56 protein-coding genes and 1 tRNA gene (2 of these 57 cut by a window edge) are annotated in these 54910 nt (G+C 67.2%); 29 read left to right on the forward strand and 28 right to left on the reverse strand.

All coding sequences use genetic code 11. The features are described 5' to 3' along the window. From G4Z14_RS02165 to G4Z14_RS02210, 10 genes are all read right to left on the reverse strand, one after another. Positions 1-191: the 5' portion of a response regulator transcription factor gene (locus G4Z14_RS02165; RefSeq protein WP_164623097.1), read on the reverse strand. 178 nt of this gene lie to the left of the window's left edge; 191 of the gene's 369 nt are visible here — the first part of the coding sequence; it begins with the start codon at positions 189-191; its stop codon lies off the left edge, out of view. Between the two features lie 90 nt (positions 192-281). Beyond that, entirely contained in the window at positions 282-1541 is a 1260-nt protein-coding gene (locus G4Z14_RS02170) for an XRE family transcriptional regulator (RefSeq protein ID WP_164623098.1), read from the reverse strand. Positions 1542-1684: 143 nt separating this feature from the next. Beyond that, on the reverse strand, positions 1685-2659 hold the full coding sequence (locus tag G4Z14_RS02175) for an ABC transporter substrate-binding protein (RefSeq protein WP_164623099.1): 975 nt from the start codon (positions 2657-2659) through the stop codon (positions 1685-1687). A 39-nt stretch (positions 2660-2698) separates the two neighbouring features. Beyond that, positions 2699-3544 carry an ABC transporter permease gene (locus G4Z14_RS02180; RefSeq protein ID WP_164623100.1) on the reverse strand — a complete coding sequence of 282 codons (846 nt, stop codon included), beginning with the start codon at positions 3542-3544 and terminating at the stop codon, positions 2699-2701. Further along, the gene (locus tag G4Z14_RS02185) at positions 3541-4407 is read right to left on the reverse strand and encodes an ABC transporter permease (protein WP_164623101.1); all 867 of its coding nucleotides are present in this window, start codon (positions 4405-4407) and stop codon (positions 3541-3543) included. Before G4Z14_RS02185 ends, G4Z14_RS02180 begins: the two co-directional genes overlap by 4 nt. Continuing rightward, positions 4404-4739, reverse strand: a complete 336-nt coding sequence (locus G4Z14_RS02190) for a GRP family sugar transporter (protein WP_164623102.1) — start codon at positions 4737-4739, stop codon at positions 4404-4406. The genes G4Z14_RS02185 and G4Z14_RS02190 overlap by 4 nt, the downstream gene beginning before the upstream one ends. Further along, positions 4736-5533: an ABC transporter ATP-binding protein gene (locus G4Z14_RS02195; protein WP_164623103.1), complete on the reverse strand. Its 798-nt coding sequence runs from the start codon at positions 5531-5533 to the stop codon at positions 4736-4738. Before G4Z14_RS02195 ends, G4Z14_RS02190 begins: the two co-directional genes overlap by 4 nt. After that, on the reverse strand, positions 5533-6987 hold the full coding sequence (gene hydA, locus G4Z14_RS02200) for a dihydropyrimidinase (RefSeq protein WP_164623104.1): 1455 nt from the start codon (positions 6985-6987) through the stop codon (positions 5533-5535). Before hydA ends, G4Z14_RS02195 begins: the two co-directional genes overlap by 1 nt. 89 nt (positions 6988-7076) lie before the next feature. Continuing rightward, positions 7077-8210: a glycosyltransferase family 61 protein gene (locus G4Z14_RS02205; protein WP_164623105.1), complete on the reverse strand. Its 1134-nt coding sequence runs from the start codon at positions 8208-8210 to the stop codon at positions 7077-7079. 109 nt (positions 8211-8319) lie between these two features. Next, the gene (locus tag G4Z14_RS02210) at positions 8320-9570 is read right to left on the reverse strand and encodes a Zn-dependent hydrolase (RefSeq protein WP_164623106.1); all 1251 of its coding nucleotides are present in this window, start codon (positions 9568-9570) and stop codon (positions 8320-8322) included. Positions 9571-9688: 118 nt separating this feature from the next. Here G4Z14_RS02210 and G4Z14_RS02215 point away from each other — a divergent pair, with 118 nt between their 5' ends. The 3 genes from G4Z14_RS02215 (at position 9689) to G4Z14_RS02225 (ending at position 11583) form a co-directional block, all read left to right on the forward strand. Further along, positions 9689-10321: a TetR/AcrR family transcriptional regulator gene (locus G4Z14_RS02215; protein ID WP_164623107.1), complete on the forward strand. Its 633-nt coding sequence runs from the start codon at positions 9689-9691 to the stop codon at positions 10319-10321. A gap of 65 nt (positions 10322-10386) precedes the next feature. After that, the gene (locus G4Z14_RS02220; protein WP_164623108.1) at positions 10387-10851 is read left to right on the forward strand and encodes a heme-degrading domain-containing protein; all 465 of its coding nucleotides are present in this window, start codon (positions 10387-10389) and stop codon (positions 10849-10851) included. Between the two features lie 126 nt (positions 10852-10977). Further along, positions 10978-11583 carry a TetR family transcriptional regulator C-terminal domain-containing protein gene (locus G4Z14_RS02225; RefSeq protein ID WP_164623109.1) on the forward strand — a complete coding sequence of 202 codons (606 nt, stop codon included), beginning with the start codon at positions 10978-10980 and terminating at the stop codon, positions 11581-11583. Between the two features lie 308 nt (positions 11584-11891). On the opposite strand, the gene G4Z14_RS02235 is transcribed toward G4Z14_RS02225, so the two are convergent. The 4 genes from G4Z14_RS02235 to G4Z14_RS02250 are packed head-to-tail and all read right to left on the reverse strand — an operon-like array spanning position 11892 to position 17013. Beyond that, a complete protein-coding gene (locus tag G4Z14_RS02235; RefSeq protein WP_164623110.1) occupies positions 11892-12443 on the reverse strand; it encodes a sarcosine oxidase subunit gamma in 552 nt (183 codons plus the stop codon). Then, on the reverse strand, positions 12436-15411 hold the full coding sequence (locus tag G4Z14_RS02240) for a sarcosine oxidase subunit alpha family protein (protein WP_164623111.1): 2976 nt from the start codon (positions 15409-15411) through the stop codon (positions 12436-12438). Before G4Z14_RS02240 ends, G4Z14_RS02235 begins: the two co-directional genes overlap by 8 nt. Continuing rightward, positions 15408-15731 (reverse strand): sarcosine oxidase subunit delta, encoded by a 324-nt coding sequence (locus tag G4Z14_RS02245; protein ID WP_164623112.1) that lies wholly within the window; start codon positions 15729-15731, stop codon positions 15408-15410. Before G4Z14_RS02245 ends, G4Z14_RS02240 begins: the two co-directional genes overlap by 4 nt. Positions 15732-15765: 34 nt before the next feature. Beyond that, positions 15766-17013, reverse strand: a complete 1248-nt coding sequence (locus G4Z14_RS02250) for a sarcosine oxidase subunit beta family protein (protein ID WP_164623113.1) — start codon at positions 17011-17013, stop codon at positions 15766-15768. Between the two features lie 181 nt (positions 17014-17194). On the opposite strand from G4Z14_RS02250, the gene ccmI reads away from it, so the two are divergent. Genes ccmI through G4Z14_RS02265 form a run of 3 tightly spaced genes read left to right on the forward strand, consistent with a single transcriptional unit; the run spans position 17195 to position 19124 of the window. Further along, positions 17195-18427, forward strand: coding sequence for a c-type cytochrome biogenesis protein CcmI (ccmI, locus tag G4Z14_RS02255; RefSeq protein ID WP_227751472.1), 1233 nt, complete (start codon positions 17195-17197; stop codon positions 18425-18427). After that, a complete protein-coding gene (ruvX, locus tag G4Z14_RS02260; RefSeq protein ID WP_164623115.1) occupies positions 18424-18897 on the forward strand; it encodes a Holliday junction resolvase RuvX in 474 nt (157 codons plus the stop codon). Before ccmI ends, ruvX begins: the two co-directional genes overlap by 4 nt. Further along, on the forward strand, positions 18894-19124 hold the full coding sequence (locus tag G4Z14_RS02265; protein WP_164623116.1) for a DUF1289 domain-containing protein: 231 nt from the start codon (positions 18894-18896) through the stop codon (positions 19122-19124). The genes ruvX and G4Z14_RS02265 overlap by 4 nt, the downstream gene beginning before the upstream one ends. A gap of 38 nt (positions 19125-19162) precedes the next feature. Here G4Z14_RS02265 and G4Z14_RS02270 read toward each other — a convergent pair whose 3' ends face one another. From G4Z14_RS02270 to dusA, 3 genes are read right to left on the reverse strand one after another with little or no spacing between them, the layout of a single operon-like run. Then, positions 19163-19912 (reverse strand): phytanoyl-CoA dioxygenase family protein, encoded by a 750-nt coding sequence (locus G4Z14_RS02270; protein ID WP_164623117.1) that lies wholly within the window; start codon positions 19910-19912, stop codon positions 19163-19165. Further along, entirely contained in the window at positions 19909-20730 is an 822-nt protein-coding gene (locus G4Z14_RS02275) for a sulfite exporter TauE/SafE family protein (RefSeq protein WP_164623118.1), read from the reverse strand. The genes G4Z14_RS02270 and G4Z14_RS02275 overlap by 4 nt, the downstream gene beginning before the upstream one ends. Positions 20731-20784: 54 nt before the next feature. After that, the gene (dusA, locus tag G4Z14_RS02280) at positions 20785-21789 is read right to left on the reverse strand and encodes a tRNA dihydrouridine(20/20a) synthase DusA (RefSeq protein ID WP_164623504.1); all 1005 of its coding nucleotides are present in this window, start codon (positions 21787-21789) and stop codon (positions 20785-20787) included. Positions 21790-21934: 145 nt separating this feature from the next. Between dusA and surE the strand changes: the two genes are divergently transcribed. The 3 genes from surE to G4Z14_RS02295 are packed head-to-tail and all read left to right on the forward strand — an operon-like array spanning position 21935 to position 24596. Beyond that, the gene (gene surE / locus G4Z14_RS02285) at positions 21935-22720 is read left to right on the forward strand and encodes a 5'/3'-nucleotidase SurE (protein WP_164623119.1); all 786 of its coding nucleotides are present in this window, start codon (positions 21935-21937) and stop codon (positions 22718-22720) included. Continuing rightward, the gene (locus G4Z14_RS02290) at positions 22717-23382 is read left to right on the forward strand and encodes a protein-L-isoaspartate(D-aspartate) O-methyltransferase (RefSeq protein WP_164623120.1); all 666 of its coding nucleotides are present in this window, start codon (positions 22717-22719) and stop codon (positions 23380-23382) included. The genes surE and G4Z14_RS02290 overlap by 4 nt, the downstream gene beginning before the upstream one ends. 44 nt (positions 23383-23426) lie before the next feature. Further along, complete coding sequence (locus G4Z14_RS02295) at positions 23427-24596, forward strand: peptidoglycan DD-metalloendopeptidase family protein (protein WP_227751473.1); 1170 nt, start codon at positions 23427-23429, stop codon at positions 24594-24596. Between the two features lie 57 nt (positions 24597-24653). On the opposite strand, the gene guaB is transcribed toward G4Z14_RS02295, so the two are convergent. Then, a complete protein-coding gene (gene guaB, locus G4Z14_RS02300) occupies positions 24654-26102 on the reverse strand; it encodes an IMP dehydrogenase (protein WP_164623122.1) in 1449 nt (482 codons plus the stop codon). Positions 26103-26245: 143 nt separating this feature from the next. On the opposite strand from guaB, the gene G4Z14_RS02305 reads away from it, so the two are divergent. Further along, on the forward strand, positions 26246-26953 hold the full coding sequence (locus tag G4Z14_RS02305; RefSeq protein ID WP_164623123.1) for a type 1 glutamine amidotransferase: 708 nt from the start codon (positions 26246-26248) through the stop codon (positions 26951-26953). A gap of 101 nt (positions 26954-27054) precedes the next feature. Here the strand turns inward: G4Z14_RS02305 and G4Z14_RS02310 are convergent, their stop codons facing one another. Further along, positions 27055-28068: a TDT family transporter gene (locus tag G4Z14_RS02310; RefSeq protein ID WP_164623124.1), complete on the reverse strand. Its 1014-nt coding sequence runs from the start codon at positions 28066-28068 to the stop codon at positions 27055-27057. A gap of 92 nt (positions 28069-28160) precedes the next feature. Next, positions 28161-28949, reverse strand: a complete 789-nt coding sequence (locus G4Z14_RS02315; RefSeq protein ID WP_164623125.1) for a phytanoyl-CoA dioxygenase family protein — start codon at positions 28947-28949, stop codon at positions 28161-28163. An 85-nt stretch (positions 28950-29034) separates the two neighbouring features. On the opposite strand from G4Z14_RS02315, the gene G4Z14_RS02320 reads away from it, so the two are divergent. Continuing rightward, the gene (locus tag G4Z14_RS02320) at positions 29035-29967 is read left to right on the forward strand and encodes a LysR family transcriptional regulator (RefSeq protein WP_164623126.1); all 933 of its coding nucleotides are present in this window, start codon (positions 29035-29037) and stop codon (positions 29965-29967) included. A gap of 33 nt (positions 29968-30000) precedes the next feature. Further along, on the forward strand, positions 30001-30978 hold the full coding sequence (locus G4Z14_RS02325; protein ID WP_164623127.1) for a glucokinase: 978 nt from the start codon (positions 30001-30003) through the stop codon (positions 30976-30978). Between the two features lie 45 nt (positions 30979-31023). Here G4Z14_RS02325 and G4Z14_RS02330 read toward each other — a convergent pair whose 3' ends face one another. Then, positions 31024-31686 (reverse strand): alpha/beta hydrolase, encoded by a 663-nt coding sequence (locus tag G4Z14_RS02330; protein ID WP_164623128.1) that lies wholly within the window; start codon positions 31684-31686, stop codon positions 31024-31026. After that, positions 31683-32312: a DNA-3-methyladenine glycosylase family protein gene (locus G4Z14_RS02335; RefSeq protein ID WP_164623129.1), complete on the reverse strand. Its 630-nt coding sequence runs from the start codon at positions 32310-32312 to the stop codon at positions 31683-31685. Before G4Z14_RS02335 ends, G4Z14_RS02330 begins: the two co-directional genes overlap by 4 nt. A gap of 180 nt (positions 32313-32492) precedes the next feature. Here G4Z14_RS02335 and G4Z14_RS02340 point away from each other — a divergent pair, with 180 nt between their 5' ends. Continuing rightward, positions 32493-33704 carry an MFS transporter gene (locus tag G4Z14_RS02340; RefSeq protein ID WP_164623130.1) on the forward strand — a complete coding sequence of 404 codons (1212 nt, stop codon included), beginning with the start codon at positions 32493-32495 and terminating at the stop codon, positions 33702-33704. 437 nt (positions 33705-34141) lie between these two features. Here the strand turns inward: G4Z14_RS02340 and G4Z14_RS02345 are convergent, their stop codons facing one another. The 3 genes from G4Z14_RS02345 to cysS all read right to left on the reverse strand — a co-directional run bounded on the left by G4Z14_RS02345 (position 34142) and on the right by cysS (position 38137). Next, the gene (locus G4Z14_RS02345; RefSeq protein WP_164623131.1) at positions 34142-34882 is read right to left on the reverse strand and encodes a squalene/phytoene synthase family protein; all 741 of its coding nucleotides are present in this window, start codon (positions 34880-34882) and stop codon (positions 34142-34144) included. 10 nt (positions 34883-34892) lie between these two features. Continuing rightward, positions 34893-36515: a citramalate synthase gene (gene cimA / locus G4Z14_RS02350; RefSeq protein ID WP_164623132.1), complete on the reverse strand. Its 1623-nt coding sequence runs from the start codon at positions 36513-36515 to the stop codon at positions 34893-34895. A gap of 125 nt (positions 36516-36640) precedes the next feature. Continuing rightward, positions 36641-38137, reverse strand: a complete 1497-nt coding sequence (cysS, locus tag G4Z14_RS02355; protein ID WP_164623133.1) for a cysteine--tRNA ligase — start codon at positions 38135-38137, stop codon at positions 36641-36643. 232 nt (positions 38138-38369) lie between these two features. Between cysS and G4Z14_RS02360 the strand changes: the two genes are divergently transcribed. Together G4Z14_RS02360 and G4Z14_RS02365 are read left to right on the forward strand one after the other, a co-directional pair. After that, entirely contained in the window at positions 38370-39749 is a 1380-nt protein-coding gene (locus G4Z14_RS02360) for a pyridoxal phosphate-dependent decarboxylase family protein (protein WP_164623134.1), read from the forward strand. A gap of 59 nt (positions 39750-39808) precedes the next feature. Then, positions 39809-40273, forward strand: a complete 465-nt coding sequence (locus G4Z14_RS02365; RefSeq protein ID WP_164623135.1) for a hypothetical protein — start codon at positions 39809-39811, stop codon at positions 40271-40273. Between the two features lie 3 nt (positions 40274-40276). Here G4Z14_RS02365 and G4Z14_RS02370 read toward each other — a convergent pair whose 3' ends face one another. Further along, entirely contained in the window at positions 40277-42079 is a 1803-nt protein-coding gene (locus G4Z14_RS02370) for an ABC-F family ATP-binding cassette domain-containing protein (protein WP_164623136.1), read from the reverse strand. A gap of 31 nt (positions 42080-42110) precedes the next feature. Continuing rightward, positions 42111-42839 carry a GNAT family N-acetyltransferase gene (locus G4Z14_RS02375; RefSeq protein ID WP_164623137.1) on the reverse strand — a complete coding sequence of 243 codons (729 nt, stop codon included), beginning with the start codon at positions 42837-42839 and terminating at the stop codon, positions 42111-42113. A gap of 102 nt (positions 42840-42941) precedes the next feature. On the opposite strand from G4Z14_RS02375, the gene msrB reads away from it, so the two are divergent. Beyond that, positions 42942-43334, forward strand: a complete 393-nt coding sequence (gene msrB, locus G4Z14_RS02380) for a peptide-methionine (R)-S-oxide reductase MsrB (protein ID WP_164623138.1) — start codon at positions 42942-42944, stop codon at positions 43332-43334. 51 nt (positions 43335-43385) lie between these two features. Here msrB and G4Z14_RS02385 read toward each other — a convergent pair whose 3' ends face one another. Then, positions 43386-43859 (reverse strand): outer membrane protein assembly factor BamE, encoded by a 474-nt coding sequence (locus G4Z14_RS02385; protein ID WP_164623139.1) that lies wholly within the window; start codon positions 43857-43859, stop codon positions 43386-43388. A 183-nt stretch (positions 43860-44042) separates the two neighbouring features. On the opposite strand from G4Z14_RS02385, the gene G4Z14_RS02390 reads away from it, so the two are divergent. From G4Z14_RS02390 to G4Z14_RS02450, 13 genes are all read left to right on the forward strand, one after another. After that, on the forward strand, positions 44043-44615 hold the full coding sequence (locus tag G4Z14_RS02390) for a YceD family protein (RefSeq protein ID WP_227751474.1): 573 nt from the start codon (positions 44043-44045) through the stop codon (positions 44613-44615). Between the two features lie 142 nt (positions 44616-44757). After that, positions 44758-44961: a 50S ribosomal protein L32 gene (rpmF, locus tag G4Z14_RS02395; RefSeq protein ID WP_164623140.1), complete on the forward strand. Its 204-nt coding sequence runs from the start codon at positions 44758-44760 to the stop codon at positions 44959-44961. Positions 44962-45004: 43 nt separating this feature from the next. Then, entirely contained in the window at positions 45005-46111 is a 1107-nt protein-coding gene (plsX, locus tag G4Z14_RS02400) for a phosphate acyltransferase PlsX (RefSeq protein ID WP_407703791.1), read from the forward strand. Then, positions 46108-47079: a beta-ketoacyl-ACP synthase III gene (locus G4Z14_RS02405; protein WP_164623142.1), complete on the forward strand. Its 972-nt coding sequence runs from the start codon at positions 46108-46110 to the stop codon at positions 47077-47079. Before plsX ends, G4Z14_RS02405 begins: the two co-directional genes overlap by 4 nt. Positions 47080-47178: 99 nt before the next feature. Continuing rightward, the gene (gene ihfA, locus G4Z14_RS02410) at positions 47179-47481 is read left to right on the forward strand and encodes an integration host factor subunit alpha (RefSeq protein WP_164623143.1); all 303 of its coding nucleotides are present in this window, start codon (positions 47179-47181) and stop codon (positions 47479-47481) included. A gap of 15 nt (positions 47482-47496) precedes the next feature. Then, complete coding sequence (locus tag G4Z14_RS02415) at positions 47497-48270, forward strand: MerR family transcriptional regulator (protein WP_164623144.1); 774 nt, start codon at positions 47497-47499, stop codon at positions 48268-48270. 65 nt (positions 48271-48335) lie between these two features. Continuing rightward, positions 48336-48413: transfer RNA gene (locus G4Z14_RS02420), tRNA-Pro, on the forward strand. A 64-nt stretch (positions 48414-48477) separates the two neighbouring features. Next, positions 48478-49578 carry a 2'-deoxycytidine 5'-triphosphate deaminase gene (locus G4Z14_RS02425; protein ID WP_164623145.1) on the forward strand — a complete coding sequence of 367 codons (1101 nt, stop codon included), beginning with the start codon at positions 48478-48480 and terminating at the stop codon, positions 49576-49578. Between the two features lie 3 nt (positions 49579-49581). After that, positions 49582-50727, forward strand: coding sequence for a CaiB/BaiF CoA transferase family protein (locus G4Z14_RS02430; RefSeq protein ID WP_164623146.1), 1146 nt, complete (start codon positions 49582-49584; stop codon positions 50725-50727). Next, a complete protein-coding gene (locus G4Z14_RS02435; RefSeq protein WP_227751475.1) occupies positions 50712-51104 on the forward strand; it encodes a cupin domain-containing protein in 393 nt (130 codons plus the stop codon). The genes G4Z14_RS02430 and G4Z14_RS02435 overlap by 16 nt, the downstream gene beginning before the upstream one ends. 234 nt (positions 51105-51338) lie before the next feature. Further along, positions 51339-53381: an ASKHA domain-containing protein gene (locus G4Z14_RS02440; RefSeq protein WP_164623147.1), complete on the forward strand. Its 2043-nt coding sequence runs from the start codon at positions 51339-51341 to the stop codon at positions 53379-53381. 161 nt (positions 53382-53542) lie between these two features. Next, positions 53543-54343 (forward strand): sulfotransferase family 2 domain-containing protein, encoded by an 801-nt coding sequence (locus G4Z14_RS02445; RefSeq protein ID WP_164623148.1) that lies wholly within the window; start codon positions 53543-53545, stop codon positions 54341-54343. Positions 54344-54475: 132 nt separating this feature from the next. Then, positions 54476-54910: the 5' portion of a fasciclin domain-containing protein gene (locus G4Z14_RS02450; RefSeq protein WP_164623149.1), read on the forward strand. 108 nt of this gene lie beyond the right edge of the window; only the first 435 of its 543 coding nucleotides appear in the window; it begins with the start codon at positions 54476-54478; its stop codon lies beyond the right edge, outside the window.

Below are 54910 nucleotides of genomic sequence, written 5' to 3' on the forward strand. Positions count from 1 at the left end.
ATTTCCAGACCGCTCATCCCCGGCAGCATCAGATCCAGAATGACCAGATCGGGCCGCGCCTCGGCCACCCGGTCGAGCGCCTTGGCCCCGTCGCTTTCCACCAGAACCTCGCAGCCCTCCCGCGACAGGATGAAGCGGATCGCCTCGGCGATATTGGGCTCATCTTCGATCAGAAGCACGCGGCCCGCCATCTTCACTCCCGTCCGGCACGGATCCCCTGCGGCTGACTATCACGACAAATTCCGGCGCTGTCAAAACGTCTGATCGCGAAAAGGCCCGGTCTATCCCTGCAGGATCGACGGCTCGCGCCGCGCCGGGCAGCTGGCGCGGGTGCAGATGCGGCAGGTCGGCCCGACCTCCAGCACGGCCTCGGAGCCGGGCGGCTCGGGGGCAAGCAGCATGGCGCTGTGGCGCAGCTCCGGGCCGCGGAAGCCGCCGGGATAGCTGACATGGCAAAACGCCCGCGCGCGCAGCAGCGCGCCTTGCGGACCGGGCAGCGAGATTACCGCCTCGACCGGGGTTTCCGGCCGGGCCAGCGCGGTGAACAAGGGCCAGAGCGGACAGGAGGCGCCAAAGCGCGGCGGCGAAAAGCCCAGGGCCGGCTTGCGCAGGAGAAGCGTGCCCGAGCCGTCGCAGATCACCAGCCCCAGCCCCGAACCGGCGCGGAGCGCAAGGCGGCGAAAGGCCGACAGCACCGGCACCGCGAACTCCCGCGCCAGCGCCAGCGGATCGGGTCCGTGCCGCGCCAGCGCCTGCTGCAAGGCGTCCTCGGGCAGCCGCGCAAGGTCGTCCTGATGGCTGGCCTGCAAGGCCGCCGCCAGCACCCGCCCCGCCCCCGAAGCGAGATGCGCCGAATGGCCGATGTCTTCGGCCGCGGCAAGGTTCCAGTCGCAGGCCTCGGCCCAGGCCTCGACCTCGTCCTGCGGCGTGGTGATCGCCTGATCCTGCCCCTGCCCCGCAGCATCGAGATAGGCCACCAGCGCCTCGGCGCCCTGCGCCAGGCGTTCGCTGTCCTCATGCAGGTTGCGGTGAAAGCGCATGCGCCACTCGGCGTCGATGTCATCGGTATCGGCCAGAATCGCCGCCGTGGTGCGCACCGAAGAGACCGCCGACAGCACCTCGTGCAGGCTGGCCGACAGGTGCGGGTCATGCGCCATGCGGTCGTTCAGAACCTCGACCGCGCGGGCCAGAGCGCGGCTGCGGTCGTGCAGTTCGACAAGCGCGGCCGACCAGCCCGGAAAGCGCCCGATCAGGTCATCCACCCGCTCCACTTCGGCCGCCGCCGCCGGCACCGCCGCCGCGGCCGCCCGCAGCCCGTCCAGCAGCCCGTCGGCCGGACCTTCCTGCAAGGTGGCCAAGGGCACGTCCAGCGCCCGCGCCATCTGGGCCAACAGGTCCTCGGCAATCCGGCGGCGGTTGTGTTCGATGAGGTTGAGATAGCTTGCGGAAATTCCGACCCGCGCCGCCAGATCGCCCTGCCGCATCCCCAGCGCCAGCCGCCTTTCGCGCAGGCGGGTTCCGGTCAGGGCGGACAGCAGCATGGGATCTCCGTCTGGGGCTTGTAAATTACTTTACAGCTACCCGCCCGCGGCAGGCAAGCCACTTGCCCCGCCCGGCCCGCCTTCGGCCCATGAAAACGGGCGCGAGGGTTGCCCCCGCGCCCGCAAATCCGCTCAAGCCGCTGTTATTGCAGGGCCTTGTCGGTGATCTGATGCGTCCAGGCGCCTTCCGGGGCCTTTGTGATCACCGGGTCCGAGCCGCCCGACATCAGCGCGTCCACCGTGCGCTGGTAGTCAGCCTCGTCCAGCGCGCCGTTCGAGCCGGCGGTCAGCTTGGCAATCTCGCCCATCATCCGCTTCTGGTGGCCTTCGGTCTGCGCGCCGGTGGCGTCGTTCTCCAGGACGATCATCGCCGCCTCATCGGGGTTCGCCTCGGCCTCTTTCCAGCCCTTCATCGAAGCGCGGACAAAGCGCACCATCTTGTCTTCAAAGGCCGGATCGGCCAGCTTGTCTTCCATGACATAAAGCCCGTCCTCGAGCGTCGCCACGCCCTCGTCCTCATACTTGAAGGTGACGAGATCCTCGGGCGCCACGCCCGCGTCGATCACCTGCCAGTATTCGTTATAGGTCATGGTCGACACGCAAGCCGCCTGCTTTTGCAGCAAGGGATCGACGTTGAAGCCCTGCTTCAGCACCGTCACATCGGTGCCGTCGGTCTTCAGGCCCAGCTTGTTCATCCAGTTCAGGAACGGATATTCATTGCCGCCGAACCAGACGCCCAGCGTCTTGCCCTTGAAGTCCGCCGGGGCGGCGACACCGGATTCCTTGAGGCAAGTCAGCATCATGCCCGAGGATTTGAACGGCTGGGCGATGTTCACCAGCGCCAGACCCTTTTCGCGCGCCGCCAGCGCCGAGGGCATCCAGTCGATCACCACATCGGCGCCGCCGCCGGCGATCACCTGCGTCGGGGCGACGTCCGGGCCACCCGGCAGGATGGTGACATTCAGGCCCTCGGCCTCATAGAACCCCTTGGCCTGCGCGACGTAATAACCGGCGAACTGCGCCTGCGTGACCCATTTCAGCTGCAGGGTCACATCATCGGCTGCCTGAGCGCCCGTGGCCATGGCCGCGAACAGCGCCGAAGTCAGTAGCTTTTTCATTCCAAACCTCCAGGTTGCGACCCGTATCCCGGGCCTTTGTTAATGTCTTTGCGACGGGTGCCAGAATGTTACCCGCTTCTCGATCATGGCGACGAGACCATAAAAGGCCGACCCCGCTATGGCCGCCACGACGATTTCGGCCCAGATCATGTCCAGCGCCAGCTGGCCAATCGAGGCATTGATCCGGAACCCCATGCCCCGCGTCGGGCTGCCGAAGAATTCGGCAACGATGGCGCCGATCAGGGCAAGGGTCGAGGCGATCTTCAGCCCGTTGAAGACAAAGGGCATGGCGGCGGGCAGGCGCAGCTTCAAAAGGCTTTGGCCGTAGCTCGCCGACCAGGTCGCCATCAGGTCGCGCTGCATGTGGTCGCTGGCCTTCAACCCCGCCACCGTGTTCACCAGCATCGGGAAGAACACCATCACCACCACCACCGCCGCTTTCGACTGCCAGTCAAAGCCGAACCACATCACCATGATCGGCGCGATGCCGACGATGGGCAGGGCGGCGACGAAATTGCCCACCGGCAGCAGCCCGCGTTGCAGGAAGGGCGAGCGGTCGATCAGGATCGCCGTCAGGAAGGCCGCGCCGCAGCCGATCAGATAGCCCGAAAGCGCGCCCTTCACCGCCGTCTGCACGAAATCCTCCCACAGCACCGGCAAGCTGCCCGCCAGCGCCGCCAGCACCGCCGAAGGCGGCGGCAGGATCACCGGCGACACGTCCAGCCCGCGCACCAGCCCCTCCCAGACCACCAGCACCGTCAGTCCGAAGATCACCGGCACGGCCAGCTTGCCCGCGCGGGTTCGCGCCAGCGGCGCGGCGGCAAGGCGGGTGTTGATCCACCAGCCAAGCACCCAGGCGGCAAGCGCGATCAGAACCCAGCTCATCGTGCCATCCCCATCTTCCGCAAGGTTCGCCGCTCCATCAGGCCGATCAGCATCACCATCCCCGCCGCCACGATCGCCGCCGCAAAAAGCGCCGCCCAGATCTGCACGGTCTGGCCGTAATAGCTGCCCGACAAGAGCCGCGCCCCCAGCCCCGCCACCGCCCCGGTCGGCAACTCGCCGACAATGGCGCCGACAAGGCTCGCCGCCATGCCGACCTTCAGCGAGGTGAACAGATAGGGCATCGAGGCCGGCAGCCGCAGCTTCCAGAACGCCGCGCCCGCGCTGGCATTATAGGTCTTCAACAGGTCCAGCTGCATCTGGTCGGGGCTGCGCAGCCCCTTGACCATGCCGACCACCACCGGGAAGAACGACAGATAGGCCGAGATGATCGCTTTCGGCACCAGCCCCTGCAAGCCGACCGAATTCAGCACCACGATGATCATCGGCGCAATCGCCAGAATCGGAATGGTCTGGCTGGCAATCGCCCAAGGCATCACGCTCATGTCCATGGCCCGGTTGTGCAGGATGCCGACCGCCAGCAAAATGCCCAGCACCGTGCCCATGACAAAGCCCAGAAGCGTCGCCGACAGCGTCACCCAGCCGTGATAGACCAAGGACCGCTTCGAGGTCGGCGCCATGCCGAAGGTGGTTTTCACCAACTCCCCCGCCACCTGGTGCGGCGCCGGCAGCACCGGCCGCTCCTGGTTCCAGGTCTCGGCCACCAGCGCCAGCCCCGAGGCAGGCTCCACCCCTGCCCGGCTCGCCTGATCGTAGACCCAGGCCCGGTTCAAGCCCACCGCAGCGCCATACCACAGCGCGATGATGGCGATGAGAACAGTCAGCACCGGCAGCACATGCCTCATTGCACCGCCCCCTTTGGCCAGCCGATCAGCGCCACGGCGATCACGCCAAGTCCGATGCCGGCCCATTGCAGCTGGCTTGGCCGCTCGGCAAAGAACATGACTGCAACCAGCGTCGCCAGCACCAGTTGCAGCACCGCCGAGATGGAAATCGCCACCGCCATGCCGCTTTCCCGCATCAAGCGCACCATCAAGAGGTTGCCGACCCCGTAAAGCGCCAGCGAGGCGACGATCAGCCAGACCTGCCCGGTCGCCACATAGCCGCGCAAGGCACTGGCGGCGGTCAGGAAGATCGCCATGGCGCCAGCGAGAAAGATCAGCGCCCCGCCGCTCATTCGTGGTCTCCGTGGCCGGCCCGCAGCCCCTCGCGCACCCGGTGGGCAATCTCGATGAACGCGCGCGAGTCGCGGATGTCGAGCGGGCGCTCCTTCGGCAGGGGCGAGTCGATGACATCGGTGATCCGCCCCGGCCGCGGGCTCATCACGACGATCTTGGTCGACAGATAGACCGCCTCGGGAATGGAATGGGTGACAAAGCCGATGGTCTTGCCGGTGCGCGCCCAAAGCTTCAACACCTCCTCGTTCAGCCGGTCGCGGACGATCTCGTCCAGCGCGCCGAACGGCTCGTCCATCAGAAGAATGTCGGCATCAAAGGCCAGCGCCCGCGCGATGCTGGCCCGCTGCTGCATGCCGCCCGACAGCTGCCAGGGGAATTTCTTGCCAAACCCCGCCAGTTCCACCAGTTCCAGCACGCGGTTCACCCGCTCGTCCTGTTCCGCCTTCGAAAACCCCATGATCTCCAAGGGCAACTTGATATTGCCGGCAATCGTGCGCCACGGATAAAGCCCCGCCGCCTGAAACACATAGCCGTAAGCCCTCGCCTGCCGCGCCTGATCGGGGGTCATGCCATTCACCGTCAGCGTGCCGCCGGTCGGCGTTTCCAGCGCCGCAATGGCGCGCAGGAAGGTGGTCTTGCCGCAGCCCGACGGCCCGATGAAGGACACGAAATCGCCCCGGTTGATGGTCAGGTTCACATCCTTCAGGGCCTGCACCGGCCCGTCGCCGGTCTCGAACACCAGATTGAGGTTCTTCGCCTCGATCACCGGCGCGCTGGTCGCTGTATCTTTCATCACACCCCCGTCGGCGACATGCCGCTGCGCGCGACCGGGCGCGGCGCAGTCAGGTCTTTCCACGCCGAAAGCGCGCGGTTCACCGCCGGGCGCGGCGCGCGGGCGACGAACTCGCCATGGCCCTCCTTCGGAATGACCGTGCCATCCTCCACCGCCACCCGGCCCCGGCTCAGAGTATAGCGCGGCAGGCCCTTCACCTTCTGGCCTTCGAACACGTTGTAATCAATCGCCGATTGCTGGGTCTTGGCCGAAATCACCTTCTCCTTCTCCGGATCCCAGACCACCAGATCGGCATCCGCCCCGACCAGAACCGCGCCCTTCTTCGGATAGCAGTTCAGGATCTTGGCGATATTGGTCGACGTCACCGCGACAAACTCGTTCGGCGTCAGCCGGCCGGTGTTCACCCCATGGGTCCAGAGCATCGGCATCCGGTCCTCAAGGCCTCCGGTGCCGTTCGGGATCTGGGCAAAGGACTTCAGGCCAAAGCGCTTCTGCTCGGTGGTAAAGGCACAATGGTCGGTGGCGACCACAGACAGCGAGCCCGATTGCAACCCGGCCCAGAGACTGTCCTGATGGCGCTTGTTGCGGAAGGGCGGGCTCATCACCCGCCGCGCGGCATGGTCCCAGTCGGGGTTGAAATATTCGCTCTCATCCAGCGTCAGATGCTGGATCAACGGCTCGCCCCAAACCCGCTTGCCCTGCGCCCGCGCCCGGCGGATCGCCTCATGCGCATCCTCACACGAGGTATGCACCACATAAAGCGGCACCCCCGCCATGTCGGCAATCATGATGGCGCGGTTCGTCGCCTCGCCCTCGACCTGCGGCGGGCGGGAATAGGCATGCGCCTCGGGGCCGGTATTGCCCTCGGCCAGAAGCTTCGCCGTCAGTTCCGCCACCACATCGCCGTTCTCGGCATGCACCATCGCCAGACCGCCGAGGTCCCCCACCCGCTTGAACGACTGATACATCTCGTCGTCGTTCACCATCAGCGCGCCCTTGTAGGCCATGAAATGCTTGAAACTGGTCATCCCGGCCTTGACCGAGGCCTCCATGTCCTCCCAAACCTTCTGCCCCCACCAGGTGATCGCCATGTGGTAAGAATAATCGCAATGCGCCCGGCCCGACTTGTTGTGCCACATCTGCGCGGCATCCATCAGCCCCTGGCCCTGCGACGGCAGCACGAAATCGACCACCATCGTCGTGCCGCCCGACACCGCCGCCCGCGTGCCGGACTCAAAGTCGTCGGTGGAATAGGTGCCCATGAAGGGCATCTCGAGATGGGTGTGCGGATCAATCCCGCCCGGCATGACATAGCAGCCGGTGGCATCCAGCACCCGCTCGCCCGTCAGCCCGGTGCCGATCTCGGTGATGATGCCGCCCTCGACCCTGACATCGGCCTCATAGCTGAGGTCGGCCGTCACCACTGTTCCGCCCTTGATCACCGTCGACGCCATGGCACTCTCCCCTTCATCTGTTCTCAAATATCCCGGGGTCTGGGGCAGCGCCCCAGTCCGAGGGTTCAGCACGCGCGGCCAAGGCCGTTTCAGGCCGCATCCTTTTCCTCATCCCCGTGATCCTCGGGCAGATCTTCTGCCGCGACCGGGCGCAGGCGTTGGTCGGTCTCGGTCTCCAGTCCGTGCAGCGCCGCCCGGCGTTCCTCGGCGGTCATGTTCGCCCAAGGGGCGCCGCTCACGAACCCGGCCTCCGCCAGCGCAGCCCAAAGCGCCGGACGGTCCGGCTCCAGATAGATCAGGTTCGGATTGCGGGTCTTTTTCGGCGCGTGAATCGAGGCGATCTGGTCAAGGCCGGTCACCGGGCCGCCCAGAAACCACTCCAGATGCGCGCAGATCTGCGCAAAGGTGGGCGAGCGGCGGCGCTGGATCACCGCCACCTTGCAGCCCGCCTGTCCCGCCATCGCCAGCAGGTGAAACGGCGAGCCTTCGGTGCCGACCACATGGCTTGCCCCCCGCAGCATCGCCACCTGACGCGCCAGCTTGAACTCCTCGGGCCGGATCACCTCATAGCCTTGCGCCGCAAACAGCGCCTCAAGCCCCTGCTCGCCCAGGATCATCCCGCGCCGCGCCGGCTGGCCGCTGCGGGTGATGTAGAACCGTCGGCCCTTGCCCTCGGCCGGAACCTCGGCCAGCCGATCCCGCAGCAAGGCCCGCGCCTCCGGCCGGCCCAGCATCAGCTCGCCCGAACCAAGCCCCTGCTCGGCCAGCACCAGTCGGTCCACCGTCACCGGCGCCTCCAGCACCGTTACCGGCGGCAGGCCCAGAAGCGCCGCCATCTGGGCAAACATCTTGCTGCACTGCCGCGCCTTGTCGAAGGGGCGGGCAAAGAACAGCACGCCCGCGACATCCGTACGTCCGTGCAAAGCCCAGAGCCGCCCGGTGCCCTCGACCAGCATATGCCCGAAATGCCCCGAGAGGATGCCACCGAACAGGTAAGTCCCGGCCAGATGCCGCTCGGCCGCGCGGGGCTCGGGAAAGACGTTGATCGGCGCATGGGCATGACCGCCATAGCACAGGCTTTCGGCCACCGGCTCCCCGCCGACGAAGACGCCGCAGGGCTGCGGCCGCTCCGGCCCCGCCGGCGGCACCAGAAGCGCGCCTGCCACCTCGCGGATGCGCCCGGCCAGCGGCAGCATGGGGTCAAGCGGCAGAGCCTGCCTCATCGCCTCGCCTCCTTGCCCCGCCATTCCCTGCACGCGCCCCTGCCTTTCATACTGGCTCAAATATCCATGGTCCGCCGCCGGCCCCAGTCCGGAACCTCAGTCCGGAGCCTCAGTCCACCACCTCGGCCACTTCCAGCACCGCATGCAAGAGCACATCGGTGCCCGCCGCCGCCCAGTCTGGCGAAATCTCCTCGGCCTCGTTGTGGCTCAGGCCATCCACGCAGGGGCACATCACCATCACCGTCGGCGCCACCCGGTTGATCCAGCAGGCATCGTGCCCGGCGCCCGAGATGATGTCCATATGGGAATATCCAAGCTTTTCCGCTGATTGCCGGACGATCTTCACAAGACCTGGGTCAAAGGCCACCGGGTCGAAATGCCCGACGTCCTCGATCGCGCAGCCCAGCCCCAGCTCGGCGGCGACGGCATGGGCGGCGCGCATCACCTCGGCCTTCATCGCGTCCAGCTTGCCCTGTTCGGGGCTGCGGATGTCGACGGTGAAGATCACCTTGCCGGGGATCACGTTGCGCGAATTCGGGAAGACCTTGACCTGCCCCACCGCGCCCACCGCGCCCGGCTGGTGGCTCATGGCGATCTGATGCACCCGCTCGGTGATCCGCGCCATGCCAAGGCCAGCGTTCACCCGCATGGTCATCGGGGTCGAGCCGGTATGGGCATCCTTGCCAGTCAGGGTAATCTCCAGCCACCACAAGCCCTGCCCGTGGGTGACGACGCCGATCGTCCGGCCCTCGGCCTCCAGAATTGGCCCCTGCTCGATATGCAATTCGAACATCGCGTGCATCTTGCGGGCGCCGACCACCTCGTCGCCGACCCAGCCGATCCGCGCCAGTTCCTCGCCAAAGACCTTGCCGTCAAGGTCGCGCCGCGCCTTGGCATAGTCCTCGGTATGGATGCCGGCAAAGACCCCCGAGGCCAGCATTGCCGGGGCAAAGCGCGCGCCTTCCTCGTTGGTCCAGTTGATCACCACCACCGGATGCCGGGTCTTGATGCCAAGATCATTCATCGAGCGCACCACTTCCAGCGCGCCCAAGACCCCCAGCACCCCGTCATATTTGCCGCCCGTCGGCTGGGTGTCGAGATGGCTGCCCATATAGACCGGCAGTGCCGCCGGATCGGTGCCGGGCCGGGTGGCGAACATGTTGCCCATGCTGTCGACGCCCAAAGTCATGCCCGCCGCCTCGCACCAGCGCTTGAAGAGATGCCGCCCCTCGCCATCGGCATCGGTCAGGGTCTGGCGATTGCAGCCGCCCGCCACGCCCGGCCCGATCAAGGCCATCTCCATCAGGCTGTCCCACAGACGCGCGGAATTGATGCGCAGGTTCTCACCCGGTGCGGCCATCGCTCTTCTCCCTGAACTGCCGGGGTCTTGATGCCCCTTGCAGCGAATCTTTTCCTGACCGTATGGTCAGGTTGAAGCGCACCACACCCTGACCAGACGGTCAACGAAAATCTGAACCATGTCCGAACAAGCCCGCCCCCTTCGCCGCGTGGAAATCCGTCAGCAGAATGAAACGCTCATTCTTCAGGCGGCCGAGAAGGTCTTTGCCGAGGCGGGTTTCGGCGGTGCGACGATGCAGCTCATCGCCGATGTGGCGGGTCTGCCCAAGGCCAACCTGCATTACTACTTCCCGACCAAGGAAGACCTGTACCGCCGCGTCGTGCAGAACATCTTCGAGATCTGGCTGCATGCCGCCGACAGCATGGACAACGCGCCGGGGCCGGTGGAGGGCATCGGCGCCTATATCGAGGCCAAGATGGAGATCTCCCGCCGCCACCCCGACGGCTCGAAGGTCTGGGCGTCGGAAGTGATGCATGGCGCGCCGGTCATTCAGGACTATCTGGAAACCACGCTGCGCGACTGGACGACGGGGCGGGCCGCGCTGATCCAGCGCTGGATCGACGAGGGCAAGATGGCCCCCGTCAACCCCGAACACCTGCTCTATATGCTCTGGGCCACCACCCAGCACTATGCCGACTTCGGCCACCAGATCGAAACCCTGAACGCCGGCCAGCCGCTGACCGAGGCGCAATGGCGGGCGGCGAAGGACTCGGTCAAATCCATGATCCTGCGGGGAATCGGGGCGCTTTAGCTACCGCTTGCGGGCTTTTCCGCCCCGCCGGGCCGCGCTAGGCTGGCGGCAACAAGGAGGGCGCCATGACCCCGGATTTTCCCGATTCCGCAGCCCTCGCCGCCGAGGCGGCAGAACTGCAGCTGCCGCGCTTTGCCGAACCCGAGGCCTTGGCGCTGGGGCGCATCCTGATGGATCTGGCCGACGGGCTGGGGGTGGTCATCGACATCCGCACCCCTGACCGCACGCTGTTTCACGCCGCCCTGCCCGGTGCTGCGCCCGCGAACGACCGCTGGGCAGCGCGGAAGTCGGCCACGGCCTTCTTCTTTCAGGACTCCTCGCTCGCCGTCGGGGTGCGCAACCGCGCCAAGGGCGAGACGCTGGAAAAGCACGGGCTGGACCCGGCGCAATATGCCGACCATGGCGGCGCGGTGCCGATCCGGGTCACCGGCGTGGGTGTGGTGGCGGTGGCCACCGTCTCGGGCCTGCCACAGCTCGACGATCACCGGCTGGTGGTCAGGGCCTTGCAGGCGCTGATCGCGGGAATCTAGGCCCCGCCCCGGATTTCCCCGGAAATTCACCGGCCCGGCCCGCCGGACACGCAGCCGCCTGTTTACAACCTGCCACTTTCCGCAGCATTCTTGCCCCCCACAGGCGCGACAGAACGGCCCCGGACGATGAAGAAACCCCGCACCCGCATTCAGGAAAAGAACTCCGCCACCATTCTGGAGGCGGCGCTGGACGTGTTTTCGGCGCAGGGCTTTCGCGGCGCGACGCTGGACCAGATCGCCGAGGTCGCGGGGCTGTCTAAGCCCAACCTGCTCTATTACTTCCCGTCGAAAGATGCGGTGCATGCCGCGCTTCTCAGCCGGCTGCTGACCACCTGGCTTGACCCGCTGCGCGCCATGAACCCCGCGGGTGAACCGGTGGCCGAGATCCTGGCCTATGTCCGCCGCAAGCTGGAACTGTCGCGCGACTACCCGCGCGAAAGCCGGCTTTTCGCCAATGAGATCCTGCAGGGCGCGCCGCGGATGAAGGCGGTGATCGAAACCGACCTGAAGGCGCTGGTCGACGAAAAGGCCGCGGTGCTGACGGCCTGGATGGATCAGGGCCGCATCGCGCGGCTGTCGCCGCATCACCTGATCTTCTCGATCTGGTCGCTGACCCAGCATTACGCCGATTTCGACGTGCAGGTCCGCGCGGTTCTGGGCGAAGGCCACGATCCCTTTGCCGAAGCGGGCGAGTTTCTGGAAACCCTGTTCGCGCGGCTTTTGGCGCCGTAACCCGCGCCACGCCCGATGGATGATCCCTCCCCTCCCCCTCCGTGGGGAGGGGCTGGGGGTGGGGGGCCGCTTGCGCCCGGCTGGCCCAGCCTTCCGGAACCGGTCGCTTACCCGACACCAAGCCGATTTCGACATGCAGGTCTGTGCCGTGCTGGGGCCGGGCCATGACCCCTTTGCCGAGGCCGGTGAGTTTCTGGAAACCCTGTTCGCGCGGCTTTTGGCGCCCTGAGCTGCGCGCCCCCAAGCGAAAAAGGCTGGCCCGAAGGCCAGCCCCTGTTTTTCTATGCTTCCTATGCTTCGTGGCTCTATCAGGCCAGCTCGCTGCCCTTTTCGGCGGAATGGGTCAGAAGCCCCATCACATAGCCCGCAACCGAGCGGAAGCAGACCACGGTGAACCCGTCGCCGTCCTTCCAGAAGGCCGCCGCCACCTGTGCGGCGCGGGTGCGGCGCAACTCGCCCTCGGCCAGCGTTTCAAAGTCCACCGGGCAGAGCTTGGCCAGCACCTGATCCGCCTTCTCGCCCTCGACGCGGAACACCGCGCGGGCGTCCGACACCGCGGCGGCCAGATGGTGCGCCGCGCCCATCTCGCGGGCGATGGCCTCCATCGCGGCCCCGGTCTCGGCATAGGGCAGGATCAGGAGGTATTCGTCGGGGCTCATCCAGCCGCAAGCCTTGTCGCCCGCCACCTCGATGCGGCGCTGCGCCGGAAGCTTGGTGCCGACGGCCGTCTTGACCGCCTTGGCCAGTTCCTTGACATCGGGCTTGGCGCGCAGCGAGATCATGCCCAAAGGCCCGATTTCCCGGATCTTGCAGAAGCCGTCGAACGTGGCATTGCCCAGAGGCGAAACCGGATTACGCATTGCCCTTCTCCCCGTCCTTGTCATAGAACACCGGGTCCACCACCTTGGCCTTCACGGTGCTGCCGGCCACGGTGTTGAACTCCACCACATCGCCCAGACGGTCCATGCCGCCCTTGATGAGACCCATCGCGATGCCCTTCTTCAGGGTCGGCGAATAATAGGTCGAGGTGACGCGGCCTTGCGTGTTGCGCTGGCCGTTGGCGTTGTGGCCGTCGGCAATGATGTAGCTGCCATCGGGGATCACGCCGCCGGTCAGGGTCTCGAACCCGGCCAGTTTCCAGCGGTCAGGCGAGGCCAGATGGGTGCGTTCCTGCCCCCGCTTGCCAAGGTAATCCGCCTTTTTCTTGGAAATCGCCCAGCCAAGGTTGAGATCCTGCGGAATGACCGTGCCGTCGGTTTCATCACCGATCATGATGAAGCCCTTTTCGGCCCGCATGATGTGCATGGCCTCAGTGCCATAGGGCATGACGCCGAACTCTTGGCCGGCCTCGATCAGCGCTTCCCATAGGGCAAGGCCGTGGCTCGCCGGAGTGGCGATTTCATAGGACAGCTCCCCCGAGAACGAGATGCGATGCACCCGCACCGGAAGGCCGCCCAGCGTGCCATCGGCAAAGGTCATGAAGGGCAGCGTTTCCTTGGAAACATCCATCCCGCCGAGCTTTTCCAAGACCTTGCGGGCGTTGGGGCCAGCGACGGCGATCTGGGCATATTCCTCGGTCACGTTGGCCGTGTAGACCTTCCAGTCCCACCATTCGCATTGCAGCCAGTCTTCCATCCAGCCGTGGATGCGGTCGGCGCCGCCGGTGGTGGTGTGGCACAGCCATGAGTCTTCCGACAGGCGGATGACCACGCCGTCATCGCTGAGGAATCCCTGCTCGTTGCACATCAGACCATAGCGGCACTTGCCGATGCCAAGATTCGACATGACATTGGTGTAGAGCATGTCGAGGAAGCGGCCGGCATCCGGCCCTTTGACGATGATCTTGCCAAGGGTCGAGGCGTCCAGCATGCCGACATTGGCCCGCGCGTTCAGGATCTCGCGGTTGACGGCCTGCTCATGGTTCTCGCCGGCACGCGGGTAGCAATAGGCCCGGCGCCACAGGCCAACCGGCTCCAGATAGGCGTTATGGGCTTCGTGCCAGCCATGCATCGGCGATTTGCGCAGGGGCTGGAAGATCTCGCCCCGGCTTTCGCCGGCCAGTGCGCCAAAGGGCACCGGGGTATAGGGCGGGCGGAAGGTGGTGGTGCCGACATTCGGGATCTGGTCGTTCAAGGCCCCGGCCAGAACCGCCAGGCCGTTGATGTTCGACAGCTTGCCCTGATCGGTGGCCATGCCAAGCGTGGTATAGCGCTTGGTATGCTCGACGGAGGTATATCCCTCGCGCGCGGCCAGCTGAACGTCGGACACCTTCACGTCGTTCTGGTAGTCGAGCCACATCTTCATCTTCAGCGCCGGACCGGCGCCCTGCGGCATGATCCAGACCGCCAGCATCGCAGCCTCGGGCACCTCGACGGCCGTCACGGCGCTGCCGCCAAGCTGCGCCGCCACATCGGCCAGCGCCGCTGCGGCCGACAGATTGCCGTTGGCGGCCCCGACAATGGCCACCATCGCAGCACCGTCCTGATTGGTCGGCGGGCGCTTGGGGTCGGGGCGGAAATGGGCCTGCGCCTCGTCCCAGACCAGCTTGCCGGCGCAATGGCTCCACAGATGGACCACCGGCGACCAGCCGCCCGACATCGCCACCGCATCGCAGGCGATGTCTTCCAGAACCGCACCTTCGCCGGCTTGCAGGCCGATCGAAACCCCGGTCACGCGCTTGCCGCCCTTGACCTTGACCACCGCGCGGCCCGCTTCAACCCGGATTCCCATGGCCTTGGCCTTGGCCGGCAGATCGCCGGTCAGGCTGGTGCGGGCGTCGATGATCGCCGGCACTTCAAGCCCGGCCTCTTTCAAGGCGATGGCGGTGCGATAGGCGTCGTCGTTGTTGGTCACAACCACAGTGCGGTCGCCGGGCGAGACGGCAAAGTTCACCACATAGTCGCGCACGGCGGATGCCAGCATCACGCCGGGAATGTCGTTGCCGGCAAAGGACAAGGGCCGCTCGATCGCGCCCTGCGCCGAGATGATCTTGCCCGCCCGGATGCGCCACAGACGATGGCGCGGACGCCCGTCGCCGGGGGTATGGTCGGCGACCTTTTCGTCGGCCAGCACATAGCCGTGGTCATAGACGCCGGACGCCATGGTCCGCAGGCGCAGTGTGACATTCGGCAGCTTTTCAAGGGCTTGGACGGTGTCTTTCACCCATTGATCGGCAGGCTTGCCGTCGATCACATCGCCATCCACCGGCGCGCGACCGCCCCAATGGGCGGTCTGCTCGACCAAGATCACACGGCTCCCCGCCTGCCCTGCGACCAGCGCCGCCTGCAAGCCGGCAATGCCGCCGCCGACGATGAACAGATCGCAGAAGGCATAGGCGTATTCGTAGCGGTCCACCTCGGGGCCCTGCGGCACCTTGCCCAGACCCGCCGACTGACGCACGATCGGTTCGAACACATGTTTCCACGCGAAGCGCGGAAACATGAAGGTCTTGTAGTAGAACCCGGCCGGCAGGAAGCGCGCGGCATAGTTGTTGACGACGCCGACGTCGAATTCCAGCGAAGGCCAGTGGTTCTGCGAGGTGGCGGTCAGACCGTCAAAGAGCTCGGTCGTGGTGACGCGCTGGTTCGGTTCGAACCGGCCGCCCTCGCCCATGTTGACCAGCGCGTTCGGCTCTTCGGCGCCGCTGGCGACGATGCCGCGCGGGCGGTGATACTTGAACGAACGGCCCACCAGCATCTGGTCATTGGCCAGAAGGCTGGAGGCCAGCGTGTCGCCGGCAAAGCCCGACAGGCGCTTGCCGTTGAAGGTGAAGGACGCGGAGCGCGTGCGGTCGATCAGGCGACCACCTTTTTGCAGACGGGTGCTCACTTGTAGCCCTCCCAGTTGGGCCGCTTGGCCTTGATCTTGGCCTGCAGATCGGCAGGCGGTTCGCCCGACTGCGCCGGATAGGTGCCGAACACCTCCAGCGTGGCGGTGCAGCGCGCGGCCAAGAACCACTTGCCGCAGCCATAGGCATGCCGCCAGCGTTCGAAATGCACGCCCTTGGGGTTTTTCCGCGCGAACATGTAGGCTTCGAATTCCTCGGGCGAGGAACCGGGGCCAAAGCGCTTCAGATGCGCCTCATAGCCGGGGCTGAGTTCGGTTTCTTCGGCCTTCACGCCGCAATAGGGGCATTCGAGGATCAGCATTTGATCTCTCCCATGAAATCAGTTGTTCCAGCCATCAGTGCGCCACCCCGGCAGCCACCGACTCGTCGATGAACTTGCCTTCCTTGAACCGCCACATCGAGAACTCCTCGGTCAGCGGACCCGGTTCGCCCTTGGCCATCAGCTCGGCCATCGCCCAGCCCGAGCCGGGGATCGCCTTGAAGCCGCCGGTGCCCCAGCCGCAATTGAAGAAGCAATTGCCCAAGGGCGTCTTCGACAGGATGGGCGAGCGGTCGCCGGTCATGTCGACGATGCCGCCCCATTGCCGCAGCATCTTCAGGCGCGAGATCATCGGGAAGGTTTCGATCAGCGCCCGCAGGGTTTCCTCGACATGGTGGAACGAGCCGCGCTGGGTGAAGTTGTTGAACCCGTCAGTGCCGCCGCCGATCACCATCTCGCCCTTGTCGGACTGGCTCATGTAGCCGTGCACGGTGTTGGCCATCACCACCACATCCATGCAGGGCTTGATCGGCTCGGAAACCAGCGCCTGCAGCGCAACCGCTTCGATCGGCAGGCGGAAGCCCGCCATTTCGGCAAGCTGGCCGGAATGGCCGGCAACGACAACGCCCAGCTTCTTGCAGCCGATGAAGCCCTTGGTGGTCTCCACGCCCTTGACCACGCCGCCTTCCTGGCGGACGGCGGTGACTTCGGTCTGCTGGATGATGTCCATCCCCATCGCCGAACAGGCCCGCGCATAGCCCCAGGCCACGGCGTCATGCCGCCCGGTGCCGCCGCGCGGCTGGTAAAGCGCGCCGAGAACCGGATAGCGCGGGCCGTCGATGTTGATGATCGGCACCAGCTCCTTGACGCGGGCCGGCGAGATGTATTCCGTCGTCACGCCCTGCAGCATGTTCGCGTGCACCGTGCGCAGATAGCCGCGCACCTCGTGATGGGTCTGCGCCAGCATCAGAAGCCCGCGGGGGCTGAACATGACGTTATAGTTCAGGTCCTGGCTCAGGCCCTCGTAAAGCTGCAGCGCCTTGTCATAGATCGCCGCCGAAGGGTCCTGCAGGTAGTTCGACCGGATGATGGTCGTATTGCGCCCGGTGTTGCCACCGCCAAGCCAGCCCTTCTCGATGATCGCCACGTTCTTGATGCCGTGGTTCTTGCCGAGGTAATAGGCGGTCGCCAGACCATGCCCGCCGGCCCCGACGATCACGACGTCGTATTCCTTTTTCGGCGCCGGAGAGGCCCAGGCCTTTTCCCAACCGAGGTGATAGTTCATCGCCTGTTTGGCGATGGCAAAGACCGAATAGCGTTTCATTGGGAGGCCCCTTTGCGTCTTATCCGCTTGTCCTTCGAAATGCCGGTTTAACCCTTCCCCTGAACGGCACAATCGGGAAAATTGCGACATTGCTGGTCGGAATGTCCCATGCGGCGGCTTGGCCCCTTTTGCGACCGGGGGGAAAGGGCTACATGAGGCCGAGAATTTCGCGGGGAAGATGATGGATCAGTGGCTCTTCTGGGCAGTTGCGGCGGCCTTGGCTGCGGTGGTCGCGGCGATACTCGTGCAGGCGCTGCGGCGCGGGGCCGAGACTGCGGTCGAGCATCCCGACCTCAAGGTCTACCGCGACCAGCTGGCCGAGGTGGACCGCGATCTGGCCCGCGGCACGCTGGCCGCGGACGAGGCGCAGCGGCTGCGGGTCGAGGTATCGCGGCGGCTGCTGGAGGCGGATCGCGCCGTGCAGAAGGCCGGCGGCCCCGGCGCGCGTACTGATCGGCGGGGTCTGGTCCTGGCCGTCGGGTTTGTCTTGATCGTGCTGGCGGGTGCGCTTTGGCTTTACAACCGCATCGGCGCGCCGGGCTATCCCGACCTGCCTCTGGCGCTGCGGCTGGACATGGCCGAGGACGCCTACAAGACCCGCCCCTCGCAGGCCGAGGCGGTGGCGGCGGTGCCCGCAGCCCCGGCGGCCCCGGCGGGCGCCGAATTTGCGGCGCTGATGGACAAGCTGCGCGCGGCGGTGGCGGCGCGGCCCGAAGATGTCACGGGGCTGGAACTTCTGGCCCGCAACGAAAGCGCGCTTGGCAATTTTGACGCCGCCCTTGCCGCACAAACCAGGCTGCTCGACGTGCAGGGTGACGCCGCCACGGCCGACCAGCAGCTGATGATGGCGGAAATCCTGATTGCGCAGGCCGGCGGCTATGTCTCGCCCGAGGCCGAGGGCTGGATCATCCGCACGCTGGAACAGGACCCGCAGCATCCGATGGCACGCTACCTGTCCGGCCTGATGTTCGCCCAGGTCGGCCGGCCCGACCGCAGCTTTGCGCTCTGGCAGCCGCTTCTCGCCGAGGGTCCGGCAGAGGCGCCCTGGGCTCAGGCCATCCGCACCGACATTCAGGCCGTGGCCGAACAGGCCGGAATCCGGTTCTCCCTGCCCGACGCCAAGGGGCCGGATTTGCAGGGGCCGAGCGCCGCCGACATGGCCGCTGCAAGCGACATGAGCGCGGCGGATCGCCAGGCGATGATCGAGGGCATGGTGGGCCAGCTTGAAGCGCGGCTGATGTCCGACGGCGGCCCGGTGGAGGATTGGGTCAAGCTGATGGGCGTGCTTGGCGTTCTGGCCCAGCCCGACCGCGGCCGCGCCGCGCTGGCGGCGGCGGAACAGGCGCTCGCGGCCGATCCGGCGGCGCTGGCCGAAGTGCGCACCGCCGCCGCCGCCGCGGGGTTCGCGCCGTGATCCTGACCGACGTTGCCGAATTTGCCGCCCTGCTGCCGCCCTATCGGGCCATTCTCGGCCTTGACCTTGGCGACAAGACCATCGGCGTCGCGGTCTCGGACCTGACGCGCACCGTCGGCACGCCGATCGAGGTGATCAGGCGCGAGAAATTCACGCTGGACGCGCAGCGGTTGCTGGCGATCGTCGCAGCAAAAGAGGCGGCCGGGCTGATCCTTGGCCTGCCGCTGAACATGGACGGCTCCGAAGGTCCGCGGGTGCAATCGACCCGCGCCTTTGCCCGCAATCTGGAAAAGCTCACCGCGCTGCCGATCACCTTCTGGGACGAACGCCTGTCCACCGTCGCCGCCGAACGCGCACTGCTGGAGGCGGATACGTCACGCAAACGTCGCAAAGAGGTGATCGACCAGGTGGCGGCAGGATATATTCTGCAAGGTGCGCTGGACCGGATGCGCATGATGGGGGCCCCATGAACGACGAGATCTGGAAACGCGCCGAGATCGAAAGCCCCTGCATCAAGATCTGCGTGGTGCATCCCGAGGCGCAGCTTTGCGTCGGCTGCAAGCGGACCGTCGACGAGATCAGCAGCTGGTCGCGCAAAAGCACCGAGGAGCGGCGGGCCATCATGGCGCAGCTGCCCGGTCGCGCGGGCCAGCTGGCCAAGCGCCGCGGCGGCAGGCTGGGCCGGATTTCAGGATAAGGCCGGAATTTGGCACAAATTCCGCGCCGATTTCTGCGTCAGAAATCGCCCGGCTGCGCCGGGACCATCCAATCGGCGACCGAGGCCATCAGCGGCCGGAAATAGGCCACGATCCGCCCCTCGGGCGGGGCGGTTGCCGCAGCACTCCAGGGTGCGACGCCGTGGATCAGGTGGCGGTGCATCACCACCGCCTCCCCCGGGCGCCCGGGCAATTCGACGCGCCGGCAGCTGCGGAACACGTCGGCCCGGGCGGCCTGATAGGCTTCGGTGATGTCCACCTCGCCCCAGCTCTCGGGCGCATGGCCGGCAAAGGCCCGGGCCAGTGCGGCCTGCATCAGCCGATGGCTGCCCTCCCAGACCACCAGCGGCGCGGCCGGTGACGTGGTCAGCGGCAGGCCCAGAATCCAGGCATGCGGCTCCCTGACCATCCGCCGCTTGCCGGGTCCAACCGCCAGAAGCCCGTCGAGATGGGCGGAATCGCGGCGCAGGCGAAAGCCGTAGGCGGCCTCGGTCTCGTCCGGCGAGGGCTGCGGATAGCCGGGGTGAACGGTGGAGAGCTGCGCCCTGTGCAGGGGCTGCGGCGTCAGGCCCAGAACCTGCCACGGCAGGGCAACGCCCGCCACCGACCCATCTGCGGCGTTGGGCAGCAGGTCCAGCCCCACGGCCCAGGTGCCGCCACAGCGCAGCGGCTCGGCGCTTTCGGCCAGCGCCGCCACGGCAAGCGGATGGGCGGCTTGGCTCCAGCGCAGGATCGCCGGGTCCGGTCCGATCTTGCGCCAGCCCGTCATCCGAAAGCCACCTTGCGCAGCATGTTCAGCGCCACCAGCGTCAGGAACACCGCGAAGGCGCGTTTCAGCGGCCTGGGGTCCATCCTGTGCGCCAGCGCCACGCCCCAGGGTGTCGTCACCAGCGTCGATCCGATCACGATGGCAAAGGCCGGCAGGTTGACGGCGCCGATACTCAGCGGCGGCGCATCGCGGAGCGGCATCATCAGGAAGCCCAGCACCGCAGGCACTGCGATCAGGATGCCAAAGCCCGAGGCAGTGCCGACGGCGCGGTGGATCGGCAGGGAATAAAGCGACATCAGCGGCACGCCGAAGGTGCCGCCGCCAATCCCCATCAGCGCCGAAAAGAACCCGACGACCGAGGACAGGATCCCTGCCCCCGCAAGCCCCGGCATGGCCGCGCCAAGCCGCCAGTGCTCGCGGCCGAAGGCCATGTAAAGCCCGGCCACCCCCGCCAGCCCGCCAAAGACCGCCTGCAGCACCAGCGACTTGACCTGAGCGGCAACCAGAACCCCCAGTGCCGCCCCGATCACCAGCCCCGGGCCCCAGCGCTTCAGCACCTCCCAGTCCACCGCGCCGCGCCGGCTGTGGCCGTTGACCGACCGGATCGAGGTCACGACGATGGTGGCCAGCGACGTGCCGACGCAGACCTGCATCAGATGGTCGCCGCCAAGACCAAGGCTTTGAAAGGCATAGAAGAAGGCCGGCACCAGCACGATGCCGCCGCCGACCCCGAGAAGCCCGCCGACCACCCCGGCAAAGGCGCCGATCAGGACAAGGACCACGGCCATCGGCAAGAGGGTGACGAGATCTGCGGGCATGCGGCGTCCTTTGTCGGCAGTTTGGCGCGAGATTGCGCGCGCCTGCGGGCAGCGTCAAGCAACCCCGGCAACCGCCGCCGCGTCCGTCACCTCGGCCAGCGCCTGATCGAGCAGTGCCAGCCCCGCACAGGGACGGCTTGCGCCTTCGGACAGCACCCGTCGCCAGCCGCGCGCGCCGGGCCGACCAGTGAACAGGCCCAGCATGTGCCGGGTGATCTGGTGCAAACGCCCGCCGGCCGCCAGATGCGCCGCGACATAGGGTTTCATCGCCTCGACCACCGCGGCCGCCTCCGGCGCGTGATCCTCGCCCCAGAGCGCATCGGCCCCGATGAGCACCGAGGCCGGGTCATGATAGGCGGCGCGGCCGAGCATCACCCCGTCAAGCCCCCCGTCCAGCAGGCCCTGCGCCTGCGAAAGCGTCGTGACGCCGCCATTCAGGCAGATCGTCAGATGCGGGAAGGCCGCCTTCATCCGCAGCACCAGATCGTGATTCAGCGGCGGAATCTCGCGGTTTTCCTTGGGGGACAGGCCCTGAAGCCAGGCCTTGCGGGCGTGGATGATGAAATGGCGCACGCCGGCCGCCGAGACCTGTTCCAGAAACTCCGGCAGTACGGTTTCGGGGTCCTGCTCGTCCACCCCGATCCGGCATTTTACCGTGACCGGCACATCGGCCTGATCCTGCATCGCCTTGACGCAATCGGCCACCAGCGCCGGGCGCTCCATCAGCACTGCGCCGAAACAGCCCGACTGCACCCGGTCCGAGGGGCAGCCGCAATTCAGGTTCACCTCGTCATAGCCCCAGGGCCGGGCGATCCGCACTGCTTGCGCCAGTTCGCCCGGGTCCGAGCCGCCGAGTTGCAGCGCAATCGGGTGTTCGGCGTCGGAATAATCCAGCAGCCGCGGCTTCGGGCCGTGGACAATGGCAGGCGCCGTGACCATCTCGGTATACAGCATCGCCCGGCGCGTCATCAGCCGGTGGAACACGCGGCAATGACGATCAGTCCAGTCCATCATCGGGGCGACGGAGAGGCGATGGGCGGTGGCGGGGTCAGCGGTCATGGCGGCCTCATAGCCTGAAAGCCGCGGGCCGTCCACCAGATGCGTCCGCTGCGCCACAGCCGGCAAGGCCCACACTTTCCCTTGCGGGCAAGGCTTGCCCCACCCCAAAGGCTGGTCTATCCAAGGGAGAACGAAAGGCCCCGACATGCGCATCCTGATTACCAATGACGACGGCATCAACGCTCCGGGGCTGGCGGTGCTGCATGCGATTGCGGCGGAAATCGCCGGGCCGCAGGGCGAAGTCTGGACTGTGGCCCCGGCCTTTGAACAATCGGGTGTCGGCCATTGCATCAGCTACACCCACCCCACCATGATCGCCGAGCTTGGCCCGCGCCGCTTTGCCGCCGAAGGCAGCCCGGCCGACTGCGTGCTGGCGGGGATCTATCATGTGATGAAGGACGCCCCGCCCGATCTGGTGCTGTCGGGGGTCAACCGCGGCAACAATGCCGGCGAGAACGTGCTTTACTCCGGCACCATCGGCGGCGCGATGGAAGCGGCGCTGCATGGCATCAAGGCGATTGCCCTGTCGCAGTTCTACGGCCCGCAGAACGTGCATCTCGACGACCCTTTCGATGCCGCCACCCGGCTTGGCGCCGGTCTGGTGCGGGGGCTTCTTGACAAGGGCCTGTGGGACGAGGCCGATTACCGGCTGTTCTACAACGTCAACTTCCCGCCGCTGCCGGCAAGTGCGGTCAAGGGCACAAGGGTCGCGGCGCAGGGCTTCCGCCGTTATGCCGGCTTCCGCATCGAGCCGCATACCTCGCCCACCGGGCGGCAGTTCATGTGGATCAAGGGCGGCGAGCAGGGCCGGCCCACCCTGCCCGGCACCGATGTCACCGCCAATGTCGAGGGCTACATCTCGGTCACGCCCTTGCGCTGCGACCTGACGGCCCATGACCGGCTGGCCGAGCTGGAAGCGGCCCTGGCATGAGCGGAAACGGCCAGCCCGACGACGAGACGGCGGCCGAGCGGAAGATGCGGTTCTTGTTTGCCCTGCGATCAAAAGGCGTCACCGATGCCCGCGTGCTGACCGCCATGGAGCGGATCGACCGCGGGTATTTCGTGCGCGGCCTGTTTGCCGAGCGTGCCTATGAGGACATGCCCTTGCCCATCGCCTGCGGCCAGACCATCAGCCAGCCCTCCGTGGTGGGGCTGATGACGCAGGCGCTGAACGTGCAGCCGCGCGACACGGTGCTGGAGGTCGGGACCGGCTCGGGCTATCAGGCGGCGATCCTGTCGCAGCTGGCGCGGCGGGTCTATACCGTCGACCGCCACAAGCGGCTGGTGCGCGAGGCGGCGGAGCTGTTCCGCGAGCTCGGTCTGGTGAATGTCGTCGCCATGACGGCGGATGGCAGTTTCGGCCTGCCCGATGTCGCCCCGTTTGATCGCATTCTCGTGACCGCCGCAGCAGAAGACCCGCCCGGGCCCCTGTTGTCGCAACTGAAGATCGGCGGTATCATGGTGCTGCCCGTCGGCCAGTCGGACGCGGTGCAGAGCCTCATCAAGGTGACGCGGCACGAAACCGGCTTTGACTATGAGGAGTTGCGCGCAGTGCGCTTCGTGCCTCTGGTTGAAGGTCTGGGCAATGAATGACGGCAAAGCCGGGGCCAACCCGGCGCGACAGGAATGAGGCAGTGATGGCGATTTCGCGGAAACCGGGGCTGGGTCTGACGGCGGTGCTTTTCCTGTCGGCTTGCGGCGGCGGCTCCTTTGACTGGGACCTGCGCAGCGGCACGGGGGCGCTTGATACCTCGGGCGCGGCCATGCAGGCCACCGGACCCCGCCCCGGCGCCGACGGGCGCGGCGTGATTTCCTATCCCGGCTATCAGGTCGCCGTGGCGAAAAAGGGCGACACCGTCGCCTCGGTCGCGGCCCGCGTCGGCCTGCCGGCAACCGAGCTTGCCGGCTACAACGCGCTGAAACCCGGCGACAGCCTGCGCGAGGGCGAGGTGTTGGCGCTGCCGGCCCGTGTCGCGGCGGCGCCTTCCGCCACCGGGGCGGTGATCGGCAGCGGGGCCGCGCCGGGCGGCATCGACGTCTCCACCATCGCCACGACGGCGCTTGACCGGGTGGACGCCGCGGGAACCGCCCCGGCCGCAAGTGCGGCGCCGGCCGCGACTATCGGCAGCGGCATGGAACCGACGCGCCACCGCGTCGCGCGCGGCGAAACCGCCTTCTCCATCGCCCGTAGCTACAATGTCTCCGCCAAGGCGCTGGCCGACTGGAACGGGCTTGGCCCCGATCTCGCCGTGCGCGAGGGGCAATATCTGATGATCCCGACACCAAGCGGCGCCCCGCCCGAGCCCGCCGATGAAGTCGCCACCGCGCCCGGCAGTGCCAGCCCGACGCCGACGCCGCCCTCGGCCAAGGAACCGCTGCCCGACGAAAAGGTCGCCCCCGCCAGCGAAACCCCCAAGGACGAGCCGGTGGCCGACATGGCCAGCCAGCGCACCACCGGATCGAAATTCGCCATGCCGGTATCGGGCAAGATCATCCGCAGCTATGCCAAGGGCAAGAATGACGGCATCGACATCGCCGCCGCGCCCGGCACGGCGGTGAAATCCGCCGCCGACGGCACAGTTGCCGCCGTGACCAAGGACACCACCGGCACGCCGATCGTGGTCATCCGCCATGCCGACGGGCTGTTGACGGTCTATGCCGGGGTGGACGGGCTGAAGGTCGGCAAGGGTGACACAGTGTCGAAGGGCCAGACCATCGCCACAGTGCGCAGCGCCGATCCGGCCTTCGTGCATTTCGAGGTCAGGAAGGGCGTCGACAGCCTCGACCCGCTGCCCTACGTCCAGTAAGAGCGAAACGCGCACGCGAAATGAAAAGGCCCGCTCGATCCGAGCGGGCCTTTCGTTTCAGCCAACCCGGTAATTCGGGCTTTCGCGGGTGATCTGCACGTCATGGACGTGGCTTTCCTTCAGCCCCGCCCCGGTGATGCGCACGAAAGAGCAGCCTTGCCGCATCTCGGCCACCGTGCGGTTGCCGGTATAGCCCATGGCGGCGCGCAACCCGCCGACCATCTGGTGCAGCACGGTCGCCACCGGCCCCTTGTAGGGCACCTGCCCCTCGATGCCTTCCGGCACCAGCTTGTCAGAGGCGGCATCCTTCTGGAAATAGCGGTCGGCACTGCCGCGCGCCATGGCGCCAAGACTGCCCATGCCGCGATAGGCCTTGAAGCTGCGGCCTTGGTAAAGGATCAGCTCGCCGGGGGACTCGTCAGTGCCGGCAATGGCACTGCCGACCATGGCGCAGGAGGCCCCGGCGGCAATCGCCTTGGCGAAATCGCCCGAGAACTTGATGCCGCCGTCGGCGATGACCGGAATGTCGCCCGCTGCCCGCGCCGCATCCATGATCGCGGTCAACTGCGGCACACCTACACCCGCGACGATGCGCGTGGTGCAGATGCTGCCCGGCCCGATCCCGACCTTCACCGCATCGGCGCCGGCGCCGATCAGGGCGCGGGTGGCTTCCGCCGTGGCGACGTTGCCCGCCACCACCTGCACGGTGTTCGACAGCTTCTTGATCCGCTCGACCGCCTTTGCCACGCCTTCGGAATGGCCATGCGCGGTGTCGATCACCACCATGTCGACGCCCGCCTCGATCAGCGCCTGCGAGCGTTCGAATCCGGCATCGCCGACGGTGGAGGCCGCCGCCACCCGCAGCCGGCCCATCTCGTCCTTGCAGGCCTGCGGGTTCAGCACCGCCTTCTCGGTATCCTTCAGCGTCAGCAGGCCCGTGAGCTTGCCCGCGCCATCGGTGACCAGCAGCTTCTCGATCCGCCGCGCCTTCATCAGACTGATCGCCGCGTCGCGGTCCACCGGCTCGCGCAGGAGCGCAAGGTTCTCCGAGGTCATCATCACCGACACCGGGGTCTTGTCGTCGGAGGCAAAGCGCATGTCGCGGTTGGTGACGATGCCCAAGACCCGGCCCTGATGGTCGACCACCGGAAAGCCGGTGATCTGGTAACGCTCCATCAGCAGCTTGGCGTCGGCCAGCGTCTGCTCCGGGGTCAGCGTGACGGGCGCATAGACCACGCCCGATTCAAACCGCTTCACGCGGCTGACTTCGCGCGCCTGCGCCTGCAGGTCGAGATTGCGGTGAATGACGCCGATCCCGCCGGACTGCGCCATGGCAATCGCCATGCGGCCTTCCGTCACCGTGTCCATCGCCGAGGACAAGAGCGGAATGTTCATGCGGATCGACTTGGTCACGAAGGTCGAGGTGTCGGCATCCGACGGCAGCACATTGGATGCGGCCGGAACCAGAAGCACGTCGTCAAAGGTAAGCGCCTCGCGAATCTCCAATTGGGCCTCCATGGGGTTTGGCTGGGAGTGTTCGTTTGACGGCTCCCCTTTTCACGCGGCGGGGCCGAGCGCAAGAGCCATTTGGCCCCCTTGCGGCGATTTGGCCGAAGTGCATTGATGCGCCCGGCGAAGAGGAGCCGGAAATGCGCGTTGCCATTGTCGAGAATACCCATGTCACCCATCACGGTCAGCTCGGCGTCGCGCTGCACGAGGCCGGGGCGCGGATCGACCTGTGGAAACCCTGGCGCGCCGGCGATGGTGCGGCGGCCCTGCCCGATCTTGGCGCCTATGACGCGCTGGTGGTCTTTGGCGGCGAACAGACCGCGCTGGCGGATGCGAGCCACCCCTACTTGCCGCGCCTGGCCCATCTGATGAAGGAAAGCGCGGCGATGGGGATTGCCACACTCGGGGTCTGCCTCGGCAGTCAGGTCTTTGCGCGCGGCATCGGTGCCAACAACCACATCGGCACGGCGGGGGAATATGGCTGGTCCGAAGTCAGCCTGACCGAGGCGGGCCGGACCGATCCGGTCCTGTCGCAGGTGCCGCAAACCTTCCCGATCATGCAGTGGCACTCCGATACCTTCAGCCTGCCGCCCGGCGCCGTGCATCTTGCCAGCTCGCCCAAGGCCGCGGTGCAGGCCTTCCGCTATGGCCGCGCCGGCTATGGCACGCAGTTCCATTTCGAAGCCAACCGCGCCGTCGCCGCCGACTGGGCGCGCGAATTTGCCCCGGCCTTCGAAGCCGCCCGCCCCGGCTGGGTCGGCGATTTCGACGCCCATGCCGCGGCCCACGGCCCCGCCGCCGATGCCCACGGCCTCGCCATCGCCCGGGCCTGGGTCAAGCTGATCTGAGCCCTTTCACATTGGCGCAAATATCCCCGCCGGAGGCGCACGACGCCCGGCCGGAGGAGCCTCCGGCGGGGATATTTGCGCCAGTATGAAAGACCGGCGCCTCAGGCCTCGGCGGCGTTGGTCTTTGCCGCCAGCCGGTTTCCCGGCCACAGCTTCAGCACGTTCCAGGCGATGGCGGGAACAAGGCCCAGGGCCAGGATCAGCACCACGATGCCGGGCAGCTCCCAGCTGCCGCCCAGCGTCAGGAGGGCGGCGGCAAGGGCGGTCAGCGGGAAGGTGAAGGCGCCCCAGAGCGGGGAAAAGCCGGTGACGGTGATCCAGCGCGCCGCGGACAGGAGCGCGAGGAAGATCGCGGCACCGAGGCCGGCAAGGGCCGTGGCGAGCAGCGGCTGGCCGGTCAGGCCTGCGACCTGCGACAGAAGCGCTGCCGGGGCAAGGTGGATCGCCAGCAGCGGGCGCAGCGGCGCGGGCGGCGCATTACGCAGCAGTTGCAGGACCGAGACCGCCCAGATCGCGCCGGCGGCGGCAAGCGTCGGCCAGAAGATCGCAGCGGCGGCCCGGTCGTAGCCCAGCTGTGCCAGCGGCACCGCACCGACGATGAAGCCGACAAAGGCAAGGTGAAACACCGGGCTGATGCGGCGGGCATCGGGCGGCAGGCGGGTCAGGACTGCGACCAGCGCCGCGGTCATGGCGCCATGAGCGAGCAGCGCCGCCACTGCCAGCGTCAGCGCAAGCCATGGCGCATAGGGCACCAGGACCGCCGCCGCGGCCATGCCGCTCATCGTGGCGGCGGCAAGCCCGGCGCGGCCGGGCAGGACGCGCATGTCCTCGGCCAGTGCGCCCGGCCGGCGGACCAGCTTCGCCACCAGCGCCAGCGTGGCGAAAAGCCAAAGGATCATCAGCGCCCCGAGGGCAGCCTCGACCAGTCCGCCCAGGGGAGAGCCGGCTAGCCCCAGCACTGCGCCCCCCTTGCGCGCGGCAAGGCCAAGGCCCAGCACGCCCAGGATCACCGGAAAGATCGCTGGGGGCGTGCGTGCGAAGAGCCTTGGCTTGCGCGGTGGAAATTCGGGCGCGGGATAGGCGCGCGGGCGGCGGTCTTTGACGGGGGCGGACATCGGGCAAGCTCCTTTGGCCGCCAGCTTCAGCGCAAATCCGTCGCCGGGGCAAGCGGTCCTGCTGCCGCAGGCGGCAGGACCGGGCCTGCCTGTCAGCGCAGGAAGGGGAACCAGTCCTGCCGCAGCACCTGGCCGTCCACCATGTCATGGCCCGGATAGGGCGGCGAGGTGCGCCCCGGCCGGGTCACATAGCGCGCGTCATCGCCCAGAAGCCGCAGCGAGAAGGCCCGGCGGCGGCTGGCCGCATTGTTGCCGCGCGCGCCGTGCAGCGTCAGATAGTCGAAGGCCACCGCGTCGCCCGGCTCCATCTGCCATTCCCGCACCGTCATGCCCTCGGCATCGGGGTCGGGCACCGCCATGTATTTCTCGCTGTCGGGGTAGAAGCTGGTTTCCGCCAGCCAGCGCGTCGGCAGCACTTCCTTTTCCCAGCGATGGCTGCCGGCGACGCAGCGCAGGCTGGCTTCCTTCACCGGATCGAGCGGCGACCAGAACGACACGGTCTGGCGGCCCTGCACGAAGTAATAGGGGCCGTCCTGATGCCAGGGTGTCGGTTTCGAGGTGCCGGGTTCCTTGACCAGCACATGATCGTGGAACATCTGCACGCGCTCGGACCGCATCAGGCTGGCGGCCACCTGCGCGACATCCGAGCCCTTGATGACCCGTTCAAACTCAGGAATCCGCGTCCAGTTGCAATAGTCGTCAAAGAACCGCCCGCCTTCGCCGGGTTTCAGGTTCTCGGCCGCGTAAGGCCCCGGTTCGGCCATGTTGCGCTCGATCCCGGCGCGCAGCGGTTCCACCCAGTCCTTCCACAGCCCCTTGACCAGCACGACTCCGTCGCGCTGGAAATCCTCGACCATCTGTTCGGTTACAACCGTTGCCATTCGCGCCTCCATTGAGCTTTGCAAATGCTTAATCCCGGCCCTATCATTTGTTCAAATCATACCTTTCAATGAAGGTCATAGGCTGATGCTATCCCTGACCCTGCGCCAGATCGAATATGCCGTGGCCGTCGCGGCCCATGGCGGCATGAGCGCGGCGGCGGCGGCGCTGCATGTCAGCCAGCCGGCGCTGTCGGTGGCGCTTGGCCAGCTTGAGGCGCATCTTGGCCAGCCCCTGTTCCTGCGCCGGCCGGGCGGGCGGCTGGTGCCCACGAGTTTCGGCCAGCGCTGGCTTTTCAGCGCGGAAGAGGCACTGGAGCGGGTGGGCGCGCTGGCCCATCCGGGGCGGCTGGCCGAGCAGGCGCTGCGGCTGGCGGTGTTCGAGGATCTGGCCCCGGCCTGCCTGGCCCCCGTGCTCGCCGCGGTCGCAGTCGAGGCGCCGCAGTTGCAGATCCTGCCGCTGCTGATGGGGTTCGAACCGCTTGCCGCCGCGCTGCATCAGGGGCGGGCCGATCTGGCGCTGACCTGGGATCTGGGGCTGGAGGCCGATGTCGACCGCCTGACGCTGGCCCGCATCCCGCCCCATGCCGTGCTGGCCGAGGGACACCCCTTGGCCGCGCAGCCCCGCATCACCTTGCGGGATCTGGCGGATCAGCCGCTGATCCTGACCGATCAGGGGCTGTCGATCAGCCACATGCGGGCGCTCTTCGCCCGCGCGGGGCTGCAGCCGCGGATCGCGCAGCGCGCCGCGACGCTGGAGTTGATGCGCAGTCTTGCCGCCAACGGGCTGGGGGTGGGCCTGTCCTATACCAACCCCGCCGCGCGGCTTTCACAGGATGGCAAGCCGCTGCACACGCGGCCGCTGGTCGATGCCGGCGCCGAGGCGATCGTGCTGGCGCGGCTGGCTGCCAACCCGGTCACCGAGGGCGGGCGGTTGCTGGCCCGGCTCTTGCCCGGGCTGATCGCCGCGCCGGCCTTCCCCGATGCCCTTCCAGCTTGTGATTCCGCCGAAAGCCGCTAGAAGGCAAACCATCTCCAGCGCAGGTTTCCGCCCATGTCCCAACGCTCTGCCCTCGCCCTCGTTGCCGATATCGGCGGCACCAATACCCGCGTGGCGCTGGCCGATGGCGAGGTGGTGCGCGACGGTAGCATCCGGCGCTATGCCAATGCGGGCTTTGCCGATCTGGAAACCGTGCTGCGCCGCTATCTGGACGAGACAGGGAACCCCGGCGTCTCGGGGGTCTGTGTCGCCGCTGCCGGGCCGGTGCGCGACGGCGTCGCCACCATGACAAACCTTGACTGGACGATCACCGGCACCGGGCTGACCGCCGCGACCGGGGCGGCGCAGACCGCCATCCTGAACGATCTGCAGGCGCAGGGCCACGCGCTTGGCCGCATCGCGCCGGCGCATCTGCGGCAGGTCATCGCCGGGCCGAAGAAACCCGGCGGCGCCATGCTGGTCGTCGGCCTTGGCACCGGCATGAACGCCGCGCCGGTGCATGAAACCCCTTGGGGCCGGGTGGTGGCAGCCAGCGAATGCGGCCATATCTCGATGCCGGTGCGGACGGATGAAGACCACCGTCTGGCGAAGTTCGTCGCCGAAGTCGGCCCGCATGCCCATGGCTTTGCCGGGGTCGAGGATGTGCTGGCCGGGCGCGGGCTGGAGCGGGTCTATGCCTTTGCAGCGCATGAGGCGGGCCGGACGGCCGACAAGCGCGGGGCCGAGATCATGGCCGATGTCGCGGCGGGCGAGACGCTCGCCTGCACCGCGGCACAACTCTACATTCACCTGCTGGGGCAGGAACTGGGCAACCTCGCGCTGATCCACCTGCCCTTCGGCGGCATCTACCTGATCGGCGGTGTCGCCCGCGCCATGCAGCCCTGGTTCGACCGCATGGCCCTTGCGGCGCATTTCCGCGACAAGGGCCGCTTTGCCGAATTCATGGGCAGCTTCTCGGTCGAGATCGTCGAGGACGACTATGCCGCGCTGACCGGCTGCGCCGCCTATCTGGCGGGCGGCGGGCGGGGCTGAGCGCAAGGCCGGGAGGCGGCGCCAAAATCTGGCGCAGATTTTGGCTCACCCCGGCAGGCGTTCCTTCAGGAACTGCATCGCCACGCCCAACCCGTCGGGCGCGATGCCGTGGCCGGTGCCATGCATGACATGGCCGAAAGTCTCGAACCCCGCCGCGACCAGCGCGTTGCCCGCCGTCTGCATTTCCTGAAACGGCACCACGTCATCGCGGTCGCCGTGGATCAGCACCACGGGCGGCTTGACCAGCGCCTCCTGCGCCAGCACCTGCGGCCGCAGAAGCCGGCCCGAGATCGCCACGACGCCGGCAATCGCCTGTGCCCGGCGCGGGGCGACATGCAGGCTCATCATCGCGCCCTGCGAAAAGCCGACCAGCGCCAGCGCGGCCGGGGTCAGGCCCTCCTCGGCCAGCCGCTGATCGAGGAAGGCGTTCAGATCCTCGGCCGCGCGGTTCATCTCGACCGCCGCCTCAACCTCGCTTGACCCGTCAAAGCGCGGGATCGGAAACCATTGCCGGCCAAAGGGATTGCCGGCGCAGGGCGCAGGCGCATCCGGGGCGGCGAATGCCGTATAGGGCAGATGCGCGGCCAGCGGATCGGCCAGCCCCAGCAGGTCGGCCCCGTCGGCACCATAGCCATGCAGGAACACCACCAGCGATTTCGCCTGCCCGCTCTGCGCCGCCACCCGACCGAATTTCAACTCGCGCGTCATCTGATGCCTTCCCGTGATTTTGCCAGCCGGTAGTAGGCCCAAAGGATACGCGCCGCAACCGAGCGCCACGGACTCCAGGCCTCGGCCATGCTGCGCAGGGCACGTTCCTTCGGGCGCTCGGGCAGGTCGAACAGCAGCCGCGCCGCCTCTTGCAGCGCCAGATCGCCGGGAGCAAAGACATCGGCCCGGCCAAGCGCGAACATGGCGTAGATCTCGGCAGTCCAGCTGCCAATGCCCGGAACTGCCGTAAGGGTGGCGACGACCTGCGGATCGGGCAGGCTGCGCAACCCGTCAAAATCGATCCCCGACAGTGCCAGCGCCCGGGCATAGCGCGCCTTCTGCCGGCTGAGCCCGGCGCCGCGCAGCGCCTCGTCGCTGGCCTCGGCCACCGCCGCCTGCGCCACCAACCCAGCCGCCTCCATCCGCCGCCAGATCGCGTCTGCCGAAGCGATCGACACCTGCTGGCCGACAATCGCATCGAGAAGTGCTGTGAAGCCATCGGGCTGGCGCCGCAGCGGCAAGGGGCCAACCTCGGCCAGCGCAAGGGCAAAGCGCGGCTCGGCCTGCGCCAGCCAGCCGGCGCCTTCGGCCACACAGTCCAGAGTTTCGATGATCCGTCCCACCATGGCGCCAGCATGGCCATGGCCGGGGGAAAGGCAAGCCCCGGCGCCGGCCTTCCCGCGGCCATGGCGGGAGGAGCCCCGCCGCCTTCCGGGGCGCGACCGCGAGCGCCGGTGCCATCCCCAAGGCCCTGAACCATTTTCCCTCTTGCCCTGCCCCGCGCCCGCCCTTAGCCCTTTGCCACCATGACCCATGACATCAACGACACTCTCGCCAAGCGGAATGTGCTCGTGCTGGTGGCCGCGCAGGCCATCCTTGGCGCGCAGATGCCGATGATCTTCACCATCGGCGGGCTGGCCGGTCAGAGCCTTGCGCCGAACGCCTGCTGGGCGACGCTGCCGATCAGCTTCATCGTCATCGGCTCGATGCTGACGGCCACGCCGATCTCCAGCTTCATGGCCCGGCAGGGCCGCACGGCGGGTTTCGTGCTTGGCGCGATCGGCGGCGCCTTCGGGGCGGCCATCGGCGCGGCGGGGCTGATGCTGGCGTCCTTCCCGATCTTCCTCATCGGCTCGCTCTTCACGGGCGTCTACATGAGCGCGCAGGGCTTTTACCGCTTCGCCGCCGCCGATACCGCCTCGGACGCCTTCCGGCCGAAGGCGATTTCCTGGGTCATGGCGGGGGGGCTCTTGTCGGCCGTGCTCGGTCCGCAGCTGGTGAAGGTGACGGCGCAGTCCATGGTGGTGCCCTTCCTTGGCACCTATCTGGCGGTGATCGCGCTGAACCTGCTGGGCATGTTCCTGTTCATCGCCCTGCGCATCCCGAAACCCCGCCCCGCCAGCGCCGGCGCGCCTCAGGGCCGCAGCCGGGCCGAGCTGATCCGCACCCCGGTAATCGCTGTCGCCATGATCTGCGCCACGGTGTCCTATGCGCTGATGAACCTCGTGATGACCTCTTCGCCGCTGGCCGTCGTCGGCTGCGGTTTTGAAACCGGGGATGCGGCCGACGTCGTCACCGCGCATGTGCTGGCGATGTATGCGCCCTCGTTCATCACCGGCCATGTCATCGCCCGGCTCGGGGTCGAGCGGGTGATCGCCATCGGGCTGATGATCCTCGCCGGATCGGGTGCGGTGGCGATGTCGGGGGTGGAGCTGGAGAATTTCTTCATCGCCCTGATGCTTTTGGGCTTTGGCTGGAATTTCGGCTTCATCGGCGCAACGACCATGCTGGCCAACGCCCAACGCCCCGAGGAACGCGGGCGGCTGCAGGGGCTGAACGACCTTGTGGTGTTCGGCGGCGTGACGCTGGCCTCGTTCTCGTCGGGCGGGTTGATGAACTGCTCGGGCGGCTCGGTCGAGACCGGCTGGCAACTGGTCAACCTGGCGATGCTGCCCTTCCTCGTGCTGGCCGGCGGCGCGCTGATCTGGCTGTGGCTGAAGCCGAAAGAGACGCGGTAGGGTGGGTGGTTCCGCGCGCCCCTGCGCGGGTTCACCCACCGCAGCCGCGAAACCCTGCCCCTGCGGTGGGTCAATGCCCCACCCCACGCCTTGCCGCTGCGCTCAGAGCCGCCCCGTAACACGCGCTGGCTGTGGCCGAAGCCGCTGGAAACCCGCTAGACGCCCCCCCCCGGGCCGACCTGTCACCCCCCCCGTGGGGAGGGGCTGGGGGTGGGGGCGTGGCGGTATGGCGCGGACGTGTCGCTGCGGTCAGAGCCGCCCGGTGACACTCGCCCACAAAAGCCCGCCCCGGCGGGAAAACTCCGACAGCCCCATCCGCCCGCCGGCCTGCCGCCGCCCCCGAACTCTCCGCCCTGTCCCGCCGCCAGCCGACCTGTCACCTCCCCCCCGTGGGGAGGGGCTCGGGGTGGCGGTATGGCGCGGACGTGTCGCTGCGGTCAGAGCCGCCCGGTGACACTCACCCACAAAAGCCCGCCCCGGCGGGAAAACTCCGACAGCCCCATCCGCCCGCCGGCCACCACGCCCGGGTCGGCCAGGACCTGCCGCAAGAGGCCCCGCGCCTGCCAGGCCGCGAGCGCGGCGGCCTTCGGCACCCGGCCGCGTGCCGCATCCAGCCGCGCCAGCCCCTCAGTTGCCAGCGCCTGCACTGCGCTGGCGCGTCCATCGGGCAAGGGCATCCGCCCCCGCGCCTCCAGCTCCGGCACGGCGCGCAGGTAATTGGCCAGCCCCGAGGCCCAGCCCAGGGCGCGCGCCGCAGCCTCATCGTGGCCACCGCAGGCCACCGCGGCCAGCCACATCAGCCCTCCGGCGGTGTCGTCCAGATAGGCCTCGAACGCCGGGCCATCGGCAAAAGGCTCGCCCCAGGCATCGTGCAACCGCGCCGCGATCAGCCGGTCGATCACCGGCAGCGGCAAGCCCGCCTCCCGGATCACGGCATGGAACGGAGCCGCCACCTCATGCGCCCGCGCCACCGGCTCGGCCACCACATCGCGCCACCATTGCAGGCGCATTTCGGCAATCATCGGCTCCTTCGACACCCAGGGCGCACGCGCCACCTCCAGATTGAAGGCGTAAAGCGGCAGCAACCGGGCGCGCGCGGCGGGCGGCGCGGCCATGACGGCGGCAAAGCGGTCGGGATCGCCGCGCTCGACGATCCCGGCGCAAGCGGCAAGGCTCATCGCCCGGCCCTCATTCCGGCACCTGCCTGTCACGCACCAGCTTCCAGGTGATCGCATCCAGAAGTGCTTCGAACGAGGCATCGACGATGTTGGCCGACACCCCCACCGTCTGCCAGCGCCGGCCCTGCCCGTCTTCCGAATCGATGATGACCCGCGTCACCGCCTCGGTGCCGCCATTGGTGATGCGCACCTTGAAATCCACGAGCTTCATGTCGTCGATGCAGGCCTGATAGGGGCCAAGATCCTTGGCCAGCGCCTTGGACAACGCGTTGACCGGGCCATGGTCCTGCCCGGTCTCATCCATGCTGTCGGAAACCGACATCGCCTTGCGCTCGCCGATCTTCACCACCACCACCGCTTCGGAGAGGCTGACCATTTCGTTGTACTTGTTCTTCCGCCGCTCCACCGTCACCCGATAGCGCTTGACCTCGAAGAACTGCGGCAAGAGGCCCAGCTCGCGCCGTGCCAGAAGCTCGAAACTGGCCTGCGCCCCGTCATAGGCATAGCCCTGATCCTCGCGCTCCTTGATGATTTCAAGGATGCGGCCAAGGCGGCGGTCCTTGGCCTCCACCTCGATCCCCGCGCTTGCCAGCCGGGCGCGCAGGTTCGACTGGCCCGCCTGATTGGACATCGGGATGACACGGGCATTGCCGACGCTTTCCGGCGGGATATGCTCGTAAGTGGTGGGGTCCTTCAGGATGGCGCTCGCGTGCAGCCCCGCCTTGTGGGCAAAGGCCGAGGCCCCGACATAGGGCGCCGAGCGCAGCGGAACCCGGTTCAGGATATCGTCCAGCGTGCGGCTGATCTTCAGAAGTTGCGTCAACCCCGCCTCGGAAACCCCTGTTTCGAAAGCGGATCTGAACGGTTCCTTCAAGAGCAGCGTCGGGATCAGCGTCGTCAGGTTGGCATTGCCGCAGCGCTCGCCCAGACCATTGAGCGTGCCCTGAATCTGCCGGCACCCCGCCTCGACGGCGGCCAGCGAATTGGCCACCGCGTTGCCGGTGTCGTCATGGCAATGAATCCCCAGCCGGTCGCCCGGAATCCCCGCCGCGATCACCTCGGCCACGATGCGGCCGACCTCGGACGGCAGCGTGCCGCCGTTGGTGTCACACAGGACCAGCCAGCGCGCCCCCGCCTCCTGCGCCGCCTTCAGGCAGGACACCGCGTAGTCCGGGTTCGCCTTGTAGCCGTCGAAGAAATGCTCGGCATCAAACAGTGCCTCGCGGCCCTTGGCCACGCAATGCGCCACCGAGGCCCCGATCGATTCCAGATTTTCCTCCAGCGTGCAGCCAAGCGCGGTGTTCACATGGAAATCATGCGTCTTGCCGACCAGACAGACCGCCGGGGTGCGGGCATCCAGCACCGCCGCCAGCACATCGTCATTCTCCGCCGACCGCCCCACCCGCTTGGTCATGCCGAAAGCGGTCATTGTCGCTCGGGTCTTCGGGGCGGCGGCGAAGAACTCGCTGTCGGTCGGGTTCGCCCCCGGCCAGCCACCCTCGATGTAATCGACGCCAAGGGCATCCAGGTTTTCGGCGATCTGGCGCTTTTCCAGCGCCGAGAACTGCACGCCCTGGGTCTGCTGCCCGTCGCGCAGCGTGGTGTCGAAGAGGTAGAGGCGTTCGCGGGTCATTCCTTACCCTTTCGTGCAACCGAGGGCCGCGACCGACCCGGGGTGGGCGCCATCGCGCCCGCCCATGGGGCGGGTCGGGCGCGGCCCGGAAGCTTGGGGCCTCCGGGCGGCAGAAAGCACAGCCCTCATTTCAACCCCTCCAGCTTGGCCGGGTCAAAGCCGGGACCGGGCAGAAGCTCCACCCCCGCCTTGGACATGCGCACCTCGACCCCGGCAGCGGTGAGCGCGGATTTCAGGGCATCGACGGGGGCGAAGTTTTTGGTTTGCATTGCGTCTTGCCGCAACTTGGAAAGGGTGTCGCGCAACGCTCTCAGCTGATCCTGCCAAGGGGCGGGCGCAATGCCGGATGCCCTTAGGCTATGACCAGACGCAAAACCGTTATCCCAAGCATGCAACTCGAATCCGGCAAACTTTGCTTTCAACGCTTCGACATCAAATCCCAGCAGGTCGAGCGCGCCGACAAGCTGCATCTCCTGCTCGTCCTTCAGGTATTTGCTGACATGTGTAAGCGCCAGCGACGTGTTCAGGTCATTTGCAAGCGCATCGACAACCTCTTGCGGAGGGACGGCCTTCGAAACGTCAACCCATGGCTTGGTGAACGGATCGCGCGACAAGAACTGAGCAATTTTTCGCAGCGTCCCCTCCGCCTCTCGCGCCTTCTCCGCCGTCCAGTCCATCGGCTTGCGATAATGTGTAGACAAATAGACCATACGGATGACCTCACCCGGCACGCCCTGATCCAGCAAATCCCGCACGGTGAAGAAGTTGCCCAAGGACTTCGACATCTTCTTGCCCTCGACCTGCAGCATCTCGTTGTGCAGCCAGACCTGGGCAAAGCCGGCCTCGGGATGGGCGCAGCAGCTTTGCGCTATCTCGTTCTCATGATGCGGGAATTGCAGGTCCAGCCCGCCGCCGTGAATGTCGAACGACGCTCCCAAAAGCTCGTAACTCATTGCCGAGCATTCGATATGCCAGCCCGGCCGCCCCCGGCCCCAAGGGCTGCTCCAGCCCGGTTCCTCCTCGGATGACGGCTTCCACAGCACGAAATCCATCGGGTCTTCCTTGAAGGGCGCCACTTCGACACGCGCCCCGGCGATCATGTCATCGACCGAGCGGCCGGAGAGCGCGCCATAGGCCTTGTACGACCGTACACGGAACAGCACATGGCCCGCACGGGCATAGGCATGCCCCCCCGCGATCAGCCCTTCGATCATCGCCACCATCGGCCCGATATATGCGGTCGCCCGCGGCTCGTGATCGGGGCGCAGCGCGCCCAAAGCGTCCATGTCGGCGTGATACCAGCCGATGGTTTCCTCGGTCCGCTCATGGATCAGCGCCTCCATGCTGCGCGGATCGCCGGCCTCCTTGCGCGCCAGCGCGGTAGCGTTGATCTTGTCGTCGACGTCGGTGAAATTGCGGACATAGGTCACATGTTCCGCCCCATAGACATGCCTCAGCAGCCGGTAAAGCGTGTCGAACACCACCACCGGGCGGCCATTGCCAAGGTGGGCGCGGTCATAGACCGTCGGGCCGCAGACATACATCCGCACATTGGCCGGATCCAAAGGCGAAAACGCCTCTTTCTTCCGGGTTTTCGAATTGTGCAGCCTGATCGTGACCATGTTCTATCCCGTCGAAAGGCACCGCCTGCCGCGGGTCTGTCATCTGATCCTTGTGGGAATGGAGACGGGCCCGCGTGACCTATGTCAGCAGGTAATGCAGCAAATGCCGATGGTGCCCGGTTGTCTCATGCCCCTGCCCTAGCGCAATTCCCTTGCTCCGCCAAGCCTTTTCGCCAGACTTGCGCGAATCCCGATGGGCGATGGCTTGACGGGTCAAGCAAATGGGGCAGCCATGAATCACGACGATCTGAACCTCTGGTCGAAACGCGCCGCCGACTGGGCCACCGACTATCACGCCGGCCTGCGCGGCCGCCCGGTGCGCGCGCCCCTGGTGCCGGGGGCGATCTCGTCGCAGCTTCCCACGGCCCCGCCCGAAACGGCCGAGCCGATGGAGGCGATCTTTGCCGATTTCGACCGCATCGTGCCGCCGGGCCTGACCCATTGGCAGCACCCGCGCTTCTTCGCCTATTTCCCGGCCAATGCCTCACCGGCCTCGATGCTGGCCGAGAAGCTGGCCAATGCCATCGCGGCGCAGGGGATGATCTGGCAGACCTCGCCGGCGGTGACGGAAATCGAGCAGGTGATGGTGCAATGGCTGCGCCAGGGGCTTGGCCTGCCCGAAGGGTTTACCGGCACGCTGCATGACAGCGCCACTACGGCGACGCTGTCGGCGGTGCTGACCATGCGCGAGCAGGCGCTGGAATTTCACGGCAATATCAACGGGCTCTCCGGGCTTCCTCGCCTGCGGCTTTATGCCAGCGCCGAGACGCATTCCTCGGTCGACAAGGCGGCGCGGGTGGCGGGGATCGGGCAGGACAATCTGGTGAAGATCCCGACCGACCAAGGCCTGTCGATGAAGCCCGGCGCGCTGGCGGGTGCCATCGCCGCCGACCGCGAAGCCGGGATGCTGCCCGCCGGGGTGATCCTTTGCGCCGGGGGCACCAGCGTCGGCGCCTTTGACCGCATCGGCGAATGCATTGCAGTCGCCCATGCCGCCGGCCTGCCGGTGCATGTCGATGCCGCCTGGGCCGGATCGGCGATGATCTGCCCGGAGTTCCGCGAAATGTGGGCGGGCATCGAGGCGGCCGACAGCATCGTCTTCAACCCGCACAAATGGCTGGGTGTGCAGTTCGACTGCGCGGTGCAGTTCCTGCGCGATCCGACGCCGCAGGTGAAAACCCTTGGCCTGCGGCCCTCCTATCTGGAAACCGCCGGGAAAGAGGACATCGTCAACTTCAACGAATGGACAGTGCCGCTCGGCCGCCGCTTCCGGGCGCTGAAACTGTGGTTCACCCTGCGCGCCTATGGGCTGGAGGGGCTGCGCGCCCGCATCCGCAACCATGTGGCTTGGGCGAAGGAGGCCTGCGAGGCGCTGCGCGCCCTGCCCGGCGTGCGGATCGTCACCGAACCGCGGCTGTCGCTTTTTACCTTCGCGCTGAAGGATGACGCGGCGACCGAGGTTTTGCTCAACAAGATCAACGATGACGGCCGGATCTACCTGACCCAGACCCGCCACAAGGGCGCCTATGTCATCCGGGTGCAGGTCGGCCAGTTCGACTGCACGCGCGACGATGTGATGACCATTCCGCAGGTGGTGGCCGAGTTGATGTAGCGCTGGACGGGAGGGCCGCCCGGCGGCAAGATCGGCGTATTGTCTCAGAAGGATTTCCCATGCGCCCGGTTCTTGCCCTGTGCCTGCTCGCCAGCCCTGCCCTTGCCGAAAGCCCGCGCGAGGCGCTGTTTCCGGGCGATGAGGGCTGTTACCGCCGTGACTATGATGCGGGCCATCTGGCCACCCATCCCGACCAGCTGGTGCGCGAGATACGGCTTTCGCCAGACAAGGCGGTCTTGGACGCGCGGTATCTGGTGCTGAAGGTGCAGGTCCGCCTGCGGGGCAGCGACGACGAACTGCTCGCGAATGCCTATTGCGAGAACACCGGCGGCAGCCTGTCCTGCGGGCTGGAAGGCGACGCGGGCTGGCTGACCTTGGAGCCGACGGCCAGGGGCCTGCGTGCCAGTGTGGGGCGCGACGGGATCGGGTTCGAAACCGATACCGGCTTTGTCACCCTTGGCGGCGGGCAGAGCGATGACACGGTTTTTGCCATTCCCCGCGCCAGCGCCGAGGCCTGCCAGTAAGCCTCAGCCGTTCTTCTCTTCCAGCACCAGCCATTCTTCTTCCGCCGCTGCCAGCGCGGTCTGGCGCTCGGCAATCGCGGCGGTGGCCTTGGCGAATTTCGCCGGTTCGCGGCTGAAAAGATCGGGATCGGCGATCAGGGTCGAGAGCTTGGCAATCTCGGACTCCAGCTTTTCCATCACCCCGGGCAAGGCTTCCAGCCGCTTCTTCTCGGTGAAAGAAAGGCCATCGACCTTCTTCACATCCGCTTTCAAGACAGGCTGGGAAGCCGCTGTTTTCACGGCAACTTCCTCAACCGGCGCCGGCCGCTGCGCCGCATAGTCCGACCAGCCGCCGGGATAGGCGGTGGCGCGGCCCTTGCCTTCCAGCGCCACAGTGGCGGTTGCCACCCGGTCGATGAAATCGCGGTCGTGGGACACCAGCAGCACTGTGCCGTCATACTCGCCCAGAATGTCCTGCAACAGATCCAGCGTCTCGACATCAAGATCGTTGGTCGGCTCGTCAAGGATCAGAAGGTTCGACGACTTCGCCATCAGCTTGGCCAAGAGAAGCCGTGCCTTCTCGCCGCCCGACAGCGCCTTGACCGGAGCGCGGGCCTGGCGTTCGTCAAACAGGAAGTCCTTGAGATAGGCCACCACATGTTTCGGCGTGCCGCGCACCAGCACCTGATCCGAGGTGCCCGAAACCTTCATCAAGGGATCGCCGGTCAGGTTCTCCCACAGGCTCGCCTCGGGGTCGAGCTGCGCGCGGGTCTGATCGAAAACCGCGATCTCGAGGTTGGTGCCAAGGCTGACGCTGCCGGTATCGGGAGCAATCTCGCCCACCAGCATTTTCAGCAGCGTGGTCTTGCCGACGCCGTTCGGGCCGACAAAGGCCACCCGGTCGCCGCGCAGGATACGCAGATCGAAATTGCGGATCAGGGTCTTGTCGCCATAGGTCTTGGAGATACCGACTGCCTCGATCACCTTCTTGCCGCTGGTCGTGGTGCTTTCCAGTTCCAGCGCGGCGGTGCCCTGCCGGCGGATCTGTCCGGCGCGCTCGGCCCGCAGCGCCTGCAGCGCCCGCACCCGGCCCATGTTGCGCTTGCGCCGCGCCGAGATGCCCTCGACCGCCCATTTCGCCTCGTGCTTGATCTTGCGGTCGAGCTTGTGGCGCGCCTCGTCCTCCTCGGCCCAGATGGTCTCGCGCCAGTCCTCAAAGCCTTCGAAGCCGGATTCGCGGCGGCGCACCTCGCCCCGGTCGATCCAGAGCGTCGCCTTCGACAGGGCACGCAGGAAGGCGCGGTCGTGGCTGATGAGCACAAAGGCCGAGCGGGTGGCGGTCAGTTCGGCCTCCAGCCATTCGATCGCCTGAATATCAAGGTGGTTGGTCGGCTCGTCGAGGAGCATCAGTTCCGGCGCTTCGGCCATCAGCTTGGCCAAGGCCGCCCGCCGCCGCTCGCCGCCCGAGGCGGTGGCGACCGGGGTTTCGGGGTTGAACTTCAGCCCCTCGGCCACGACGGAAACCTTGTAGGCCTCGCCCTCGGGCAGACCGCTTGCCGCATAATCGCCCAAGGTGGCGTAGGCCGAGAGGTCGGGGTCCTGCTCCATATAGCCCACGGTCACACCGGGCGGGACGACGCGCAGGCCGGCATCGGGCTCCACCAGCCCCGCCATCACCTTCATCAGCGTCGATTTGCCCGAGCCGTTGCGCCCGACCAGCGCCACCCGGTCGCCGGGTTGCACCACGAGGTCGAGGTTGTCGAACACCGGATTGCCGCCGAAGGTCAGCGAGATGCCGGAAAGCTGGAGAAGGGGTGCGCGTGCCATGGCCCGCAGGTATGCGGGCGGGCGGGCGGCGTCAACCCGCCAGCGCCCGCAAGGCCCGCGCCCGGGCCGGCGGGATGCGCGCCACCTCGACGGCGGTAAAGACATGCAGCGTGTCGAGATCGGGGTCGATCACCGCATGGTCGCTGACCCAGCCGCCCATGCCAAGATAGGTCCGCAGCAGCGCCGGCATCGCCGCCAGCGCCCGGCGCGGGTCGGCGGGGATGTCGGGCAGCGCCACCGCCTGCGCCTTTTGCCGCGGGGCCATGCCAGCCGGTGCGGCATGGTTGCGCGCCAGATGCGCCAGCGCCTCGGCATGCAGGGCCGGATCGGCGCCGGGAAACGAGGTGCAGCCGAACATCAGGCCGACGCGCTCGGCATCGACCAGCCGGGTGATCGCCGCCCAGGCAAGCCGCAAAAGATCGGGGCCCTGCGCGGCGGGATGCAGGCAGAAGCGGCCAAGCTCCATCACCGGGCCATGGAACCGCGTCAGCGGCGCAAGGTCGTAAAATTGCGCGGAATAGCTGTCGGTGATGCGGGCAGCGGGCAGGAATTGCAGGCGGAAGCAGCCCAGAAGCTGGCCGCCCGGCCCTTCGATCAGCACATGGCGGCAGGCGGCGTCAAAGCGGTCCGCGTCGCGGCCACCGGGCCGGCACAGCCCGCGCGCGGCCAGAAAGCACAGGTGGCGCAACTCCTGCGCGCGGGCGATGTCGGCGGGGCCTTCGGCCAGACGCGCCACCAGTTGCCCCTTTTCCAGCCGCATTGCCCCACTCCCCGGCTTGGAAAACCCGCAAGCCCGCCCTAGATTTGCGTCAGCCAAGCCCGCCACGCAAGGGTGACAGGGCAATGACAGAAAGGCGCTGAGATGGACAAAGTGACCAAGACCGACGCCGAATGGCTGGCGCAACTGGGCGAGCTGGCCTTTCAGGTGACGCGCCGGGCCGCGACCGAGCGGCCGTTCAGCCATCAGGGCTTTCCCAAGGGCCCCGGCACCTATCGCTGCGTCTGCTGCGACGCGGCCTTGTTCGATGCCTCGACCAAGTTCGAATCGGGCTGCGGCTGGCCGAGCTTCAATGCCGCGCTGCCGAACCGGATGGTGGCCGAACACGAAGACCTCAGCCATTTCATGCGCCGTACCGAAGTGACCTGCACGGGCTGCGATGCCCATCTCGGCCATGTCTTTCCCGACGGCCCGCCGCCCACCGGCCTGCGCTATTGCATCAACGGCGTGGCGGTGCGGTTCGAGCCGGAGGCGTGATGCAAAAGGCCGCCCCCGGGGGCGGCCCTGATCGTTGCGGCCCGTCCCGCGTCAGTCGACGAACTGATCGGCCCTGAGCCGCCCGATATTGCCCAGAAGCTGCTTGAGGAAGCCGATGCCCTTGATGTTGCTTTCGGTCACGCGCCGCGACAGCGCGACGACATTGCCATCTTCAAGGCCGAAGCGTTCGACATTCTCGACCACGCCCTCTTCGGTGAAGGTGATCGAGACCACCTGCCGGTCGATCTCTTTCGGCGCCATGGCCCCGAAATGCTTCCAGCGGCTTTGCACATAGAACCAGCCGACCTCATTCAACAGCCCCTCGCCCGACGGGCGGCCCAGCGTGGCGGCCACGGTTTCGTGGGTGTCCTTGCCGACTTCGATCAGCGCCAGTTCCTCATCGGTCGGCACATAGCCATGGTTCTGATAGACCGGCGCGCAGGAGGCCAGCGCCAGCACCGTCGCCACCGCAAGGGCAAGCATCCGGCCAAGGCCCGCAAACCGCGCGTGAACTGCTCCCGACATGCCTATCCCCTGCCCTTCCCCTGCCCGTGTCGGCACTTTGCCCTGCCCGGCCTTGCAAGCACCGTCGCGCGGCACTATCGACAAGGGATCAGGCAGGATCGCGCCCCTTGGCCAAAGGCTTACAGTGGGAACGGGTCCGGTTCAAGAATGCAAACGGCCCCCGGCCGGGCAGGAGGCGGAAGAATGACCGATGCGAACCACCCCATGCCAAGCCTGGCCTATCGCACCCAGACGCTGGCCAGCCGCAAGCCTACCCGGTTCGACTTCCGCCCCAATGCGGCGGGCCGGGCTGCCATTGCGGCAGCGCTGGGGCTGCTCGATCTGCCGGCCTTTCGGGTCTCGGGCGAAATCCGGCCAGTCGGCCGGCAGGACTTCGATCTGGTGGCCGAGCTGACCGCCGAGGCAGTGCAGCCCTGTTCGGTCAGCCTTGCCCCGGTGCCCTGCACCCTGCGCGAAACCCTGCACCGCCGCTTCGTCGCGGGCTACACCACGCCCGAGGGCGACGAGGTGGAAATGGCCGACGAGGAAACCGATCCCCTGCCCGAAGTGCTCGACATCGCCGAGATTGCCACCGAGGCGCTGGCGCTGGCGCTGCCGCTTTACCCGCGCGCGCCGGGGGTGGAGCTGGGCGAGGCGGTCTTTGCCGGGCCGGGTGTCGCCCCGCTGGCCGACGCCGATCTGAAGCCGTTTTCCGGTCTCGCGGGGCTGGCCGACAAGTTGAAAAAGCCCGATTCCGGGTCTTCTTCGGAAGGCTGAAGAAAGGGGCTTGCGCGTCCGCAGAATCCGGCTATGTTCCGCGGCTCATTCGGGGTCTTCGGGCCGGGCCTTCTGGTTTGGCGGAAACTTCTGGAATCAAAGCAAAATCCGGGGCCTGCCCCCCTTAATTCGAGGTCGAGACATGGCTGTCCCGCAGAACCGCACCACCAAATCGCGCCGCAACATGCGCCGTTCGCATGACGCTCTGGTTGCCGGCAACCCGCAAGACTGCTCGAACTGCGGCGAGCTGAAGCGCCCGCACCACGTCTGCCCGTCCTGCGGCCATTACGACGCCCGCGAAGTCGTGGCGACCAAGGCTGTCGACATGGACGAGGACGCGGCGTAAGCCGCCCCTCCCTCGCGCCTGACTGATGGCAAGCGGAACCGAAATTCCGGCTGAGACGGTCGCAGGGCGCAAGGGGGCTCTTTCCACGGTCATTTCCATCGACGCGATGGGCGGAGATCGCGGGCCGGCGGCAGTTGTCGCCGGTCTTGTGCTGTCCGCCGCCGAATTGCCGGACGCCCGCTTCATCCTGCATGGCGATCAGGCGGTGCTGTCGCCGCTGCTGGCCCGTGCTCCCACGCTCGCGGGTCGGGTCGATCTGCGCCACGCCGAGCGCGTGGTGACGATGGAGGACAAGCCCAGCCAGGTGATGCGCCACGGGCAAGGCACCTCGATGTTTTCCACCATCGACGCGGTGAAGAACGGCGAGGCGCCGGTGGCGGTGTCCTGCGGCAACACCGGGGCGCTGATGGCGGTGGCCATGCTGCGGCTGCGCAAGCTGCCCGGCGTCAACCGCCCGGCCATTGCCTGCTACTGGCCCTCGCGCAATCCCTCGGGGTTGAACGTCATGCTCGACGTCGGCGCCGACATCAAGGCCGAGGCCGCCGACCTGCTGCAATTCGCCGCCATGGGCACCTCTTACGCCCGCAACAGCCTTGGGCTGGCGCGTCCGCGTGTCGGCCTGCTGAACGTCGGCACCGAGGAACACAAGGGCCGGGCCGAACTGCATCAGGCCTATGCCCAGATGAGCGCCGCCGCTTCGGCGGGCGAGTTCGACTTCGTGGGCTTTGTCGAAGGCTCCGACATTCCCTCGGACCGCGTCGATGTGATCGTGACCGACGGCTTCACCGGCAACGTGGCGCTGAAAACCGGCGAAGGCACGGCAAAGCTGATTTCGGGCTTCCTGCGCGAGGCGCTGGGGTCGACGCTCCTCGCCAGGCTTGGCGCGCTGCTGGCGATGGGGGCGCTGAAACGCCTGCAGGCCCGCGCCGATCCGCGCCGCGCCAATGGCGGGGTGTTTCTGGGCCTGAACGGCACGGTCATCAAATCGCACGGCTCGGCCGATGCCACCGGCATCGCGGCGGCGGTGCGGCTGGCGCATCAACTTGCCCGGGCCGACCTTGCAAACCGCATCGCGGCACGGGTTGCATCAACCGGCCTCGCGGGGCAGGATGCCGCCGCAACAGGGGCAGAAGCAGGAACCGCTGAATGACGATACGCGCCGTGGTCAAGGGCGTCGGGCATTACTTGCCCGAGCGGGTTGTGCCGAATTCCGAGTTCGAGGCGCTGATCGACACCTCCGACGAATGGATTCGCACCCGCTCCGGCATCGAGCGGCGGCATTTCGCGGCTGAAGGCCAGACCACCGCCGACCTTGGCACCCGCGCGGCGCAGGCCGCGCTGGCCGATGCCGGGCTGGCCGCCGACGACATCGACGCGATCATCGTCGCCACCTCGACCGCCGATCTGACCTTCCCCTCCTGCGCCACGATGATTCAGGCCGGACTTGGCATGACGCGCGGCTTTGCCTTTGACGTGCAGGCGGTCTGCGCCGGCTTTGCCTTTGCCCTGACCAATGCCAATGCGCTGATCATCTCGGGTCAGGCCGCCCGGGTGCTGGTGATCGGGGCCGAAACCTTCTCGCGGCTGATGGACTGGACTGACCGCGGCACCTGCGTTCTGTTCGGCGACGGCGCCGGCGCGCTGGTGCTGGAGGCGCAGGACGGCACCGGAACCACCGCCGACCGCGGCATCCTGTCGACCGACCTGAACAGCGATGGCCGCCACAAGGACATCCTTTATGTCGATGGCGGCACCTCGACCGGCACCACCGGGCACCTGCGGATGGAGGGCAAGGAAGTCTTCCGCCATGCCATTGAAAAGCTTGCGGAAACTGCCCATCGCGCGCTGGACAAGGCCGGGCTTGATGCCGGCGATGTCGACTGGATCGTGCCGCATCAGGCCAATATCCGCATCATCGAAGGCACCGCCAGGAAGATGCAGGTGTCGATGGACCGCGTCATCGTCACCGTGCAGGACCACGGCAACACCTCGGCCGCCTCGATCCCGCTGGCGCTGTCCGTCGGCAAGGCCCGCGGCCAGATCAAGCCGGGCGACCTGATCGTCACCGAAGCCATTGGCGGCGGGCTGGCCTGGGGCGCGGTGGTGCTGCGCTGGTGAACCCGGCAAAAACCTGCATTAAGTCGCGGTCCCAAGTCTTTGATATTGACTCGTAAATCCATCCCCCTCAATCTGGCCCCATAACCCGGGGGGGATATGATGAGCGAAAAGACTCTGACGCGGATGGACCTTTCCGAGGCCGTGTTCCGTGAAGTTGGCCTCAGCCGCAACGAATCGGCCAATCTGGTTGAATCGGTGCTGGCCCATATGTCGGACGCGCTGGCGTCGGGCGAAACCGTCAAGATTTCATCCTTCGGCACCTTCTCGGTGCGCGACAAGACGGCCCGCGTCGGCCGCAATCCCAAGACCGGCGACGAAGTGCCGATCTCGCCGCGGCGGGTTCTGACCTTCCGCCCCTCGCATCTGATGAAAGATCGCGTGGCGGTCGGCAAGAAGAAATAAGGAAAGGATCGGCGGATGGACAAGTCGCCTGACGCCTTCCGCACCATCAGCGAAGTGGCCGAGGTTCTGGAAACCCCGGCGCATGTGCTGCGGTTCTGGGAAAGCCGCTTCCCGCAGATCCGCCCGGTCAAGCGGGCGGGTGGCCGGCGCTATTACCGGCCCGCCGATGTGTCGCTGCTTCTGGGCATCAAGCATCTCTTGCACGACGAAGGCCTGACCATCCGGGGCGTGCAGAAAATCCTGCGCGAACAAGGCGTTCGCCATGTCTCCGGCATGTCGGGCCAAGAGACGCGCGATGAGGCCGAAACCGCCGAGGCGGCGCTTGAAGCGGCCCTCGCCGCCAATTTCGGCCGCGCGCCCGAGGCTGATCCCGTCCCGCAGGACCAGATCGAAACCGCCCAGATCGTAGCGCTGGAAGACGCGCTGCGTGCCCGCAATGCCGAGGCCGAAAAGCCCGACCCGGTCGCCGAGGTGCCCGCCGCCGCGCCCGCCGACGTGCTGCCGCTGTTCGACCATTTCGCCGCCGAAGAAGCGCCCGAAGCCGCACTGCAGCCGCCGCCCGCGCAAAGCGCCGAGGAAGCCGTCGAAACCCTGCTGACCGCGCTGGAAACGGCGGCAGAGCCGGACCCCGCGCCCCGCGCGGCCCTGCCTGCCGATGCCCCGCTGCGCGACCGCCTGCGCGCCCTGCCCGCGGGCCGTCTCGCCTCGCCCGAAGCGCGGGCGCTGCGCGACAGGCTGGCCGATCTTGCCGCCCGGCTCGCATCCCCGCCCCCGCCCGCCCCGTTTTGAGCGCGCGAAAATGCGCTTTCCCGCTTGCGACCGGCCGGAATATCGTTATGAAAGCGCCTATTCGTCGGGCCGTAGCGCAGTCTGGTTAGCGCGTCCGTCTGGGGGGCGGGAGGTCGAGAGTTCGAATCTCTCCGGCCCGACCAATACAAAGCCGCCCGCCTGCCCACCGGCAGCGCGGGCGGTTTCGTTCTCGTGAAGGGGCCTGAGATGGCGGAAACCAAGACCATGCTGGCTCCGGGGGTTCTGCCGGCCCAGGCCCTGCGCCGGATGATCGCCGCCGGCGCCCTTGCCGGCCAGCCCGCCATCCTGCCCGATCAGATCCAGCCCGCCAGCCTTGACCTGCGGCTGGGAACCGTCGCCTACCGCGTCCGCGCCTCTTTCCTTGCCGGCAATGGTGCCAAGGTGGCCGACCGTCTGGCCGAGTTCGAGATGCACCGCGTCGACCTGACCCATGGCGCGGTCTTGGAAAAGGGCTGCGTCTATGTCGTGCCCTTGATGGAAAGCCTTGCGCTGCCGCCCGGCATCACGGCCGTCGCCAATGCCAAATCCTCCACCGGCCGGCTTGACCTCTTGACCCGTACCATCACCGACGGCGGCACGGAGTTCGACCGCATCCCCGAAGGCTATGCCGGCCCCTTGTATGCCGAGGTCTGCCCGCGCTCCTTCAGCGTGCTGGTCCGCGCCGGCCAGCGGCTGAACCAGATCCGCTTCCGGCAGGGTCAGTCGGTGCTGTCTGACGCCGAACTGCGCGCCCTGCATGCCCTCGATCCGCTGGTCTCGGGCGAGGCGGTGATCTCCGAGGGGCTGGGTTTCTCGGTCGACCTGAAGCCCGCCAAGGGCGATCTTCTCGGCTACCGCGCCAAGCCCCATACCGGGGTGATCGACCTTGACCGCATCGGCCAATACCCGGCCCGCGACTTCTGGGAAGAGGTGCGCGCCTCTGACGCCCGCATCATCCTTGACCCCGGCGCCTTCTACATCCTGGTCAGCCGCGAGGCGGTGACGATCCCGCCCGATTATGCCGCCGAAATGGCGCCCTATCTGGCCATGGTGGGCGAGTTCCGGGTGCATTACGCCGGCTTCTTCGACCCCGGCTTTGGCCATGCCGCCGCCGGCGGCTCCGGCTCGCGCGGGGTGCTGGAAGTGCGCTGCCACGAGGCGCCCTTCGTGCTGGAACACGGGCAGGTGGTGGGCCGGCTGGTCTACGAACGGATGAGCGAGCGGCCCGATACGCTTTATGGCGCGGGGATTTCCTCGAATTATCAAGGACAAGGCCTGAAACTCGCCAAGCAGTTCCGCATGGAGTAAGCCATGGCGCCGCTTTCGGGTATCACTGTCCTTGACCTCACCCATGTCCTCGCCGGCCCCTATTGCAGCCATACGCTGCAAGACCTTGGCGCCAAGGTCATCAAGGTGGAACGCCCCGGCACCGGCGACGACACCCGCGCCTTCCCGCCCTTCGTCAACGGGGCCAGCGCCTATTTCGCCACGCTGAACGCCGGCAAGCAGTCAATCGCGCTGGACCTCAAGGCCCCGACCGACCGCGACATCCTCGACCGGCTGCTGGCGCGCGCCGATGTGGTGCTGGAAAACTACCGCCCCGGGGTGATGGAGCGGCTGGGCTACGGCTGGGAGGCCCTGCACGCCCGGCACCCGCGGCTGATCTACGGTGCAGTCTCGGGCTTTGGCCATACCGGGCCGGAGGCGGGCAAACCGGCCTATGACATGGTGGTGCAGGCCCGCGGCGGGGTGATGAGCATCACCGGCGAGGAAGGCGGCCCACCCGTCCGCGTCGGCGCCTCGATCGGCGACATCGTGGCGGGGATGTTTCTTGCCCAAGGCGTGCTGGCCGCGCTTTATGACCGCGAAAGGACCGGCGAGGGCGCCAAGGTCGATGTCGCCATGCTCGACAGCCAGCTTGCCATTCAGGAACATGCCATTGCGCTCGCCTCGGCCACCGGCGTTGCGCCCGGCCGCACTGGCGCGCGCCATCCAACGATCACACCGTTTTCCACCTATCGCGCCGCCGACGGCTTCTTCGTCATCGCCGCCGGCAATGACGCGATGTTCGCCCATCTGTGCAAGACGCTCGCGCTGCCGCTCAATCCGGCCGACCCGCGCTTTGCCACCAATGCCGCGCGCTGCGACAACCATGCGCTCTTGAAACGCCTGATCGAGGCGGTGACGCTGGAACATCCCGCCGCGCACTGGATCGCGCGGATGGAGGCCGCCGGCCTGCCCACCGCCCGCGTGCAGGACATGGCCGAAGTGCTGCGCGACCCCCAGCTTCTCGCCCGTGCCATGGTGCTGCCCGTGCTGCCCGACGCCGGCGGCACGACCTTCACCGCCCCCGGCAACCCGATCAAGATGTCGAGCCTGCCCGAGATCGACCACCGCCGCCCCGCCCCCGGTCTCGACGCCGACCGCAAGGCGATCCTCGATTGGCTGACCCGATGACCGCGCAGCGCCGCGACAGCGCCACCCTGCCGCATGTCAGCTGGGACGACCCGGCCAAGGGCACGCTCAGCTGGCAAAGCCTGTTCTCCCGCGGCGAGACCGCGACCGACAGCCTGACCTGCGGTGTCGCGACGATCCGGCCGGGCGAACATTTCGCCGCCCATCGCCACGCCCAGGCCGAGGTCTATTTCGGGCTGGAAGGCCGCGGCATCGTGGTGATCGACGCCCAGCCCCATGAGCTTTCCCCCGGGGTCGCGCTGTTCATCCCTGGCAACGCCGAACACGGCATCCCCGAGGCCCATGAAACCCTGCGCTGGTTCTACACCTTCGCCGCCGACAGCTTTGACGACATCACCTATCGCTTCTCGGCCCCCTGATCTCATCGCTGCTTTCATACTGGTGCAAATATCCCCGCCGGAGGCTCCTGCCGCCGATACCGGACGCTCCGCGGGGGATATTTGGGCCAGTCTGAAAGGCAAAGCCCCGGCCGACAGGCGCAGCACCCGCCCGAGGGGGGCGATTGCGCCGCAACTTGGGGGAAAGACGACGCTTTCCGGCCTTGCTCCTGCCCGGTCCCCGGCTAGAACAGGGGGGCGAACAGGAGGGATCCCATGTCCGAAGACGCGCTGGTCATTTTCACACCCTCGGGCAAGCGGGGGCGCTTTGCCATTGGCACGCCGATCCTGCAGGCGGCCCGCAAGCTTGGCGTCGACCTTGATTCGGTCTGCGGCGGGCGGGGGATCTGCTCGAAATGCCAGATCAGCCCCGGCTATGGCGAGTTTCCCAAGCATGGCGTGACAGTCGAGGATGACGCGCTGTCGCCGTGGAACGCCGTCGAGGAGCGCTACAAGTCGAAGCGCGGCATGGCGCCGGGTCGGCGGCTGGGCTGTCAGGCGACAGTGATGGGCGATGTCGTGATCGACGTGCCGCCCGAATCCCAGGTCCACAAGCAGGTGATCCGCAAATCCGCCACCCAGCGCGACATCGTGATGGACCCGGCCAGCCGCAAGCTGTTCGTCGAGGTGGCCGAGCCCGACATGCACAATCCCTCGGGCGATTTCGAGCGGCTGAAGGAGGCGCTGCAGGCGCAATGGGGCGTGGAAGACCCGCTGGCCGGGCTGGACCTGATGGCCCGGCTGCAGACCCTTCTGCGCAAGGGCGAGTGGAAGGCCACGGTGGTGCTGAACAAGGGCAACCATGACGTGCGGCCGCGCATTCTGGATGTGAAGCCGGGCTACGACGAGAGCGGGCTTTACGGACTGGCCATCGACCTTGGCTCCACCACCATCGCCGCGCATCTGTGCGACCTGCGCGACGGGGCGGTTCTGGCCTCTTCCGGCCTGATGAACCCGCAGATCCGCTTTGGCGAAGACCTGATGAGCCGGGTTTCCTATGCCATGATGAACCCCGGCGGCGATGTGGAGATGACCCGGGCCGTGCGTGAGGCGATCAACAGCCTTGCCGCCTCGATCGCCGATGAGGCGAAGATCGACGTCAAGACCATCTATGAGGTGGTCTTCGTCTGCAATCCGGTGATGCACCACCTGCTCTTGGGCATCGATCCGGTGGAACTGGGGCAAGCCCCCTTCGCGCTGGCGACCTCGGGCAGCCTGTCGCTGGATGCCCGCGATCTGGACCTGTCCAACATCAACCCCGCCGCGCGGGTCTATGTCCTGCCCTGCATCGCCGGTCACGTCGGCGCCGATGCCGCCGCCGTGGCGCTGTCGGAGGAGCCGGGTAAATCCGAGGAGATGGTGCTGATCGTCGATGTCGGCACCAATGCCGAGATTCTCTTGGGCAACACCAGCCGGGTTCTGGCCTGTTCCAGCCCCACCGGCCCGGCCTTTGAGGGCGCGCAGATTTCCAGCGGCCAGCGCGCCGCCCCCGGCGCCATCGAGCGGGTCGAGATTGATCCCGTGACGAAGGAGCCGCGCTTCAAGGTCATCGGCAGCGACCTGTGGTCGACCGAGCCGGGTTTTGCCGAGGCCATCAAGACCAGCGGCATCACCGGCATCTGCGGCTCGGGCATCATCGAGGCGGTGGCCGAGATGCGGATGGCGGGCATCGTGGATCAGGGCGGGCTGATCGGTGGTCCCGATCAGGTCGGCACGCCGCGCTGCATCCCCTATGGCCGCACCCATACCTATATCCTGCACGACGCCAGCGCCGAGGGCGGGCCGAAGATCATGGTGACGCAGGGCGACATCCGCGCCATCCAGCTGGCCAAGGCGGCGCTTTATGCAGGCGCCCGGCTCTTGATGGACGAGATGGGCGTCGAGAAGGTCGAGAAGGTGACGCTCGCCGGGGCCTTTGGCGCCCATATCAGCCCCAAGCACGCCATGGTGCTGGGCATGATCCCCGATGTGCCGCTGAACAAGGTGATCTCGGCCGGCAATGCCGCCGGCACCGGGGCGCGGATTGCGCTGTGCAACGTGGCCGCGCGCAATGCGATCGAGGCCACTGTGCATGAGATCCACAAGGTCGAGACCGCCATCGAGCCGCGCTTTCAGGAGCATTTCGTCAATGCTTCCGCCATTCCGAATGCCGTCGAGGCCTTCCCGGAACTGGCGCAGATCGTCACCCTGCCCGATGTCAGCTTCAACACCTCGGGGCATGGCGGCGGCGAGGGCGGCCGCAAGCGGCGGCGGGGGTAAGGTGGGGCGGCATCCGCGCCATTTCCAGCCTTGACGACCGCCCGGTCTTGGCCCCAAGCAAGGACCGGCTGCAGGCAAGCCCTCGGGCGTTCCGCCGTGGCCGAAGATCGACCGGACCGGCAGGCGCAAGCCGCCGGTTCCCTTCTTGAAAAGGCTGCCGGATGTCGGACCCCCGCGTGTTTCTTGCCCCCGATGAGCACAACGCCCCGCTCACCCGGTTGCTGGCGCCGCTCTTTCCGCGCTACCGCGTGCTGCGCGCGCTGGCGGGTGAACCGGCGCATCTGCGCGCGCCCTACCGGAACCTGATCCTCAGCCACGACAAGCGGCTGCTGTTCCTGCGCAACCAGAAATGCGCCTGCACGCAGACCACGCAATTCCTTTACGCCTATGGCAACGGCGGCCAGACCTATGCCGGCAATGTCCACCGTGCCAACAAGGGGCTTTATCCGGCGCGCTATCATTGGGAAACCATCAAGCCGGTGCTGGAGAGCCACTCCGCCTTCCTGTTCACCTTCGTGCGCGATCCGGTCGCGCGCGCCGTCTCGGCCTTTCGCAACTTCTTTCTCGATCAGGACAACATCGCCCGGCACAAGCACCTTGGCCCGATGCAGGCGCATGGCTTTTCGGCTGAGAATTCCCCCGAGCGCAATTTCGATGTCTTTCTCGACTATGTCGCCCATACGCTTGCCGTGGACCCGGTGCGCTGTGACACGCACTGGCGCCTGCAGGTCGACAACATCGCGCTGGCCGACCTCAGCTTTGACCTGATCGGGCGCGTCGAGAGTTTCGAGGCCGACATCGCCCGGGTTTTCGCCGCCATCGGCCGCCCGGATTTCCCGCCCGAGAGCTTGCTGAAGCAGCGCCACAACCGCTCGCGCCCCAGCGATTTTGCGGCGACGCCCGCGCAGAAGGCGCGCATCGCCACCATCTTTGCCAGCGATTACGAGGCCTTCGGCTACTGAGGCGGGCGGGTCGGATCACCCGGTTCTCACGCCCGGTCACGCCCGCGCGAGCGGGGTGAACCGCGGCATTCGGCGCCCCGTATCCCTGACATGAAACCGGGATTGGCCCGGCTTCGCCAAGGGAGATGATCCATGAAAATCCGTCTTGCCGCGCTTGCGCTTCTCGCCTCGACCACGCTTGCCATCGCCGAAAACCCCATGGTGGGCGGCGCGGCGATGTATGAGGACAAGACCATCGTGGAAAACGCCGTCAATTCGGCCGATCACACCACGCTCGTCGCCGCGGTGCAGGCCGCCGGTCTGGTCGAGACGCTGAACGGCGAAGGGCCCTTCACCGTCTTTGCTCCCACCAACGAGGCCTTCGCCAAGCTGCCCGCCGGCACTGTCGAGACGCTGCTGAAGCCGGAAAACAAGGATCAGCTGACCAAGATCCTCACCTGCCATGTGGTCGGCGCCAAGGCGCTGGCGGCCGATGTGCAGAAGATGGTGGCCGATGACGGCGGCATGCATACCGTCAAGACGGTGGGCGGTTGCGAGTTCACCGCCATGGTCGAGGGCGACAAGGTG

This window comes from Tabrizicola oligotrophica (assembly GCF_011008935.1).
Classification (GTDB): domain Bacteria; phylum Pseudomonadota; class Alphaproteobacteria; order Rhodobacterales; family Rhodobacteraceae; genus Tabrizicola_A; species Tabrizicola_A oligotrophica.

Excerpts from the sequence above, each read along its gene's own strand:
- G4Z14_RS02170 (WP_164623098.1), bottom strand. The coding sequence starts at position 1,541 with ATGCTGCTGTCCGCCCTGACCGGAACCCGCCTGCGCGAAAGGCGGCTG.
- G4Z14_RS02175 (WP_164623099.1), bottom strand. The coding sequence starts at position 2,659 with ATGAAAAAGCTACTGACTTCGGCGCTGTTCGCGGCCATGGCCACGGGC.
- G4Z14_RS02180 (WP_164623100.1), bottom strand. The coding sequence starts at position 3,544 with ATGAGCTGGGTTCTGATCGCGCTTGCCGCCTGGGTGCTTGGCTGGTGG.
- G4Z14_RS02185 (WP_164623101.1), bottom strand. The coding sequence starts at position 4,407 with ATGAGGCATGTGCTGCCGGTGCTGACTGTTCTCATCGCCATCATCGCG.
- G4Z14_RS02190 (WP_164623102.1), bottom strand. The coding sequence starts at position 4,739 with ATGAGCGGCGGGGCGCTGATCTTTCTCGCTGGCGCCATGGCGATCTTC.
- G4Z14_RS02195 (WP_164623103.1), bottom strand. The coding sequence starts at position 5,533 with ATGAAAGATACAGCGACCAGCGCGCCGGTGATCGAGGCGAAGAACCTC.
- hydA (WP_164623104.1), bottom strand. The coding sequence starts at position 6,987 with ATGGCGTCGACGGTGATCAAGGGCGGAACAGTGGTGACGGCCGACCTC.
- G4Z14_RS02205 (WP_164623105.1), bottom strand. The coding sequence starts at position 8,210 with ATGAGGCAGGCTCTGCCGCTTGACCCCATGCTGCCGCTGGCCGGGCGC.
- G4Z14_RS02210 (WP_164623106.1), bottom strand. The coding sequence starts at position 9,570 with ATGGCCGCACCGGGTGAGAACCTGCGCATCAATTCCGCGCGTCTGTGG.
- G4Z14_RS02215 (WP_164623107.1), top strand. The coding sequence starts at position 9,689 with ATGTCCGAACAAGCCCGCCCCCTTCGCCGCGTGGAAATCCGTCAGCAG.
- G4Z14_RS02220 (WP_164623108.1), top strand. The coding sequence starts at position 10,387 with ATGACCCCGGATTTTCCCGATTCCGCAGCCCTCGCCGCCGAGGCGGCA.
- G4Z14_RS02225 (WP_164623109.1), top strand. The coding sequence starts at position 10,978 with ATGAAGAAACCCCGCACCCGCATTCAGGAAAAGAACTCCGCCACCATT.
- G4Z14_RS02235 (WP_164623110.1), bottom strand. The coding sequence starts at position 12,443 with ATGCGTAATCCGGTTTCGCCTCTGGGCAATGCCACGTTCGACGGCTTC.
- G4Z14_RS02245 (WP_164623112.1), bottom strand. The coding sequence starts at position 15,731 with ATGCTGATCCTCGAATGCCCCTATTGCGGCGTGAAGGCCGAAGAAACC.
- G4Z14_RS02250 (WP_164623113.1), bottom strand. The coding sequence starts at position 17,013 with ATGAAACGCTATTCGGTCTTTGCCATCGCCAAACAGGCGATGAACTAT.
- ccmI (WP_227751472.1), top strand. The coding sequence starts at position 17,195 with ATGGATCAGTGGCTCTTCTGGGCAGTTGCGGCGGCCTTGGCTGCGGTG.
- G4Z14_RS02265 (WP_164623116.1), top strand. The coding sequence starts at position 18,894 with ATGAACGACGAGATCTGGAAACGCGCCGAGATCGAAAGCCCCTGCATC.
- G4Z14_RS02270 (WP_164623117.1), bottom strand. The coding sequence starts at position 19,912 with ATGACGGGCTGGCGCAAGATCGGACCGGACCCGGCGATCCTGCGCTGG.
- G4Z14_RS02275 (WP_164623118.1), bottom strand. The coding sequence starts at position 20,730 with ATGCCCGCAGATCTCGTCACCCTCTTGCCGATGGCCGTGGTCCTTGTC.
- dusA (WP_164623504.1), bottom strand. The coding sequence starts at position 21,789 with ATGACCGCTGACCCCGCCACCGCCCATCGCCTCTCCGTCGCCCCGATG.
- surE (WP_164623119.1), top strand. The coding sequence starts at position 21,935 with ATGCGCATCCTGATTACCAATGACGACGGCATCAACGCTCCGGGGCTG.
- G4Z14_RS02290 (WP_164623120.1), top strand. The coding sequence starts at position 22,717 with ATGAGCGGAAACGGCCAGCCCGACGACGAGACGGCGGCCGAGCGGAAG.
- G4Z14_RS02295 (WP_227751473.1), top strand. The coding sequence starts at position 23,427 with ATGGCGATTTCGCGGAAACCGGGGCTGGGTCTGACGGCGGTGCTTTTC.
- G4Z14_RS02305 (WP_164623123.1), top strand. The coding sequence starts at position 26,246 with ATGCGCGTTGCCATTGTCGAGAATACCCATGTCACCCATCACGGTCAG.
- G4Z14_RS02310 (WP_164623124.1), bottom strand. The coding sequence starts at position 28,068 with ATGTCCGCCCCCGTCAAAGACCGCCGCCCGCGCGCCTATCCCGCGCCC.
- G4Z14_RS02315 (WP_164623125.1), bottom strand. The coding sequence starts at position 28,949 with ATGGCAACGGTTGTAACCGAACAGATGGTCGAGGATTTCCAGCGCGAC.
- G4Z14_RS02320 (WP_164623126.1), top strand. The coding sequence starts at position 29,035 with ATGCTATCCCTGACCCTGCGCCAGATCGAATATGCCGTGGCCGTCGCG.
- G4Z14_RS02325 (WP_164623127.1), top strand. The coding sequence starts at position 30,001 with ATGTCCCAACGCTCTGCCCTCGCCCTCGTTGCCGATATCGGCGGCACC.
- G4Z14_RS02330 (WP_164623128.1), bottom strand. The coding sequence starts at position 31,686 with ATGACGCGCGAGTTGAAATTCGGTCGGGTGGCGGCGCAGAGCGGGCAG.
- G4Z14_RS02335 (WP_164623129.1), bottom strand. The coding sequence starts at position 32,312 with ATGGTGGGACGGATCATCGAAACTCTGGACTGTGTGGCCGAAGGCGCC.
- G4Z14_RS02340 (WP_164623130.1), top strand. The coding sequence starts at position 32,493 with ATGACCCATGACATCAACGACACTCTCGCCAAGCGGAATGTGCTCGTG.
- G4Z14_RS02345 (WP_164623131.1), bottom strand. The coding sequence starts at position 34,882 with ATGAGCCTTGCCGCTTGCGCCGGGATCGTCGAGCGCGGCGATCCCGAC.
- cimA (WP_164623132.1), bottom strand. The coding sequence starts at position 36,515 with ATGACCCGCGAACGCCTCTACCTCTTCGACACCACGCTGCGCGACGGG.
- cysS (WP_164623133.1), bottom strand. The coding sequence starts at position 38,137 with ATGGTCACGATCAGGCTGCACAATTCGAAAACCCGGAAGAAAGAGGCG.
- G4Z14_RS02360 (WP_164623134.1), top strand. The coding sequence starts at position 38,370 with ATGAATCACGACGATCTGAACCTCTGGTCGAAACGCGCCGCCGACTGG.
- G4Z14_RS02365 (WP_164623135.1), top strand. The coding sequence starts at position 39,809 with ATGCGCCCGGTTCTTGCCCTGTGCCTGCTCGCCAGCCCTGCCCTTGCC.
- G4Z14_RS02370 (WP_164623136.1), bottom strand. The coding sequence starts at position 42,079 with ATGGCACGCGCACCCCTTCTCCAGCTTTCCGGCATCTCGCTGACCTTC.
- G4Z14_RS02375 (WP_164623137.1), bottom strand. The coding sequence starts at position 42,839 with ATGCGGCTGGAAAAGGGGCAACTGGTGGCGCGTCTGGCCGAAGGCCCC.
- msrB (WP_164623138.1), top strand. The coding sequence starts at position 42,942 with ATGGACAAAGTGACCAAGACCGACGCCGAATGGCTGGCGCAACTGGGC.
- G4Z14_RS02385 (WP_164623139.1), bottom strand. The coding sequence starts at position 43,859 with ATGTCGGGAGCAGTTCACGCGCGGTTTGCGGGCCTTGGCCGGATGCTT.
- G4Z14_RS02390 (WP_227751474.1), top strand. The coding sequence starts at position 44,043 with ATGACCGATGCGAACCACCCCATGCCAAGCCTGGCCTATCGCACCCAG.
- rpmF (WP_164623140.1), top strand. The coding sequence starts at position 44,758 with ATGGCTGTCCCGCAGAACCGCACCACCAAATCGCGCCGCAACATGCGC.
- G4Z14_RS02405 (WP_164623142.1), top strand. The coding sequence starts at position 46,108 with ATGACGATACGCGCCGTGGTCAAGGGCGTCGGGCATTACTTGCCCGAG.
- ihfA (WP_164623143.1), top strand. The coding sequence starts at position 47,179 with ATGAGCGAAAAGACTCTGACGCGGATGGACCTTTCCGAGGCCGTGTTC.
- G4Z14_RS02415 (WP_164623144.1), top strand. The coding sequence starts at position 47,497 with ATGGACAAGTCGCCTGACGCCTTCCGCACCATCAGCGAAGTGGCCGAG.
- G4Z14_RS02425 (WP_164623145.1), top strand. The coding sequence starts at position 48,478 with ATGGCGGAAACCAAGACCATGCTGGCTCCGGGGGTTCTGCCGGCCCAG.
- G4Z14_RS02430 (WP_164623146.1), top strand. The coding sequence starts at position 49,582 with ATGGCGCCGCTTTCGGGTATCACTGTCCTTGACCTCACCCATGTCCTC.
- G4Z14_RS02440 (WP_164623147.1), top strand. The coding sequence starts at position 51,339 with ATGTCCGAAGACGCGCTGGTCATTTTCACACCCTCGGGCAAGCGGGGG.
- G4Z14_RS02445 (WP_164623148.1), top strand. The coding sequence starts at position 53,543 with ATGTCGGACCCCCGCGTGTTTCTTGCCCCCGATGAGCACAACGCCCCG.